The organism is Brevibacillus brevis NBRC 100599 (genome assembly GCF_000010165.1).
In the GTDB taxonomy this organism is placed as follows: domain Bacteria; phylum Bacillota; class Bacilli; order Brevibacillales; family Brevibacillaceae; genus Brevibacillus; species Brevibacillus brevis_D.
Map to the genome: position 1 here is coordinate 4,193,897 of NC_012491.1, position 57,671 is coordinate 4,251,567.

28 protein-coding genes, 2 tRNA genes and 1 pseudogene (2 of these 31 running past the window's edge) are annotated in these 57,671 nt (G+C 46.1%); 8 read left to right on the forward strand and 23 right to left on the reverse strand.

Going from position 1 to position 57,671, the window contains the following annotated elements:
- The 7 genes from BBR47_RS19950 to BBR47_RS19980 all read right to left on the reverse strand — a co-directional run.
- Window positions 1–15,831 carry the 5' portion of a non-ribosomal peptide synthetase gene (locus BBR47_RS19950; protein WP_041749535.1) on the reverse strand. It extends 5,613 nt beyond the left edge of the window, so 15,831 of the gene's 21,444 nt are visible here — the first part of the coding sequence; the start codon lies at window positions 15,829–15,831; its stop codon lies beyond the left edge, outside the window.
- On the reverse strand, window positions 15,828–27,680 hold the full coding sequence (locus BBR47_RS19955) for an SDR family NAD(P)-dependent oxidoreductase (RefSeq protein WP_015892240.1): 11,853 nt from the start codon (window positions 27,678–27,680) through the stop codon (window positions 15,828–15,830). The genes BBR47_RS19950 and BBR47_RS19955 overlap by 4 nt, the downstream gene beginning before the upstream one ends.
- Window positions 27,677–35,890, reverse strand: a complete 8,214-nt coding sequence (locus BBR47_RS19960; protein WP_015892241.1) for an SDR family NAD(P)-dependent oxidoreductase — start codon at window positions 35,888–35,890, stop codon at window positions 27,677–27,679. Before BBR47_RS19960 ends, BBR47_RS19955 begins: the two co-directional genes overlap by 4 nt.
- A 19-nt stretch (window positions 35,891–35,909) precedes the next feature.
- Entirely contained in the window at window positions 35,910–36,725 is an 816-nt protein-coding gene (locus tag BBR47_RS19965; protein WP_041749536.1) for a methyltransferase domain-containing protein, read from the reverse strand.
- Window positions 36,726–36,733: 8 nt separating this feature from the next.
- Window positions 36,734–37,534 carry an alpha/beta hydrolase gene (locus BBR47_RS19970; RefSeq protein WP_015892243.1) on the reverse strand — a complete coding sequence of 267 codons (801 nt, stop codon included), beginning with the start codon at window positions 37,532–37,534 and terminating at the stop codon, window positions 36,734–36,736.
- A gap of 38 nt (window positions 37,535–37,572) precedes the next feature.
- Window positions 37,573–40,875: an ACP S-malonyltransferase gene (fabD, locus tag BBR47_RS19975; RefSeq protein WP_015892244.1), complete on the reverse strand. Its 3,303-nt coding sequence runs from the start codon at window positions 40,873–40,875 to the stop codon at window positions 37,573–37,575.
- Between the two features lie 85 nt (window positions 40,876–40,960).
- Window positions 40,961–41,815: a 4'-phosphopantetheinyl transferase family protein gene (locus tag BBR47_RS19980; protein ID WP_015892245.1), complete on the reverse strand. Its 855-nt coding sequence runs from the start codon at window positions 41,813–41,815 to the stop codon at window positions 40,961–40,963.
- 280 nt (window positions 41,816–42,095) lie between these two features.
- Between BBR47_RS19980 and loaP the strand changes: the two genes are divergently transcribed.
- From loaP to BBR47_RS20000, 4 genes are all read left to right on the forward strand, one after another.
- Window positions 42,096–42,629 carry an antiterminator LoaP gene (loaP, locus tag BBR47_RS19985; RefSeq protein ID WP_015892246.1) on the forward strand — a complete coding sequence of 178 codons (534 nt, stop codon included), beginning with the start codon at window positions 42,096–42,098 and terminating at the stop codon, window positions 42,627–42,629.
- A 195-nt stretch (window positions 42,630–42,824) separates the two neighbouring features.
- Window positions 42,825–43,655: a lipase family protein gene (locus BBR47_RS19990; protein ID WP_015892247.1), complete on the forward strand. Its 831-nt coding sequence runs from the start codon at window positions 42,825–42,827 to the stop codon at window positions 43,653–43,655.
- A 38-nt stretch (window positions 43,656–43,693) separates the two neighbouring features.
- Window positions 43,694–44,512, forward strand: a complete 819-nt coding sequence (locus BBR47_RS19995) for a lipase family protein (protein WP_015892248.1) — start codon at window positions 43,694–43,696, stop codon at window positions 44,510–44,512.
- 160 nt (window positions 44,513–44,672) lie between these two features.
- Window positions 44,673–45,086, forward strand: a complete 414-nt coding sequence (locus BBR47_RS20000; protein ID WP_015892249.1) for a hypothetical protein — start codon at window positions 44,673–44,675, stop codon at window positions 45,084–45,086.
- Window positions 45,087–45,340: 254 nt separating this feature from the next.
- Here BBR47_RS20000 and BBR47_RS30485 read toward each other — a convergent pair whose 3' ends face one another.
- From BBR47_RS30485 to BBR47_RS20070, 14 genes and pseudogenes are all read right to left on the reverse strand, one after another.
- Window positions 45,341–45,475, reverse strand: coding sequence for a cyclic lactone autoinducer peptide (locus BBR47_RS30485; RefSeq protein WP_015892250.1), 135 nt, complete (start codon window positions 45,473–45,475; stop codon window positions 45,341–45,343).
- On the reverse strand, window positions 45,465–46,001 hold the full coding sequence (locus tag BBR47_RS20005) for an accessory gene regulator ArgB-like protein (protein WP_015892251.1): 537 nt from the start codon (window positions 45,999–46,001) through the stop codon (window positions 45,465–45,467). The genes BBR47_RS30485 and BBR47_RS20005 overlap by 11 nt, the downstream gene beginning before the upstream one ends.
- Window positions 45,994–46,650 carry a hypothetical protein gene (locus tag BBR47_RS20010; RefSeq protein ID WP_041749537.1) on the reverse strand — a complete coding sequence of 219 codons (657 nt, stop codon included), beginning with the start codon at window positions 46,648–46,650 and terminating at the stop codon, window positions 45,994–45,996. Before BBR47_RS20010 ends, BBR47_RS20005 begins: the two co-directional genes overlap by 8 nt.
- A 470-nt stretch (window positions 46,651–47,120) precedes the next feature.
- Window positions 47,121–47,381, reverse strand: a complete 261-nt coding sequence (locus BBR47_RS20015) for a hypothetical protein (protein ID WP_015892253.1) — start codon at window positions 47,379–47,381, stop codon at window positions 47,121–47,123.
- Between the two features lie 860 nt (window positions 47,382–48,241).
- Window positions 48,242–48,658: pseudogene (locus BBR47_RS30490) on the reverse strand (DUF4280 domain-containing protein); the annotation flags it as partial.
- Window positions 48,659–49,213: 555 nt separating this feature from the next.
- Window positions 49,214–49,549 carry a hypothetical protein gene (locus tag BBR47_RS20025; RefSeq protein WP_015892255.1) on the reverse strand — a complete coding sequence of 112 codons (336 nt, stop codon included), beginning with the start codon at window positions 49,547–49,549 and terminating at the stop codon, window positions 49,214–49,216.
- A 291-nt stretch (window positions 49,550–49,840) separates the two neighbouring features.
- A complete protein-coding gene (locus tag BBR47_RS31660) occupies window positions 49,841–50,122 on the reverse strand; it encodes a DUF1877 family protein (RefSeq protein ID WP_269446220.1) in 282 nt (93 codons plus the stop codon).
- Window positions 50,123–50,530: 408 nt separating this feature from the next.
- Window positions 50,531–50,932 (reverse strand): hypothetical protein, encoded by a 402-nt coding sequence (locus tag BBR47_RS20035; RefSeq protein ID WP_015892256.1) that lies wholly within the window; start codon window positions 50,930–50,932, stop codon window positions 50,531–50,533.
- 254 nt (window positions 50,933–51,186) lie between these two features.
- Entirely contained in the window at window positions 51,187–51,489 is a 303-nt protein-coding gene (locus tag BBR47_RS20040) for a hypothetical protein (protein WP_041749539.1), read from the reverse strand.
- A gap of 42 nt (window positions 51,490–51,531) precedes the next feature.
- A complete protein-coding gene (locus tag BBR47_RS20045) occupies window positions 51,532–51,954 on the reverse strand; it encodes an HD domain-containing protein (RefSeq protein WP_015892258.1) in 423 nt (140 codons plus the stop codon).
- A 46-nt stretch (window positions 51,955–52,000) separates the two neighbouring features.
- Window positions 52,001–52,459: an ankyrin repeat domain-containing protein gene (locus BBR47_RS20050; RefSeq protein WP_041749540.1), complete on the reverse strand. Its 459-nt coding sequence runs from the start codon at window positions 52,457–52,459 to the stop codon at window positions 52,001–52,003.
- A gap of 491 nt (window positions 52,460–52,950) precedes the next feature.
- Window positions 52,951–53,026 (reverse strand) — tRNA-Val (locus BBR47_RS20060).
- Window positions 53,027–53,051: 25 nt separating this feature from the next.
- Window positions 53,052–53,128: transfer RNA gene (locus BBR47_RS20065), tRNA-Ile, on the reverse strand.
- Between the two features lie 416 nt (window positions 53,129–53,544).
- Window positions 53,545–54,084, reverse strand: a complete 540-nt coding sequence (locus BBR47_RS20070) for a phosphatidylglycerophosphatase A family protein (protein WP_015892261.1) — start codon at window positions 54,082–54,084, stop codon at window positions 53,545–53,547.
- Window positions 54,085–54,262: 178 nt separating this feature from the next.
- Here BBR47_RS20070 and BBR47_RS20075 point away from each other — a divergent pair, with 178 nt between their 5' ends.
- Window positions 54,263–54,967 carry an alpha/beta hydrolase gene (locus BBR47_RS20075; RefSeq protein WP_015892262.1) on the forward strand — a complete coding sequence of 235 codons (705 nt, stop codon included), beginning with the start codon at window positions 54,263–54,265 and terminating at the stop codon, window positions 54,965–54,967.
- 2 nt (window positions 54,968–54,969) lie between these two features.
- Here the strand turns inward: BBR47_RS20075 and BBR47_RS31345 are convergent, their stop codons facing one another.
- Window positions 54,970–55,128, reverse strand: coding sequence for a hypothetical protein (locus BBR47_RS31345; protein WP_015892263.1), 159 nt, complete (start codon window positions 55,126–55,128; stop codon window positions 54,970–54,972).
- Between the two features lie 145 nt (window positions 55,129–55,273).
- Here BBR47_RS31345 and BBR47_RS20080 point away from each other — a divergent pair, with 145 nt between their 5' ends.
- Together BBR47_RS20080 and BBR47_RS20085 are read left to right on the forward strand one after the other, a co-directional pair.
- Window positions 55,274–55,783: a YjcG family protein gene (locus BBR47_RS20080; protein WP_015892264.1), complete on the forward strand. Its 510-nt coding sequence runs from the start codon at window positions 55,274–55,276 to the stop codon at window positions 55,781–55,783.
- 77 nt (window positions 55,784–55,860) lie between these two features.
- Window positions 55,861–56,316: a GNAT family N-acetyltransferase gene (locus BBR47_RS20085; RefSeq protein WP_015892265.1), complete on the forward strand. Its 456-nt coding sequence runs from the start codon at window positions 55,861–55,863 to the stop codon at window positions 56,314–56,316.
- Between the two features lie 106 nt (window positions 56,317–56,422).
- On the opposite strand, the gene BBR47_RS20090 is transcribed toward BBR47_RS20085, so the two are convergent.
- Window positions 56,423–57,322 (reverse strand): NAD(P)-dependent oxidoreductase, encoded by a 900-nt coding sequence (locus BBR47_RS20090; protein WP_015892266.1) that lies wholly within the window; start codon window positions 57,320–57,322, stop codon window positions 56,423–56,425.
- Between the two features lie 199 nt (window positions 57,323–57,521).
- Between BBR47_RS20090 and BBR47_RS20095 the strand changes: the two genes are divergently transcribed.
- Window positions 57,522–57,671: the start of a TetR/AcrR family transcriptional regulator gene (locus tag BBR47_RS20095; RefSeq protein WP_015892267.1), read on the forward strand. The gene runs 366 nt beyond the window's last position; only the first 150 of its 516 coding nucleotides appear in the window; its start codon is at window positions 57,522–57,524; its stop codon lies beyond the right edge, outside the window.

Here is a 57,671-nt window from a genome sequence, read left to right on the forward strand (position 1 = left end):
AGAAGCTACGGCTTCATAAAAAGCACGAATACCCGTCGCGGTCTGCAAAGAGGTCATTCCAACCCTTTGTTTCACCATCTCCTCAACTGCTTCATCTACTTGCATCCCGCCCTCTTTCCAGAGCGGCCAATTGATGGAGACCGTTTGACCTTGACGTTGCTTTGCCTGCACTCGTTCATTCCGATCTTTCGCATAGCCATCCATAAAGGCATTCGCGCAAGCATAGTCTGCCTGACCACTATTTCCTATACTTCCTGCTATCGAAGAAAAGAGGACGAAGAAATCGAGAGGCTGATCTTTACTCGCCTCATCTAGATTCGTAAGACCTGCAACTTTTGGCGCTACCACTTGGTTCCATTCTTCTGTCGTTTTCTTGAGGATGAAGTTATCTCGCACGACACCCGCACTATGGATAATGCCGTGAAGCCCTCCGAATTCCTGGTGAATGCTTTGGATGAGTTGGTTTACTTCCTGCTTATCCGTCACATCAACTTGACGGTAGACAACCGTTGCCCCTGACCTTTGCAAATCATGAAGGATCGCTTGCTTATCTTCGCGCAAAGGAGAACGTCCTGTGAGAATTAAGGTTGCCTGTTTCGCTTGACTCGCGATTTCCCTTGCAAAAATCAACCCTAAACCGCCTGCCCCACCCGTAATCAGATAGGTTCCTTGCTCTCTCCACGGAATAGTGACCTCATCCTGCAATGGCTTGGTTTCGCACCAGCCCAGTACATAACGTTTGCCCGCTTGATAGCGAATTCGGTCATCCATTGGCTCGCAGGCATTCTCTTGCAGCTTGTTTACGATTTCTTCTGCATGTTCACCTAGGTTTAATTCAATGAATTGACCGATGACATTTGGGTTCTCCTGCTGGGCTGTTTTCAGCAAGCCAGAAAGCCCGCTTACGTATGCTTGCTCCGCTTTGTCGGGAACGACGACCTGCACGAACACTTTGCCATGTATCTTTTGTTGAAAGATGCTTTGGATTTCCAAAAATACTCGGGAAGCATAGGCCTCGAATCTGTCGGCAATGGCATCCTGTTGGGATTGCAAAGGAATTAAGCGCACTTCGTTCATCTCTGCGGAAATACTCGCAAGCGACGATTCAAAGCCTTCCGCCATCATCACGATATGCTGTGCATAGCCAGGAGCCTCTGTTTTTTGGACTGCTGCTTGCTCTTTCCAGCAAGGATGAACCATCAACATCGCTTGTGCCTCAGTTGTTTCGAAGTCTACCGCTTTACCGTCCAGCTTACGAGACGAAAATCGCTTCATTCTGACGCAAACGTTCCCTTGCTCGTCACATAAGTCAATATCCAGCTTTTGTACATGATCAGAAGCGTTGCTACCATCACTGTAGCGAATATACGCCCACATCTGCGGCGTGCATGGACTGAAGATTTCCAGCTCATCCAGCGCAAAAGGCAAGATTGGCTTGAGCGAATCAAGCTGGTAATCGAAGCTCCTGTCATCAACCCCCATAAACAAGCCAATCGCCGCCTGTAAAGCCGAATCCATCATACTGGGGTGCAGCACAAACTGCTCTTCTGTCCCCAAAACAGCGAAAGGGAGGGACAGCTTTGCCAACACCTGCTCCATGCCCTTATGCACTTGCTCGATTCCTTGCAGCGCTGGACCATAATGGATTCCCATTCTTTTATAACCGTCATAGCATTGGCTGCGGCTCAAGATGCCATGGTCGCATGCGGCTTGTAACGCAGCGAGATCGAGCGTCGGCGTCTCGGCAACCGTATGGAATCCAGCACTTCCTTGACTATGGACAATCTCTTCTGCTTCATTTTCTGCATGCTCACTGAAAATTCGATAGCCAATCTCCCCACTATCCTCGAGCTGAAGACCAATGTGAACGTCGACTGGCTGATCATCGACAGCAATTGGCTTAGCCCACACAATATTTGTGAGCTTCAAGCTACTCTGTCCCGCTTTCAAGGCTCCCGCTGACTGATCGATTGCCTCGCGTGCCATTTCAAGATAGGCAACACCCGGTAAGAGCTGCTGACCATTCACAACATGATCTGCCAAGAAAAATTCCTGTCCACGGAAGGTGGAACTATACCGCTGTTCCAACAATTCGGACGTATTTTTCTGGAGCAATGGGTGAAGGAAGAGCGACCCTTCTGACGCCGCTGCCACTTCGCGCGCAAATTGCGTATCCATCTGAGGAATCCAATAACGTTCTCTTGCAAACGGATACGTAGGCAGGCTCATGCGACGAGGCTTCTTCTCACCGTAGAGCTTGTCCCAATCAACCACGCCTCCATTTACCCATAGATCAAGCAGCTTGGTGTATTTTCTTTTGCTGATCCAAGCACCGATGGCCTGTTTCAAATCTTCATCCGCTTCAAACACGGCGATTGTCTTTTTGTTGCCTTTCACCTGTCCACGGAATACATCTGTAATACTTTCCTGTCCATCTACAAATTGCGTCAGCTTTTCCTGAAGCTCTTGAATGGAGCTGGCCATCACACCCAGTCGCTCTTCCATCGCTTCTCGCCCAATTTGAAGCGTGTAAGCAATATCTGCTAAGTCCATATCAGAAATGGTCCGATCCTTGATCACCGCTAACAATCGCTGTGCCTGTTCGTGGAGCTGGCTTTCATTCTTTGCTGACAGGAGAATGATCGCTGGATTTGCCTGATTTACTTGGATAGCTGGACGTTTCTCGTCGTCTGGAATGTACTCTTCCAAAACGATATGAGCATTCGAGCCGCCCGCACCAAAGCTACTCACACCGGAGCGTCTTGGAATTTCCTGACCGTCAATGACGGGACGTTTCCACTCCGCCAGCTCTTGCTGGACGACAAACGGAGTCGTGCTGAAATCAATATTCGGGTTTAGCACCTCCGCATGCAAAGATGGTGCTAGCTGCCCGTGTTTGAGCTGTAACAGGATTTTCGTAATCCCAGCAATTCCCGCTGCGCTCTCACAATGCCCGATATTGGACTTCGCTGATCCGATGGAGCAAAACTGCTTGTCTTTTGTGTACGCTTGGAAGGCTTTGGTCAAGCCTGCGATCTCTATCGGATCTCCTAAAGAAGTGCCTGTACCGTGGGCTTCCAAATAACTAATCGTCCGCGGATCAATTCCTGCCTCCCTCAAGGCACGCCCAATTACGCTCGCTTGTGCATTCGGGTTCGGTACGGTATAACCATTTGTTTTGCCGCCATGGTTAATAGCGCTTCCTTTAATCACACCGTAAATTTGATCTCCATCAGCGATTGCTTTCGCCAGAGGTTTAAGAAGCACCGCGCCGACACCCTCACCGGGCACATAACCGTCGCCGCCAAGCCCAAAGCTTTCGCATCGTCCCTTGCTGGAAGCAAATTTCCCCTGTCCGAGCATCAAATATTTATTCGGGTGAATGGAAACATTGACTCCACCCGCAATCGCGACCTCGCATTCACCGTGCAGCAAGCTTTGGCAGGCAAAATGGATGCCCGTTAGCGAGGAGGAACACATAGTATCAACAGCTACGCTAGGACCATGGAAATCAAAGAAATAAGAAACACGGTTCGCAACAGATGAGAAGCTTCCGCCAAGGGCCATTGGTCTGCCCCTCATGGTTTCTTGTGCACCATACAGTTGATACTCTTCATACATGATGCCCACATAAACACCGACATTTCCGCCAAGTCCGAAGCCTTGGGACGCTCCGAGAGATTCGCGGGTATAACCTGCATCCTCTAAGGTTTCATACACACACTCCAGAAATAAACGTTCCTGCGGGTCCATGATTTCTGCTTCCAGCGGAGAAATGTTGAAGAACAGCGGATCGAATTGATCCACACCGTCTATGAAACCGCCCCATTTGCTGTAGGTTTTCCCCCGTTTGTTCTTATCCTCATCAAAATACAGACTGTGGTTCCAGCGCTCTTTAGGGATCTCCGTAATGCAATCCTTGCCATCGCGCAAATTGTTCCAGAACTCTTGGATATTCCGCGCTTTCGGATAACGTCCAGAAACCCCAATGATCGCAATGTCCAAAGCTCCTGCTCCTTTTGCTGGTTGGGTTTCCTTCTGTGTTGAGATGAACCGCGAGCCTTTGCGATTGCTTCCGCGATGGCTATTCCTTTGCATTTTCGACGTGTTCTCTTCTGTTGACACGGTTGCAGTTTCTCGGGTAACAACTGTTTCCTGCTGTTCCGTAAGACCCAAGACTTCAATGAATTTGTCTCGATAGGAATCCAGGAAATATCCAATCAATTCTTGAATCGTTTGATACTCAAAAAATAACGTTTTCGGCAGCGAGCCAAAGCTTTTCTCTAGTTGGTTGGTTAATTTCATGGATAGAATCGAATCAATTCCGTATGTCTCCATCGCGGCATCTTCTTCGATTCGATTCACAGGCAATTGCAGAACCTCGGCAAATTCCTTTTTCACAAAATGAGTTGCTTTCTCGTGGAGAACATTATTTTCCACACTAGTTGTCGCTTGTTTTTCATTTGGCTCTACCTTGGTTGGTGTGATCGATGCCACTGGTTGCACCTGTTTTACCAGCGTGTCTTCAAATTCTTCCAGTAAATAAGCTGCAAGCTGCTGAAGCGTCGGACACTCCACGAATACAGTCGGAGTTAGTCCGATGTGATATTGCTTACGGAGCTTGTTGGCGAATTCAGTCAGTAGAACCTGATTAAATCCGAGTTCTGACAGCTCTACTTTGCCATCAATATCCGTGAAAGGAACCTGAAGCAGCTCCGACACGGTTTGCATCAAGGCCAATTCCACTTTTTGCAGCAGGCTGCTGGTATCCATTGTGACCGAATCCTTGGATTGAAAATTGTTGACTTGCGATTGCAAAAACAGTGTTTGCTTGAGCTTCGCCAGATCACCTTCCATCACCATAACCTGTGCTTTTCCAGAGGCTAAGCCTTGGTACATGGCTGCAATCCCCGTCGCAGTCTGCATAGCGACTACTCCTCTGCTATGCTCCAACATGTCACCGGCCTCTGCATCAGCCTTCATTCCGCCCTCTTTCCACAGCGGCCAATTCATGGACAATGTCTGTCCGTGACGTTGCTGTAACGCAACCAATCCATTGCGATAGTGGGCAAATCCGTCCATAAAGGCGTTGGCGCACGCATAGTCTGCTTGTCCGATATTCCCCAAGCTGCCAGCCACCGAGGAAAACAGTACCAGGAAATCCAGTTCTACATCTCTAGTGGCCTCATCCAGATTGATGAGACCCGTAACCTTCGGACCCTGAACCGCTTGAACTTCCTCCCGGGTTTTCTTGAGGATATAGCTGTCACGAAGCACGCCAGCACTATGAATAATGCCATGAAGTCGTCCATAGTCCTGTTGAATCGTGCGGATCAACTCTGCCATTTCCTGTTTCTGCGTCACATCAACTTGGCGGTATTCAACTCTTGCACCATTTCTTTTCAAGTCATGGAGTTTACCTTGCTTCTCTTGATCCAATGGGGAACGTCCTGTCAGAATCAGGTTCGCCTGTTGAACCTTCTGTACAATTTCGTTGGCAAAAATATAACCCAGTCCACCTGCCCCGCCCGTGATGAGATAAACCCCACCGTCTTTCCACGGAATGCTCGTTTCTTGTGGAGCATCGAGTTCTACCCACTCAGCTACATACCTCTTTCCAGATCGATATCGAATCAGAACATCCAATGGGCAGCGTACATTCTCATTTACTTTTCCAGCGATCCCGAATTCGTCGTCGCCCGATTCTATCTCGATTACCTGTCCAACCAGGTTGGGATTCTCCAATTTTGCCGTTTTCAGCAAACCAGAGAAAGCGGTGAAAGATGGCTGCTCTGCTCGCAAGGGAACGACAATCTGAAATAATACCTTACCGCGTACTTTTTGCTTGAAAACCCCTTGAATTTCCTCCAATATCTGCGTCGTATAATCAATGAAACGCTCGGCAATGCCTTCTTTGGCGGATTGTAAAGGAAGGCAGCGGACTCCATTCAAGTTGGATTGGAGATTGTTCCAAGTAATGCGATCCGGTTCAACCATCATCACGATACGCTGTGTATAATCAGACGCTTCGGCGATGCTCACAACCGCTTTTTCCTTCCACTCAGGATGAACCAGCAGTGTTCCGAGCTTCCCTTTGGAATCTATCGCCTCTACTTCACCTTCCAGCACTCGTGCCGAGAAGCCCTGCATACGCACGCAAACCGTTCCTTGGTCGTCACATAAATCAATATCTACTTTCTGTACCTTTTCTCCCGCTCTATTGCCGGCAGCCTGTCGAATCCATACCCACATCTGGGAGGAAGTCTGGCTAAAAATGCTCAGCTTCTCCAGTGCAAATGGCAGGATTGGCTTCAGAATCGCTGTATCGCCTGTGCCAAGCAATAAACCGATAGAGGATTGTAAGGCCGAATCCAGCATGCTCGGATGCAAGACGAATTCTCCTTGCGTCTCGGCAACTTTGGAAGGCATGGCTAACTTGGCCAATACTTGTCCTTCTCCCACGTACACTTGCTCAATTCCTTGCTGGGCTGGCCCATAGGCAAGTCCCATTGTTTGAAAGGCTTCATAGAACTCTCTGGCATGAAGTGTTCGATAGCTACATTGGGCTTTGAGCGCATCGAGATTATGCGTGGGTGCAGCAGTGATCCCTGCAAACACCACACTCCCTTGACTGTGTACCACCGATTCGGCCTCTACTTGCGGTTCGCTGTATATTTCATAACGAAGGTCGCCGTTATCCTCAGGATAAATCCCGATGTGTACCTGAACAGGCTTGTCTTCCACCACTATCGGTTGCGCCCAGACAACATTTTTCAGCTCCATCGCGAATTGCTCGTCTTCCAACGCTCCCGCTGCTAGATCTGCAGCTGCTCGAGCCATCTCCAGATAAGCAACCCCAGGGAGAATTCTCTTTCCTTTTACAACATGATCCGATAAAAAGAATTCCTGACCATCAAAAGTAGAGCTGAATCTTTGTTCACGGAGATCCGAAGTATTTTGATGCAGCAAAGGATGCAGGGAAGCAGTCAGACCAGGCGTACTTTTTGTGTGAATAGACGTCTGTGTCTTCGGTTTAGGCAGCCAGTAATGCTCTCTGGCAAAAGGATACGCAGGCAAGCTGATCCGACGGGGCTTTTTGTCGTCATAAAGCTTATTCCAGTCCATATTCAAGCCCTTCACCCAGAAATCGAGAAGCTTGGCGAATTTTTTGCGTTGCATCCATTTTTCAATCGCTTCTTGCAACTCTTCATCGCCTGCAAAGATGTCTGCTGTTTCCCTGCTACGCTTTGCCTGACCGCGATAGAGGTCGGCAATGCTGTCATCACCTGCAAGAAAGCTTTGCAACTTCTCTACCAGCTCTGAAAGCGAGCTCACCATCAGGGCCAGGCGTTCTTCCATTGCCTCACGTCCCACTTGGAGCGTATACGCAATATCCACCAAGTCCACATCTGTAAAGGATTGCTTCTCAATCGACGCTAACAGTCTTTGCACTTGTTCGATGAGACGCTCCTTATTCTTTGCCGACAGAACAATGATCGCCGGATTTTGCGGACTGACCGTGATCGACGGGCGTTCCTTAACCGCAGGAATATATTCCTCAATCACAACATGTGCATTGGAGCCTCCTGCACCAAAAGAAGAAATCCCGGCAATTCTCGGGAATTCTCTCAATACTCCATTCACTTCCATTAGCGGTCGTTTCCATTCAACCAGGTCCTGCTGAACGACAAAAGGCGTTTTCGAAAACGGAATATTCGGATTCAGCTCCTTCGCATGAAGGCTTGGGACCAGCTGCTGATGCTTCATTTGCAGCAATATTTTTGCCACTCCTGCTATTCCAGCCGCCGCTTCCAAGTGACCAATATTGGATTTTACAGAACCAATCGCACAATATCCCGTATCCTGCGTATCCTTGCGGAAGGCTTGGATGAGCCCCGAAATTTCAATCGGATCGCCAAGCTCCGTGCCTGTTCCATGCGCTTCGATATAGCTTACGGTCTTGGCATGAACACCTGCCTTATCCAGTGCCTGACGAATCAATTCTCCTTGAGCAGTTGGATTCGGTACCGTATAGCCATTCGTTTTTCCGCCGTGATTCACGCTGGTTCCACGAATCAATCCATAGATATGGTCGCCATCCGCTATTGCCTTCGACAGTGGTTTGAGCAGCACTGTACCTACGCCTTCTCCCGGTACAAAACCGTTTCCGCCTTGCCCAAAGCTTTTGCATTGTCCATCCACGGACAGCATATGCAGTGCTGACAAGAAGACATAGCTGGAAGGATGCAGATACAGATTGACTCCACCAGCAATCGCCAGTTCACAATCGCCGTTATACAGATGCTCGCATGCTTCATGAATCGCGGTGAGCGAAGCGGAGCACATCGTATCAATCGGCATACTCGGACCTTGGAGATTGAGGAAATAGGAAACACGATTCGTCAGTGAGCTAAACGATGTGTGCGGGTAAATCAATTCACCCTGCTTCCATAAATCAGGTCCATACAGGCTGAACCCGGTTTTTGTAATCCCTCCAAACACCCCGACTCGTCGATTGTACTTTTCCGCAAGCTGTTGTCTCGTATAACCTGCATCCTCTAGCACTTCCCAGCACGACTCCATAAACAATCGTTCCTGCGGGTCAAAATGCATCGCTTCCCACGGGGACATATTGAAAAAGAGCGGGTCAAAGTCAGCGAATCCGTCTACAAAGCCTCCCCATTTGCCATAACTTTTTCCTTCTGCCACAGCTTTGTCTGGATCAGGCTCGAAAAAGCCATCCAGTGACCAGCGTTCTTCCGGAATTTCCGTAATGCAATCTTTTCCGGACTTCAGATTCTCCCAATACTCATTCAACGATCGCGCTTTTGGATAACGTCCGCTCATGCCGATAATGGCAATCGGCTCCCGTGCTATCTGCTTTTCTGATTGCACGGCTACACTGCGAGTCGGTTCATGACTGGCTATATCACGTTCGTTTTGCACCAGTGGTGTTGGAGTTTCACGATTGACCGCACGCTGACGATCTAGCCCCGTCCACTTCATGCATTCTGGCAAGTGATCAGCGACGAGAAAATCTGCAAGGGTGTCAAGCGTCTGACATTCATACAGGATGGTCTTGGACAATTCGCTAAAGACATCGCCTAGCTTTTTGTTCAGCTGGATCACCATAATCGAATCAATTCCGTATGTTTCGAACGGTTCATCGACAGCGATTTTACCTGCTCCAAGCCTCGTCTCTTGACCGAACATCATTTTTAGCTGATAGAGCGTTTTCTCTTTTAACACGCCTGTATCGACTGAAAGCTTCGCATCCTGCATCGATGTGGAACCGAGCTGCGACACGGAAGGAGTACCTAGCAGCTGTTCCTTGAGTGTTGGCAGATCGCCTTCGATAACCAGCATCTGCACAGAGCCGGAAGTCACCCCTTGATACAGCGCCTGTATCCCGCTTGCAGTCGGCATAGCTACCATGCCTCTAGTCTCCATGATCTTCTCTGTCGCTTCATCCACACGCATACCGCCCTCTTGCCACAGCGGCCAATTGATGGAGAGTGTTTGGCCTTGACGTTCACCTGCTTTCACCAAATCATGACGATACTTGGCGTATTGATCCATAAAGGCATTGGCAGTAGCATAATCGGCCTGCCCTGCATTACCAAAGCATCCCACGCCAGAAGAGAAGAAAATAAAGAAATCAAGCGCCATATCCTTGCTTGCCTCATCGAGATGCACCAGTCCAGATACTTTCGGCGCCAGCACTTGCGCCACTTCATCCACTGTTTTTCTAATGATAAAACTATCGCGAATGACTCCCGCACTATGAATGATGCCTGTGAGGCTACCAAACTCTTGCTTGATGCCTTGGAGTAAATCTTCTACCGCTTGCTTTTGTGTGATGTCAGCTTGGCGATATTGAATATTGGCTCCCAGTGCTTTCAACTCGCTGTATGTGGCTGTCTTTTCTTTATCCAAGGAAGAACGACCCGTGATAATCACTGTCGCTCCCTTCGTTTGCTGAGCGATTTCCTTGGCAAAAATCATGCCTAATCCGCCTGCACCGCCCGTAATCAGATAAGCGCCATCATCTTTCCATACATGCTCTGGTTGCCCGGAAGCTTTCATTTCTTTCCAGCTGCTCACCCATCGCTTGCCATCCTGATAACGAATATGCTTACTTTTCTCATCGGTGCTGTTTTGTTGCAGCTTATGAACCAATTCCGCTGGATTGTCCTCTGCCTGCACTACAATCAGCTGTCCAATCAGCTTGGGATTCTCCAAGTGCGCCGTTTTCAGCAAACCAGAGAGGGCGGAGAAGCATTGCTGTTCCTCTTTGGTAGGCACAACAAGCTGAAGCAGCACTTTTCCTTTTGGTTTATTGGCAAGGATTCGCTGGATTTCCGTGAATGCCTGGACGGTATAGGCATGGAACCGTTCCGCGATACTTTCCTGCTGCGATTGTGGTTGTAAGACCAGGCAGCGCACTCCGTTCATTTCGGATTCGATACGCTCTTGGAATTCCTCTGTCCATTCACAAAGGATCACGAGATGCTCTGCAAAAGCAGGTGAGTCAGCTTTTTGGCTGATCTCCTGTTCGTTCCAGCACGGTTGGAGTAGCAGGGTTTCTGGAGTTGTTGAAGAGACTGGCGCAATCTGTACAGAAGCCGCTACCGACTCCTTGTACACATTCTCAGGAACCCCGTAGGATTCCTCAGCAAAAGGATAGGTAGGCAGGCTGATGCGACGCGGTTTTGCATCGCTGTACAGGACTTCCCACTCGATATCTAGACCCTTGCTCCACAGCTCGGCTGCTTTTTCTCCATTCCCTTCTGCAAACAGCTTGGTGATTAACTCACGATTAGACCCATTCTTTTTCAATAGGGAGACTTCGTGGCTTGCTTGTCTTGTATTCCCTTTAAAGCTACCCGCTGTTTGTTCCGCTCCACCCAAAAGGTCACTCAGCTTTTGAATGAGTTCCGCTGTATCTTTGACAATAAAAATAGCCCTGCTCTCCATCGCTTCCCTTCCTACCTGGAGAGTATAGGCCAAATCTGCTAGATGGACTCGCTCCTGATTCCCTCTAAGGAAATCAACGAGTTGCTGGGCATATGCCAGAACACGATCATCGTTTTTGGCTGATAACGGCACGAAATAAACGTGATGATTGTTATCATCACTCACGTTGATACGCTTAGCTTCTGTCCCAACCTTCCATTGTTCAAAAATCGCATGAGCATTCGTCCCGCCAAGGCCAAATGAACTTAACGCCGCTCTGTGGGGAACAGGTGCATCCTCCCATTTTTTCAGTGTATCAACCACATAAAACGGCGATTGATCCAAATTGATATTCGGATTCGGCTTTTCATAGTGTAGCGAGGGAGGAATTTCATTATGGTATAAGCTCAATGCTACTTTAATGCAGCCTGCTAACCCTGCGGCTGTATCGAGATGTCCTATATTGGTTTTCACCGATCCAAGTCCGCAGTACTGTTTATTGGATGTGTATTTTGTATAGACTTCATTGAGCGCCGCGAATTCTATTGGATCGCCTAAATAAGTACCCGTTCCATGGGCTTCGATATAGCTAATCGTTTCAGGATGAACCTTGGTGTCCTCTAATACTTGCTGAATCACCTCAGCCTGACCTTTTATACTTGGCGCATAAAATCCGACTTTATCTCCCCCGTCATTGTTGATGCGAATTCCTCTCATGAGGGCATAAATATGATCGCCGTCCTTGATCGCATCGGAAGCTTTTTTGAGGACAACCACGCCGACTCCCTCTCCACCGACCATACCGTCTGCTGACGCATCGAACGTCTTGCAGTGACCATCACTGGAAAAATTCAATCCAGCTTGATAGACATACCCTGAATAAGTCGTAGGGAAAATCGTTGCGCCCCCTACTAAAGCCACCTTCGATTCTCCCGATTGCAGACTGCGATAAGCCAGATGCAAGCCAACCAACGAGGACGAACAATTGGAATGGACGGCAAAGCTCGGTCCCTTCAGCCCCATTTTATGAGAAATCATCGTCGGAATGGTTCCACCTTGTGCTAAAACCCACGAGACATATTCATTGGGGTCTTTCATGACATTCGGTGATTCCTTAGTGAAATGCGGCAAAAGTGCTTGATAATAACTATTGCTCGCCGACATAAATACACCCGTCTGCGGAACCTGCTTTGGTGTATACCCTGCATCCTCCAATGCTTTCCATGAATGGGTCAATAACAGCCGAAACTGCGGGTCCATAAATTCTGCGTCTCTGGCTGAAAGGTGAAAGAATCCCGGATCGAAGTGATCCTTTCCTTCTATGGTGGACTGCACCGGAATAAAGTTCGGATTTTGCAAGTATTCATCAGGCAGGTGTAATTGATCGATTTCCTCATCAGAAAAGAAACGTACGCTTTCTACGCCGTTTCGTAAATTCTCCCAAAACTCTCTATGATTTTTCGCTCCCGGGAAGTGGCAGGAGATTCCAATAATTGCAATGCTATCCTCATAATAATCAGGATATGACTCCTCCGCTTCTCCATCGCTATACGCCGTTGTCTGGTTCGAATTGGCAAAATCCATTTGCTCATCCGATTCATTCTCTTTCCTTGCCGCGATATATTCGCTAATCTCTCGAATATTGACGTACTTAAATAGAGTAGTCACATTTAGATCGCACTGAAACTCTTCCGTCATTTTGGCAACAACCATGGTAGCGAGAATCGAGTCTCCGCCCACATCGAAAAAGCCATCTTCTGGACTGATCCCCTCTACATTCAGCACATCCTGCCAAATTTTCAAAGTCCTTTGCTCTATATCAGATTGCGGAAGGCTCTGCTTCTTCGCCTGTGTGACCACAAGCTTTTGATTTAGCAGCTCTGTGCGATCCACTTTTCCATTAGCGGTTAACGGGATTTTATCCATGGAAATAAAAAATGCCGGGAGCATATACTCTGGCAAATTCTTCCTCAAGTAATCCCGTAATTTTGAAGGCTCAAGCCGTTCATGGTTCGGACCTGCCTTCGGAACATAATAAGCAACCAACCGTTTATGATCTCCCTCTTCTTTCACCAACACGACAACGCTTTGAATCTGTGGATGAGCCATTAGTTGGCTCTCGATCTCACCCAATTCAATCCGAAAGCCTCGAATTTTTACTTGATGATCAATTCGGCCTAAGTACTCAATCGTTCCATCAGGGAGCCAACGTGTTACATCACCTGTTTTATACAGCTTGGTTCCCGGTGTAAACGGGTTATCTACAAACTTCTCTGCGGTCAGCTCCGGGCGATTCAAATACCCGCGAGCCAAGCCTTTTCCTGCAATACAAAGCTCTCCTGGCACACCGACCGGCACGGGATTCATATGGCAATCAACGATGTAGAGTTGCGTATTTGCGACAGGTCTACCAATCGGTGTATTGCTGCTGACCAGTTCATTTTCAGAGCAGGAGAACCATGCCGCATAAATAGAGGCTTCTGTTGGTCCATAAATATTTTCGATCTTCGCCTTTGGAAAAGTCGCAACCGTCCTTTTCACCAACTCTTTTGGAAAGGCTTCTCCTGCAACCATCACATATTTAAGCGGACAATCCTTCAGGAATGGCTGATTCGCTAAAACGCCGTTGACGAAGACATTCAGCATCGCTGGAGCAAAATTGACATGCGTCACGCGTTGCTTCACGATCGATTCCGCTAACATTTCTGGTGACTTCTCGCCATATGGCGGGAGAATGACCAGACGCCCTCTACCAATGAACCAACCAAACAGCTCAGACAACGAAACATCAAACACATAGTTGGTTTTCAGCAAATAAACATCGTTCTCCATAACCGGATAACGAGCTTCCAGGAAAAAGAGGGTGTTGATGATACTTTCATGACTCACCATGACCCCTTTGGGTTTCCCTGTGCTTCCGGATGTATAAATCACATAAGCGAGATTAGTTGGGTTTACTACCCGGTTGAGCGTTGTTTGTCGCTGGGCTGTCTGCTCAACTTCTTCCCAATCCCTGTCTAGCACGATGCATTTCGTACTTTCTCCTGCGGCTGAAGCTACCTTGTCCAAAAGGCGAGCCTGGGTAAGCACCAAAGTGCTCTTGCTGTCTTCTACCATGTATGCCAACCGCTCTGTGGAATAGGTTGGGTCCAATGGAACATAGGCTGCGCCAGCTTTCAGAATGCCTAAAATGCCGATGACCATTTCCAAAGAACGTTCGACACAAATTCCTACTGTAGCTTCCGGGCCTACTCCCTTCGCCTGCAAAAAGATCGCCAGCTTGGTAACCCGCTCATCTAGTTCACGGTAGGTCAACGACTGCTTTTCATAAACAACTGCCACAGCATTTGGCGTTTGTTGAACTCGCTTCTCAAACAAATCATGGATGCACAACGCCTGTGGGAATGCCTCTTCCGTCGCATTCCACTCAACGAGCAGCATGTTTCGTTCTTCCGCAGAAATAAGTGGAATCTCACCCAAAGCGATGTCAGGATTTTTGATGACTGCGTTTGCGATATTTTGATAATGCGCGGCCATCCGTTGTATCGTCGCTTGATCAAATACATGCGGATTGTATTTCAAATTTAGGACAAACTCGGCTTCCTGCTCAAACACCTCTAACTCAAATTCATACTCACCCTCTTGATGAACGCCGTCAATCAATTCGATGGCAAGCTTGTTTTGACATTCATCATAAAAGCGCTGCAAGTTTTGCGATTGCAGAAAATTTTGGTACGTAAAGATGATAGCGAATACGGGTGAATTTCCATGAAGTCGAGGAATATTTGCCTCGCGAACCATCGCTGGAAAAGGATAGACAGCGTGATCCATCCCGTCGATCAGCGTAAGCTGCAATTCCCGAACGAACTGGGAGAAAGACTTTTCCCCCGTTACCTGACTGCGAATGGGAATCATATTGACAAAATAACCAATCAGAGAATCGAATCTCTCTTCTGGACGTCCCATCGTCGGCATTCCGACAATCACATCCGTTTGACCTGTATAGCGATACAATAAGGCTTTAAATATCCCTAACAAAAGAACAGATGGGTTCATACGGTAATGCTTGGAGAGCTGCTTCACCTGCTGACTCACATCTCGTGAAAATACGTGCGTATAAACCTGCCCCTCAAAGCTTGGTGCGGAAGAACGTGGGCGATCGGCAGGAAGCTCCAATTGTGGGAGCGTCCCTGACAATTGCTCCAGCCAGTAAGAACGATGTTCTCCACCTTCCGCACTTGCCATCATGTCCTGTTCCCATTTTACGAAGTCAGCGTAATCCGTTGAATTCAGTGTTACTTTTGGCTGCTTTCCTTCAACCAGCTCGATATAGGTTTGAACCAAATCTCGCAGGATTAACAAGGAGGAATGTCCGTCAAAGATCATATGATGGATCGTAATCAGCACATAATGCTCTTCTTCCGAACGAGACAATAGATGAATGCGAAGTAAAGAACCCTTTTCCAATGAAAAGGGCTCTTTTACTTTTTGTCTGAGATACGGCAAAACATCTTGGGACGTTAGGCTTGAGATGTCCTCCTGCTCAATGGCAAGCAATTGCTCTAGACGTTGAATGAGATACGGAACACCCTGCTTTTCCATAATCGAACGCTGTAAAATCGGATGCTGTTTCCAGACATGGTGGCAGGCCTGTTTAAATAAGGCTACGTCCCATTTCTGGCGGATGCAAAAGCATAACGGAACATTATACGCACTCATCGTAGGGGACATTTTTTGCAACATCCACAATCCTTGCTGCCCGACGGACAGAGGACTTGTAAACGATGGGTTTTCCACCTCCAGAAGCTTCTCTTTGACTTCCGCAGCAGACAGCTTACCTTCTTTGTAAGCCATGAGGATTTCCCGTCGCATCATATTATCCCTCCTTTGTCGATTAACTGTTCGATCTCTTCCAGGCTTAGCAGGCCTTCTTTGAATTTTTGCAACATATCGACTGCGATATTCTCCGTCCGTTCCCCGCTATCCGGAGACATTGTTTCGAAATCTGTCGTGGAAGCGATCTCTTTATGACTGCACTCTTTTATTTTTATCACAAGGAGATGTGCCAAGGACTTCATCGTCGGGTTCTCCAGCACTTCCCGCCCTCTGATCTTGATATTCCAGCGCTGCTCTAAATGACGAATCAGCTTGGTCACCATGATCGAATCCATGCCATAGTCCAAGAAATATTTGTTTGGCTTGATTTGCCCTTCCGAAAGAAGTAATTCCCGTGCGAGAAATTGTGCCATATCCCGCTGGATGTTTTCCTCTGTTGGGCTGTCCCGGTTGATATCAATCGTGAACGTCTCTTTTACCATAGGTGGAGTGACCGTTTCAGTGCCGAGCCAATAGCTCTCTCTGGCAAAAGGATAGGTAGGCAGAGACATCATGCGACGTTCTTCTGGATGCAAGGATTCCCAAGGAATTTTACCTCCCTGCGTCCAATGAAGGGCAAGCTTTTCCAGATTATTTTCTGCTAAAAGAACCTGTAATACGGTATCTCCTACCTTGCCAGAAAACAGATTTCTCACTCCTGCATGGTCTTCTTCGAGGTCTCCTGTATAGATAGGAATCGATGCAGTTGGCTCGCTACCTAGTTCGACCGCTTCCAAATACGCCTGTAATCCATGAACCAGTTCATCTCGATCTTGAACCACCATAGCCAGCCTGCATTCCATGGCCTCTCGTTTCACTTGGAGCGTATAGGCAAAATCCGCTAAGGAAAACGCTTGCTGCTGGGCAAATGCAAGCATCTGCTTCGCAACGGCACGCAATCGCTCCGCATTTTTTGCCGAGAAAACCACGATTTTGGGTGAAGTGTCAGCAGAAATAGATTTCATTTCTTTTTGCACCGGAATATATTCTTCGAGGATCAAATGAGCATTTGACCCGCCTGCTCCAAACGAACTGATCGTCGCTCGGCGCGGAACCTCTCGTTCTTCCCCATTGATTCTTAGTACGGGCCGCTCCCACTTTTGTCGAGCTTTTTGCAGATAAAAAGGCGTTTCTGCAAAATGGATATGCGGGTTCAACGGCTCCGCTTTTATAGAGGGAACCAACTCCTGATGCTGTAGCTGCAAAATTACCTTGGTCAGCTGAGAAATACCAGAAGCTGCTTCGGCGTGACCGATATTCGATTTCACTGACCCAATCGCACAAAATTGAACATCGTCCGTCTGCTTCGAAAAAGCATTTGTTAACGCCTTCAACTCAATCGGATCTCCCAGCAACGAGCCATTAGCGGCGGCTTCCACATAACTGATCGTCCGTGGATCAATGCCCGCTCTCGCAAAATTTTCTTCTATCAATTGCGCTTGTGCGTTGGGATTAGGCACGGAGAATCCATTGGTACGTCCGCCATGATTGGTCGCGGCTGATTTGATAACGGCTAAGATGGAATCTCCATCTTCCACCGCTTTGGCTAAAGGCTTCAATAGTACAGCGCCTACGCCTTCTGCTGGCAAATATCCGTCTCCATCACCAAAGCTTCTGCTGTCTACGTGGCTTCCAATCATTTGGGCCTGACTTAAGCCTAGGTATTTCTTAGGATGGATCGAAACATTCACGCCACCCGCGATGGCAAGCGTGCTTTCACCTTTTAACAAACTTTCGCAGGCATGGTAAATGGCAATGGCAGATGAAGAACATGCTGTATCAATCGCCATGCTTGGACCTTGCAGATTAAAAAAGTAAGAGACTCGGTTGGCAATCGAATGGTAGGAAGACAGGGAAATGATCGAGCTCTTTTCCATATCCGTATCAAATGCGTGATACGGCTGATACATCGCCCCTACATAGACGCCGACTTTATTCTCATATTGACTCTGTAATACCTCTCGCGTGTGTCCTGCCTCTTCAAGCAGATTCCACACGGTTTCCAGGAAAAGGCGTTCTTGAGGGTCCATCATTTCCGCTTCCCGCGGAGAAATATGGAAGAACAGCGGATCAAATTGATCGACACCATCTATGAAGCCGCCCCATTTGCTGTATGCTTTTCCTTGGCTGTTCCGAGCCTCGTCAAAAAACAGGCTGTGATCCCAGCGCTCTTGCGGAATTTCTGTAATGCAATCCTTGCCGTCCCGCAAGTTGTTCCAGAATTCTTGTATAGTGGAAGCCTGCGGATAACGACCAGAAATACCGATGACCGCAATGTCTAGGTCAGATGTCGTTTGTTTATTTGCCTGCTCACGCGTAACAAATCGTGAGAAACGACGGCGCTGGGCTGTTATGGAGTCAGCAGTAGGCAGAGCATTAGGAACATTCTCTCCTGTACTTGTCTCTGCGGTTTTCCCAGTCCCCATGATTTCGATGATTTTGTCTCGATGATGAGCTACAAGATAGCCTGTCAAATCCTCGATGTTTTGGTATTCATAGAGCAACGTTTTCGACAGCGAACCGAACACTTTTTCCAATTGATTGGTCAATTGCATCGCCATAACCGAGTCGATCCCGTATTTCTCCAGTGGGGCTTCCTCATCGATTTTATAGGCAGGGAGCTTGATAACAGCAGAAACTTCTTTTTTCAGATATTCCCTTACTTTTGCCCGAAGCACATCTTGTTGCCCACCGGAAATTGGCTGTTCCTTCTCTGCTGGGTGGAACGATTGTATGAACCGATCCTGGTATGCTTCCAACAAGTATTGCGAGACAGTAAAAAGCGTCGGGTACTCTACCAATACAGGTGGAGTAAGCTCAAGCTGATAGGCTTGATTCAGCTTGTTTGTAAATTCGGTTAGCTTAATCTGGTCAAAGCCGTACTCATGGAGCTCCGCGTAGATATCTATATCCTCTTTCTCCACCTTGAGCATATCAGCGACCATTTTCCGCAAAGACGCTTGAACCTCACTTTGCAAGCTGTTCGAATGAGCTGTTGCGGTCACGGAGGTTGCCGTTGCTCCCATCAGCCTCTGCTTCATCCGTACACGATCACCTTCCATGACCATCAACTGATCTTGTCCCGAAGCTAACCCCTGATACAAGCAGTTGATACCCGAAGCTGTCTGCATTGCAACCATGCCAAGATCGTCCCACAATCTCTTTTCTGTCTCTTCGCCTACCTGCATTCCACCCTCTTTCCACAGAGGCCAATTGATGGAGATGGTCTGCCCCCGCCGTTTACCTAGCGCGATCTGCTCGTTGCGGTAAGCAGAGTAGTTATCCATAAAGGCGTTGGCCGTCGCATAATCTGCTTGGCCCATATTGCCTAAGCCTCCAGCGGCTGAAGAAAAGAGGACAAAGAAATCCAAATTCAGTCCCTTAGTCGCTTCGTCTACATGAAGGAGTCCCGCAACCTTTGGCGCGAGAACTGCTTGTACTTCTGCTTTTGTTTTTTTCAGGATAAAGTTGTCGCTAGTCACGCCCGCCCCGTGAATGATCCCGTGAAGATCACCAAAGTCTGCTTGGATTCTTTGGATCAAATCCTCCACGGCCTGTTTCTGAGTGACATCCACTTGGCGATATTCGACTCTGTTTCCGTTGTCCGCAAGCTTGTGAAGCTGTGCTTGCTTCTCCTCAGTCAGCGCAGAGCGTCCCGTCAAAATCAAGGTGATGCCACGGGCTTTCCCCGCCATCTCTTCGGCAAAAAGAAGTCCCAAGCCACCTGCTCCCCCTGTGATCAAATAAATCCCGTTGTCTTTCCACGGCATACTGACTTCAACCTGGGGAGCAACCTCACTCCATCCCGCTATATATCTTTTCCCTAACTGATAGCGAATCTGGCTGTCTGTAGGGCAAAGGCAGTTTGCTCTCAACTGCTCCGCTAATTCCACTGAATCTTCTGTTAAATTAATCTCAATCAACTGTCCGATTACTTTCGGGTTTTCGATCTGTGCGGTTTTCAACAGACCAGCTAATCCAGCAAACAGTCGTTGTTCCGTTTCCAAAGGAACTACAATCTGAATCAGTATTTTCCCCTTTGGTTTTGCTTGAAGAAGGGTTTTTATTTCTTCAAACGCCTGAACAGCATACGCTTGGAATCTTTCCGCTATGCCGTGCTGATCCGATTGCAACACGAGGACTCTCGCACCGTTTATCTGAGATGAAAGGCTTTCCGATGAAATCTTCCCTGGTTCGCAAAGCATCACCACATGCTGTTCATATTCAAGAGCTTTGGCTTCCTTGGGAATGCCTTTTTCGATCCAAACAGGCTGCAGCATCAACGTACTAGTGATTTTGCCTGCTTCACCTGTACCCTTGTTTTTTGCAACCCCGGCAGCTTTTTCACCTTCGAGCACCCTCGTTGTGAATCCCTTCATGCTAACGCAAATCGTGCCTTGCTCATCACACAAATCAATGTCGAGCTTCTGTACTTTTTGCGTAGTTGCATTGCCGTCACTGTATCGAACTAACGCCCATGCAGCAGCTGTAGAAGCACTGTAAATGTTCAATTCCTCCAAGGCAAAAGGCAGGGATGGCTGAAGATCGGAAGTGCCCATCATGAAACCGAGCGATGCCTGTAATGCGGCGTCCATCACACTCGGATGAAGGACAAATTTTTCTGCTGTACCCGTAACAGAAGAAGGCAAAACAAGCTTCGCCAGCACTTGATCTGGCCCGACAAACAGCTTCTCAATCCCTTGGTGTGATGGACCGTATGCTAGTCCTATCCTATGGAACGTTTCGTAGCATTGGCTAAAGCTGTAACTGCTCTCTGTGCACTGAGCTTGAATGGCGGAAAGGTCGAGCGCTGGCGCCTCCATAGCTGATCGTAGTACTGCTCTACCCTGGCTATGTACTACTAGACTCTCCTCGGCTTCTCTTGGGTGGCTATAGATTTCAAAAGTGATTTCACCATTCTCTTCGGGGTATAGCCCCTTGTGTACTTGGATGGGGGCATCTTCCACGATAACTGGTTTCGCCCACACGATATTTTTCAGTTGAATCGCCGAGTGGTTATCCGTTCGGACACCTGCTGCCATATCCACAGCCACTCGTGCCATCTCCAGATAAGCTACCCCAGGCAAGACCTTTTGTCCGTTCACGACATGATCTCTAAGGAAAAACTCCTGCCCTGTAAACGTCGAGCTGTACCGTTGTTCCGATAGTGTAGACGTATTTTGATGCAGCAAGGGATGCAGGTAAGCCGGCTCCCCTGCGGTCAAACCAATGGCTTGTGACTCCACCTTAGGCAGCCAATAGCGCTCTCTTGCAAAAGGATAAGCAGGTAAGCTGATTCGACGAGGCTTCGTATCACCGTAGAGTTTGTTCCAGTCAAAAATCAGTCCCTGTACCCACATCTGCAAAATCTTTGCGTATTTCCCTTTGGTGATCCATGTATCGATTGCCTGTTGTAAATCCTCATCTGCGGCAAAAACATCCATCGTTTCTTTATTCCGCTTTACTTGACCCGTGAACAGGTCTGGGCTATCAGCCTCATCTTTCAGATAATACGTTAGCTTTGCTTCAAGCTCGGAGATCGACTTGACGATCACAGCGAACCGCTCTTCCATCGCTTCACGTCCTACTTGGAGCGTGTAGGCAATCTCAGCTAGATCGTTGTCCGTCAACACTTGCTCCCGAATAGCAGACAACAACCGCTGCACCTGCTCCCGGAGACGGTCTTTATTCTTCGCTGACAGTACGATGACAGCTGGATTTTTTGACGAGATGCTGCTTGGTGGGCGGTGTTCCGCTTCGATATATTCTTCTATGACGAGGTGAGCATTTGCCCCTCCCGCCCCAAAGGAGGATATCCCCGCAATTCTTGCATATTCTCTGGTTACTCCATCGATTTCAATGACGGGTCGCTTCCATTCCGCCAGCTCTTGCTGCACCACAAATGGAGTCTTGCTGAAATCAATGTTTGGATTAAGTGTGCGGGAATGCAAGGACGGAACTAACCTCTTGTATTTCATTTGCAGCAATATTTTGGTTAACCCTGCGATCCCTGCCGCACTCTCGCCATGTCCGATATTTGACTTGGCCGAACCAATCGCGCAGAACTGATTCTCCTTCGTGTATTCCTGAAAGGTCTTCGTCAATCCGGCAATTTCAATGGGATCCCCCAAGGAAGTCCCTGTACCATGTGCCTCTATATAGCTGACCGTTCTCGGATGAATTCCTGCTTCTTCAAAAGCTCGGCGAATCACCCTTGATTGGGAATGAGGATTGGGAACCGTATAGCCGTTTGTTTTTCCACCATGATTAATGGCGCTTCCTTTGATCACACCATAGATGTGGTCTCCATCAGCGATTGCTCTTGCCAGAGGTTTGAGCAATACGGCTCCGACTCCTTCGCCAGGTACATAGCCGTCGCCACCTTCCCCAAAGCTTTCGCATCGTCCTTTGCTGGAGGCGAACTTGCCCTGCGACAAATACAGATATTTATTTGGATGAATAGAAACATTCACACCACCTGCAATCGCAACCTCACATTCGCCGCGCTGTAAGCTGTGACACGCTAAATGAATACCTGTCAACGAAGATGAACACATCGTATCGACCGCCATACTCGGACCGTGGAAATTGCAAAAATAGGATACGCGATTCGCAATGGAAGCTGGACTCCCCGCAATCGCAAGCGCTCTGCCCAACGCCTGTTCAGCGGACGCATAGAGCTGATATTCCTCGTACATAACGCCTACGTAAACACCTACATTGCCTCCCAAGCCTTCGTGCTTGCCCAGCGTTTCGCGCGTATACCCTGCATCCTCTATCGTTTCATAGACACACTGTAAAAATAACCGCTCCTGCGGGTCCATCAGCTCTGCTTCCCGTGGGGAAATATGGAAGAACAGCGGATCAAATTGATCAACACCATCTATGAAGCCGCCCCATTTAGAATACGATTTACCGAGCTTGTCCTTCGCTTCATCAAAGTACAGACTGTGATCCCAACGGTCTTTTGGGATTTCGGTAATACAATCCTTGCCATCACGTAGATTTTTCCAAAAATCATGGATATTCCTTGCTTGCGGATAACGTCCGGATATCCCAATAATGGCAATGTCCAACGCCCCTTTTGGTGGCTGGGTTTCCATACGCAGGGACGCGAATCGTTGAGACTTGCGTTTTTTGCTCCTGCGCTCTGTCTGTGCTTTCACCTCGTCCACCATCGTTGCTTCTGACTCTTGCGTGAGAGAGGCTTCCGCATTTTCCCTCATCCCCAGGATGTGCATCAGATTTTCACGGTAGTTTTCAAGAAAATACCCGGTTAATTCTTTTATCGTTTGGTATTCAAAAAATAACGTTTTTGGTAACGAACCAAATTGCTTTTCCAGCTCCTTGGTCATCTGCATAGCCACAATGGAATCGACACCGTACTTTTCTAACGAGGCGTCTGCTTCCATTTTATTTGCTGGCAATTTGATCACGGAGGAAAGCAGCTTTTTAAAATAAGGGGTTGCCTGTTCCATCAGTGAGGAGGAATCTATTGCCTTCTCCTCTTCGAGAGGAACGGAAGCTTTTGGCACTTCTACTTCTGATCTAACAGATACATTTGCAATCTTGCGCGTAGAAAAGCCCTTCATCCGCACCTGGACATTCCCGTTCTCGTCACACAAATCGATATCAAACTTCTCCACTCTGTCTCCAGCCTTACTGCCTTCCCTGTAGCGAATGAGTGCCCACATGGAAGAGGAGCAATCACCTACGATCACCATTTCTTCAAGAGCAAAGGGAAGGATCAGCGAAAAATCACTGGTTGCCATCATCAAGCCAAGTGACGACTGTAGAGCTGCGTCGAGCAAACTCGGATGCAGACCAAATTGGCCTTGAGTCTTCACCACGGAAGAAGGCAGAGACAGCTTCGCGAGCACCTGCTCCTGACCAATCAAAATCTGCTCGATCCCACGATGTGCAGGCCCATAGTCGACTCCCATCTTTTTGAAAGCGTCATAGCATTGTTCCGCACTGAGTGTGCGTAGGCTGCACTGTTCCTGCAATACGGAGAGATCGAATGATGGAATATCTGGAATGGAACACAACACGGCACTTCCTTGACTGTGTACAATCTCCGTCGTTTGATCTCGGTCTTGCTTGCTATCGCTGTAAATTTCAAAAACAATCTCACCATTCGCCTCAGGATAGAGTTCGATATGTGCCTGAACGGGCTCTGGCCCAACAGCCAAAGGTTGCGTCCAGACCACATTTTTGAAACGGAGTCCTTCTAGTTCTCGCTCCGAATCAAGCCCTCCCGTCGCCTGCTGTATCGCTGCCCGTGCCATCTCCAGATAAGCCGCACTCGGCAAGACACGTTGCCCCTTAATGACATGGTCACTCAGGAAAAACTCCTGGCCCGTAAACATGGAGCTAAACCGCTGCTCCATGAAATCGGATGTATTTTGGTGTAAGAAAGGATGAATCACACCCACACCTGTGCTGCTGCTAACAGACCTGGCGTGGGTCCAATAGGATTCCTTGGCAAAAGGATACGTCGGTAAACTGATACGACCCGGTTGCTCTTCCTGGTAAAGCTTGTTCCAATCGATAGATAAGCCCTTCACCCACAGGTCGAGAAGCTTGCTGTACTTTCCGCGTTCCATCCATCTCGCAATCGTTTCTTCTAATTCATCATCGGACGTCAAAATATCCAGCATTTCCTGATTTCGGTTTACCTGACCACGATACAAATCAGCAATGTGCTCTTGTCCTTTTACATAGGCTGTTAGTTTTTGTTGCAGCTCCTTCATAGTGCCTGCGATGACAGCAATGCGCTCTTCCATGGCTACACGTCCTACCTGAAGCGTGTACGCCATGTCTGCTAAGTGCTCATCAGACAAGGAGTGTTCCTGGATAAAAGCTAACAACTGCTGAACAATCTCATACAGCCTCTCCGCATTCTTTGCTGACAAAACAAAAATAGCGGGGTTCTGAGGTGTGATTTTCAGACTGGATTGCTTTTGCTCTTCCGGAATATATTCTTCAATAATCACATGGGCATTGCTTCCCCCTGCACCAAATGAGGAAATCCCTGCAATTCGTGGATATTCATTGGTTGTGCCATTGATCTCTACAATCGGTCGTCTCCATTCTGCCAACTCTTGCTGAACCACAAACGGCGTCTTGGTGAAGTCAATATTGGGATTGAGCGTACGGGAATGTAAGGATGGCACTAATTGCGCGTGCTTCAGCTGCAATAATATTTTCGTAACGCCAGCAATCCCTGCCGCACTTTCACAATGTCCAATATTCGACTTCGCTGATCCCAATGCACAGAACTGTTTGTCTTGGGTGTCTTTTTCAAAGGCGCGAGTAAGTCCAGCAACCTCGATCGGGTCTCCCAGCTCCGTTCCTGTTCCATGTGCTTCCAGATAACTGACCGTTCTTGCATGTACGTTGGCGCGTTGTAGGGCATCCGCCACTAACTGCGCCTGCGCCTGCGGATTCGGGACGGTATAGCCATTCGTTTTCCCACCGGCATTCATCATGCTTCCTTTGATGACTCCGTAAATATGGTCACCATCGGCTATCGCCTTATCCAAGGGCTTCAAGACGATTGCGCCCACACCCTCTCCATCCACAAAGCCGTCTGCTTGATCGCCGAAGGACTTGCATTGATTCGAAGGAGAGAGCATCGTCAAAGCTGACAATTTCATGTAGTGGACGGGATCGACAATGAGATTGACTCCCCCTGCGATTGCACACTCGCTTGTGCCGCTGTACAAGCTTTCCAAGGCGAAATGAATCGCGGTGAGAGAAGCGGAGCAAGCCGTATCTACCGCCACGCTCGGACCTTGAAAGTTTAATAGATAAGAGAGGCGATTCGCGATCGACCAATAAGTGGCTCCCGTTGGGTAATTGCCATTCATCACGCCGACAAAAACGCCTACTTTTCTGCTTTCACACAGAGTTGTAGGCGTATATCCAGCATCCTCAATACTCGCATAGGCTTCTTGTAAAAATAACCGTTCTTGCGGGTCCATCTCCTCGGCTTCTTTTGGAGAGATTTGAAAAAATAAGGGATCGAATTTATCCATATCATCGATAAATCCACCCCATTTTGTATACATCGATTCCTTTTTCCCTTTTTCTTCGTCAAAAAAGCTCTGCCAATCCCAGCGATCCTTAGGGATTTCAGAAATGCAGTTTTTCCCCTCTTTTAAACGATTCCAGAATTCATCCACATTTTTCGCCTGCGGATAACGCCCGGAAAGACCGATGATCGCCACATCCCGCACCACCGATGAAGGCGAAATGGATTCCTTTCTTTCTTGTTCCCGAACGGATAAAAAGCGTCTCGTGCTTCTCACGGGAAGATCGGTGTACGCCGTTGAAGCAGCGACGGGCAATGCTTCCTCAACTGCTTCTTGTGCTTCTACTCCTATTACCTTGATCAACGCTTCCTTTTGCGTCTCGATGAGATACTCTACCAAGGCATCAATCGTTTGATACTCGAAAAAAATCGTACTGCTCATATTCGCAAAATCTTTGCGAAGCGAATTAGTCAATTGCACAACCAGAATCGAATCAATCCCATATTGCTCGAATGGCGCAGATGATTTTATCTGGTGGGTCGGAATTCTAAGCGTTTCACCCATTAACGTTTTGATGTAAGCCGTGCTTTTTTCGCGAAGTAATTCCTCCGTGACTCTGCCTGACTTTTTCGCTGGTGTCGTGCGTACAGGCACTTGTTTTTGGAGTGGCATCGCCTTCAGCTTTGAGGCTTGCTTTTTTGCAGGCGAATACGCAACTGTTACCGCCGATTGCCTCGGTTGGCTGTTGCGACGAATCACCCCATCGCTTTCTGCCACAATAATTTGTTGGCATAAATCCAGCTGGTCTTCTGCTGGCAAGAAAACAGATTGGTATCCTGCCTTTTTCAACGCCTTTTGCCATGTTTCAACCGTTAACAGGGGGCAGCCAGGAATCCGCCATTCTGGATCATCATAGCGCCACCAGCCATCCAGCAAGCCAAACGTCAAGTGAGCAAACAAGGTATTGCTCGTTAATTCATTCAGAATCAGCAAGCCATTTTTCTGTAACGTTGTTTTGGCGTGGAGCAAGGTTTGGCTAATATTTTTTGTCGCATGCAGTACATTTGTGGCAATCACGAGATCATAGGTGTCCGCAGCGATCCCCTGCTCCTCAACAGGCTTTTCCACGTTAAAAATCCGATACGTGAGATATGGATTTTCTGCTCCATATTCTTTTTCGGCGTGAAGCAAAAAGGCTTGCGAAAGATCGGTATAACAATATTCCTCGATATGCTTCTGAAAGGGCTTTAGCCTTGGCAGTACGATCGCACTCGTTCCACCTGTACCTGCCCCGATTTCCAAAATGCGAATCCGAGCAGAAGGATCTTGCTCCGTACGCAGCTTCACATAGGTAACAATCGTATTGGCGAGCACTTCGTTAAAGTAGTCCGCAACCTCATTGTGTTTATAAATCCCTTCCACCAGTTCCATCGAGGAATTCGGGAACATGATCTCTGTAGCTGGAATCTTTCCTAACAAAATATCTGGCAGTACGCGCATGGTTGCCTCTACCAGAATCACCTGCGCTTTACTATTCGGATCGTTCAGCCATGCTGTTTTTTCTTCCTCCCATTTTTCCCATGCGGTTTCGAGATTGATAGGGGTAGTATCGTTTGCGATGAGTGACTCTCCATCGTACGCAAGATACTGGTTTTGTACGAGAACGGCTATGCTTTCCTCCAGCCATTTGCCGTACCTGTCATGCAATTTGGCTTTGAGTTCTCCTATCGTCTGGTTTTTTACCGTGAACAGCCCGATTGACTGTAATTGACCATAGAGTAGTTCACTGAGAAGCTTATCCATTGTATTCATTTATAAGCCTCCATTTCAGATTGTCTGCGTTGAGACGAAAACTCTAGTTTGGGCATCTCATTCTTTACACGTTCGATGTGGGATACTAGCTTTTCAGGATAGATGTAAATGGATTTATCCGGATTTACTTTAACCAAGGCCTGTGATTTCGTTGTTTTCACCAAAGCGACTTGATTGATCGGTCCTGCAAGCAGGTTTTCCAAAGCCGCCATCGCTTCACGAGGTTCAATGGAGCCTAATCCTGCCTGTGCCATCCTCTCCTGATAATCCTTGGTGGCAACAATGCCCACGTTCGCCCAGTATCCCCAATTCATTACCTTCACTGCACTAAGGCTATGCAACGATAGCTGGTGCGCGAATATATCCTTAAACGTACAACCTGACGCATAATTGCTTTGTCCAGGCGACTTGGTAAATGAATTGATCGATGAAAAGAACATGACAAAATCCAACGGCTCCCGATCAAATACTTGAGCAATCCGCACACTTACATCTACCTTTGCCGAAAGCCCCGCACGGAAGCGCTCCTCGTCCATATTCGCGAGACTTTTATCTAGCAGAACAATTGCGGAATGAATGACTCCGTTCACTTGTTTATATCTTTTTTTGATTTCTTCATAAGCAAAATACAAGGACTTGCGATTCGTCGCATCCGCCGCGATATAGACAGGAGCAGGTCCGAGCTTTGCAAGTCGATCCACTTTGGCTTGGATCTCTGCATTTTTTTCTCGGCGTCCAATCCAGATGATTTGGGCTTGATAGGTGCTGATCATGTACTCGCTCCAGACATCGCCAATACCGCCAGCGCCTCCGATCACCACATAGACTCCCCCCTGCCTGCAGGAAGCCTGTTCCCTTTCCATTTGACGCAAGGGAATTAATTCCTGACGATACCATTTCCCTCCGCGATAAACCGTTGCATTCCCCTCAGCATCTGGCGGAAGTGTGAAAACATCCTCTATAGGCCAAGCACGACCCGCTTCCAGATCAACCAGTCGGATACGCCAGTTCGTGTATTCTTTTGCCATCGAACCAACTAAACCGTAAAGACTGGCATGAATAGGGTTCACCACATCGTTCGGATGAATCGGTTGAGTCTGGAAGGTTACGAGACTCCATCCTAGCTCCTTGGTATCGTAGCCCAGCTTGAGCAGCGCTTTTAGCAAACGAAATACATGAAATACACCGCGCTCCTGCTCGATGATCAGGGCCTCTTCTGCGAGGTATTCCAAATCAATCCATGGCGCCATCCAGATGATATGATCAATCGAACCAATCTGCTCCAGCTTCACAGCTAGTTCATCTATACTTTCTGCAGGCGTAATCTCCATAACAGCTGCCTGCGGATAGCGTTGTTGAACAAGGCTTCGGTTCTCGTCATCTGCACAAACAATCAGAATACGATCGCTTGCAAGTGGCGTTTCCGAACCATGAGCGACTACAACCTCTTCCCAAACAGGACTCAGCAGCATGGTTCCAATCAGCGATTCGCTTGCGGTCTCAACTGCCCCTTTTGCTGCTGTACGATCTGTTTGGATCTCTCTTTCCAATACCCGAGATGTAAATCCCTTCATCCGTACACAAATTGTTCCTATGTCGTCACATAGGTCGATATCGTATTTTTCTACCTTATTCCCTGCTTGGCTACCGTCGCTGTAGCGCACGTATGCCCACATTTCAGAGGTGCACGGGCGGATGATTTCCATTTCCTCCAGGGCAAAAGGCATCACTGGCTTGCGTTTTGCCAAACTGTCAGACGACATCACGTGACGAGAAGAAAGTGTCAACTCCACAGATGCCTGCAACGCTGAATCCATCAAGCTTGGATGCAAGACAAACTGATCCACTGACCCGGTGACCGATAACGGTAAAATCAGCTTTGCCAAGACTTGTCCAGGCCCGACATATACCTTGTCTATTCCTTTATGTCCGGATCCATAATCAATTTGAATCGCACTGAAGAACTCATAGAATTCCTCGGATGAAATCACCTGCTCGCTGCACTGCTCTTGCAAAACGGGTAAATCAAGCATGTGCAACTCTGAGCGAGGAGTAAGCACAGCATTACCTTGACTGTGTACCACGATCTCGGCATCACTGCCCTCTGCCTCGCTATAAATTTGGTAGGATACCTCACCATCTTCTTCGAGTACGAGGCCCGTATGTACCCGAACAGGCTGATCGCCTACAACGATCGGACGAGCCCATATGACATTCTGTAGTTTCATCGACGTATTCCCGTGGACGTCTTCTCCTACAGCGTGCTCCATCGCGCTTCTTGCCATCTCCAGATAGGCAACTCCCGGTAATACCCGCTGCCCTTTGACTACGTGATCCGCCAAGAAAAACTCTTCTCCTGTGAAGGTAGAGCTAAACCGTTGCTCGGAGAAAGTAGACGTGTTCTGATGCAGCATGGGATGGATCACGGATGCTGTGATGGTATTTGCCGCTCTCCTTGCAGCAATTGCTTTTGGTTCACTCTCCAGTACCCAATGGCGTTCCTTGGCAAAAGGATACGTGGGAAGTGGAATACGCGAATACTGATCGTTCGCAAACAGCTTGTCATAGTCTAATCCATATCCCTGCACAAACAATTCCGCGATCACAGATAGCTGCTCCAAATATTCGCTCGTCTGACTCGTTACATGTAGATTCTCGATGCTTTGATTTCCGTAGCGTTTCAAGGCGATTTGTTCACGATGATCTTTTTCATGTAACTCAGAAACATATGCCTGTGATGCTTTTCCTGTTTCCAGCCACTTTTTCAAAAGCTGGACAAGCTCGGCTGTATTTTGAACAAGGCAAGAGAAGCGGTGATGGAAATGCTTTCTGCCTACTAACAGCGTATAGCTGATATTTCCACAATCCGTCTCCGGTGCTTTTTCACAAAACGAAAGCAATTGGGCAACCTGCTGACGCAACTGTTCAAAAGTACGCGCCGACAGCACAAGTAAATAGCCCGGTTTTTTTGCATGATTCCGCTCTACCTGCGGCGCCTCTTCGATTACCATATGCGCATTCGTACCGCTGGCTCCGAAGGAACTGATCGCAGCACATCGTTTGGCTTGCGGCTCCACTGACCATTCCTGCAGGCTTTTATTGACATAAAAAGGGCTGTCTGCAAACTTAATGTTGGCATTCCCCTCTTCAAAATGCAGGGTTGGCGCGATTTTTTTGTGCTTCAATGACAAAAGGATTTTGATGACCCCTGCAACACCTGCTGCGATCTGGGTATGACCAATATTTGTCTTGATCGATCCAATCGCACAAAATTCTTTTTTATCCGTATAGGCTCGAAAGGCGCGGGTAAGTGCTTGATACTCAATCGGATCTCCCAGCTTGGTCCCTGTTCCATGCGCCTCGACCATTGTAATTTGCTCAGGATTGATGTCGAATGTATCATATACATTGCGTTCCAAGCGTTCCTGAGACTTCGCACTCGGTGCAGTAATCCCATTCGTCGTTCCATCCTGATTGATTCCCGAGCCTCGAATGACACCATAAATATGATCACCGCAAGCGATCGCTTCCGAGAGACGTTTCAGTACAACGACACCAGCGCCTTCCCCCGTCGCAAAACCATCTGCCCGCTCATCAAACGTGTGGCAGCGCCCTGTCGGTGACAGCATCCCTGCTCGCTTGGCAGACAAATAAAAGCCTGGCGTTGATTGAATGAAGACACCACCTGCCAATGCCATGTCGATCTCACCTGTCCGCAAGGCTTGACACGCCATATGAATCGCCACCAAGGAACTGGAGCAAGCCGTATCAATCGTGACAGCAGGTCCCTGCAAGTCCAGATGATAAGCAACCCGGGCAGGCACAATAGACTCCATATTTCCCCAGAAGGCTTGGGCAGGAGGATTCTCTCCCACGAGACGATCGTAATCACCTTTGGCGCATCCCGCGTAGACGCCGCATTGGATTCCTTGCACACCCTGACCCGCATAGCCAGCATCCTCCAACGCCTTCCAGGATTCCTCCAAAAAGAAGCGTTGCTGCGGGTCCATATAGTCAGCTTCCAAACCGGAGATATTGAAAAAAAGCGGATCAAACAAGTCAATATTTTCTACAAGCCCGCCGTATTGATAGCCCTCTGCCTCGTCCAAGCCGTACGCTGATAAATCCCAGCGAGTCACTTTCCGAAGCAAATCCGAGCCGTTCACCAAGTGATCCCATAAGTCGTCAGTGTTGCCAGATGAGGCGAACGTACCACTCATTCCAATAATCGCAATGGGTTCCGTGGGGGACGAAGCTTTTTCTGACACACTCCCTGTTTCCTCTGAAAGCACAGGTGCTGAAAGGACAGATGTCTCGGTCTGAATAGCAGGGACGGAATCTTCCCTCTGCTCGGATAGACTGATCTTCTGCCCTAACGCTTGAGCAATAACCTCTTTGTACGCAGACAAAATATAGCCTGTAAGTTGATTTACTGAACTGTAATCAAAAAGAATCGTCGTCTCAATTTCGATCATCAACGCTTGATTGATCTCTTGCACCAATCGAACGCCAAGAATCGAATCCAATCCATAATCTCTGAAAGGCTCTTCCACATCGATCGAATCAACATCGACTTCCAATGCGGTACCCAGCTTTTCAATAATCATATCCTTCACATAATCCGTCACCGTCTGCTCGGTCACTACAGATTGACTTGGAATGTTTTGCGGTGCAGGCTGCGAATAGACTTTTCCTTCTACTTTTGCCTGCTGTACAGTCTCGCGTACGATCGGCGAAACAGTCGAATCGATACGAACATCAGGGTGAAGGACGCCATCGCTTTTTCCAATGACAATCTGTTGTCCCAGATCATGCGCTTCCCGAGCTGGAAAAGAGATCGTGTGAAATCCTTCACTTTCCAGTACCGTTTGCCAACATGCCGGAGTTAAGGCAGGAGAACCAGGAATACGTACATCTGTATCTTCAGACAGCCACCAGCCCTCCAAAAGACCAAAGGTCAGATGAAGGAACAAGGAATTACTGCTAATCTCATTTAAAAGAACCAAACCGTTCTCTCGTAAAACAGCTTTGGTATGGCGCAAGGTTTTGCGAATATCTTTGGTGGCATGCAACACATTAGCCGCAATCACCAGATCGTAGTAGCCCTCTCGAACCCCTTGCTCCGCAAAAGACGCTTCCACATTAAAAATTTGATAGGTCAAATACGGAACATGCGGTCCATATTCCTTTTGTGCGAACATCAAAAATGCTTTGGAGATGTCGGTATAGCAATATTCTTCCATAAACGGCTGATAAGCCTTCAGCTTTTCAAACACAAACGTGCTCGTTCCGCCCGTCCCCGCCCCGATCTCTATGATGCGAATTTTTGCAGAAGGATCTTTTTTCACCCGTTCTTCCACATAGGCTGCGACTGTTTCCGCGAGCACTTCATTGTAGTGATCTGCCACCGGGTTATTTTTATAGATAGGTTGTACCAATTCCATAGAAGAGCCTGGAAACATGACATCTGTAGCAAGCTTCTTTCCTGTTACAATGAGCGGCAGAGATTTCATCGTGGCTTCCAGCAATCTGATCCGCACTTCCAGATTGGCATCTTCTCGCCATGCCACCTTACGTCGATCCCATTCTTCCCATACCGCTTCTACTTCGATCAAAGTCGGATTGACCACCAGGCATTGTTCTCCATCAAAGCCATCGAGATAGCCGTGACGGGCTAACATCGCCATGCTCTCTTCCAACCATTTTTCATAACGCTGAGGGAAGCTTGTTTTTGCCTTGAGGTCAGCGACATTCACGCTCGTGTCAGTAAACCAACCGATGGACTGCATTTGCGCCCATAACAGCTTGGCGAGAAGCTCGTCCATCTCCTTCCACAATTCGGGATGAGTATTGGGCAAGCGATTCTGTCTCTCGGATTTGGGCAGCCAATAGCGCTCCCCTCTAAATGGATAGGCGGGCAGAGGAACCCGGTTGTATCTGCCGTTTTTATAGAAAGAACTCCAATCCAGCTTGTATCCTTTTACAAATAAATCTGCAAGCGTGGACAGCTTTTCTTTCCTTGTCTGGTTGGATAGCGAACGGTTCTCTGCTACTTCTGCCATTAATTTTTCTCCGAACTCTTTCAAGCTCTTTTCTAGCCGCACGTCTGTTTCATCCTGGACAAAATAGTCAGCAGCTGCTCCTGTTTCCATTACTTCCGAGATTTTTTGCCGTAATTCATCTACGTCCTTGGCAATAAACATGCAACGATGCGAAAAATGACTTCTCCCTGTGAACAAGGTATAAGAAATATCTTGTTCGTGAAAACGTCCCGCTTCTTTTGCTAACCATTGGGACATTTCATCCAGTTTTTGCGTGAGAGCTGACTGGCTCTTGGCTGAAAACGGGAACAAGTAATAGGCTCCTGCTTGCTGATAGCCTGATTGCGGTTGTAGCGTAGGTGCTTCTTCCAAAATCAGATGACAATTGGTTCCGTTCGAGCCCAAAGCGCTCACACCTGCTCTTCGCGGAGTGGCATCACTCGTATTCCACTCCATGAGCTCCGTATTGATGAAAAAAGGACTCCCGGTCAATTTGATATGCTTATTGACTTCCTTGACGCTGATCGTCGGAGCGATCTTCTTATATTTCATCGCCATGACCACTTTAAACAAACTCGCCAGTCCCGACGTCATCGTGGTATGACCGATGTTGGGCTTATGTGAGCCAATCGCGCAAAATTGTACTTTATCCGTAAATGAACGAAACGCTTCAATCAATGCTTTCACTTCAATAGGGTCACCCAGCTGCGTGCCTGTCCCATGCGTTTCGATATAACTGATCGTCTCTGGATCAACCCCTGCATTTTCATAGGCATCCACAATCAATTCTTTTTGGGCAAGCATGCTCGGTGCGGTAATCCCGTTTGACTTTCCTGTCTGATTCACCGTTGAGCCCTTGATGATTGCATAAATATGGTCGCCGTCTTCCACTGCTTTCGCAACTGGTTTTAGTACGACCGCCCCAACGCCTTCTCCAAACACCATGCCATTTGCATCATTGTCAAAGGTGTTGCATGTTCCATCCGGTGAGACCACCCCCATTTTCGAGGACATCATAAAAAATTCAGGGGAGCTGTGAATCGCGACGCCGCCTGCAAGAGCCATTTCGGTTTCTCCCCTGCGAAGACTGTCGCAAGCCAAATGAATGGCTACCAAAGCAGAAGAACAAGCTGTATCTACAGCAAGACTGGGTCCCTTGAGATTTAAAAAATAGGAGAGTCTTGCTCCTAGCATCGACATTTCATTGCCTAGCATCGTTTGTGAAGAGACACCTTCGGCCAGCATGGATTTCTCTTGGTAGTCTGAACGACGCCCTCCAACAAACACACCTACTTTTCTCCCTGCTAACTGGTCAACCGAATATCCGCTATCTTCAAAAGCTTTATAGGATTCTTGCAGGAACAACCGTTGTTGGGGGTCCATACTTTTTGCTTCATCGGCGGAAATGTTGAAAAAGGATGCGTCAAATTGATCAATGTCCTTGAGAAGCCCACCGTAATATTGATCCGCTTCCCAACCGCTGCGTGTTATTTCCTCGATACAACTGTCGCCAGATGCTATATGCTCCCAAAACTCTTCCACTGAATTCGAGCCAGCAAATCTGCCTGCTATACCGATGATCGCAATATCAGAGTGGCGAATTTCGTTTTCGAAAACAGTTGGCGGGATTTGGCTGTCGTTTGCTGCTATCTCCGTTGCAAATTGCAGAGAGATATATTCCGCCAGCTCCCCCACCTCTGGATAATCAAAAATAACTTCTACGCCAAGATGAATCCCCAAGTCAGCATTGATCGCTTCTATTAATTCGACCGCCAATACAGAATGGATACCGAGCTCAATGAAGCTTTTATCAAAGTTCAAGGTTTCCACAGGTGTATCCAATAGCTGAGCCACGATTTTCCTTATCTTGCTCGCAATCGTTGATAAACCGCTATCGGACTGGGTACGGCTTGCTGACTGATATTTCTCGAAAATGTGCGCGGCTAGCAGCTTGGTATTCTCATGATCAAAAATGGCCTCAATCCCCAAGTCTATGCCTAGCTTCTCATTCAATATCTCTACCATTTCTACAGACAATACCGAGCTGATACCTAATTCCACAAAGCTTTTATCGAAATCCAAGGGATTCGTCGTAGCTTTTACTAAGTCGGTCATTACTTCTTTCACTATCGTTTCCACATCATGAAATGAATGAAAAAGTACCTTCATACTCGACTCCCCCCGATCTCTACACCGATTTCTCACCAACAGCCATGTAAAGCTGTCTGAGAATAGAATGTCCTTCCGTATTCAGCATGTTTCGCCATGCTACAGATAACTTACCCAACGCCTTGCTGGATAAATAACCGTCACGCACCAGCTGCACTGGAATGCCTACACCCTCCGACTTTAGAAACATTTCGTACCCGAGTAGCTCACTATGAGCGCCAATAACTTCGAAATCTATTTTTCCAAGTCCGCCTTGCTTGAGCACTGTTGGCAGTTCACGACCGATTTTTGGGTTGCCGCCTTCCGCATAGCGTGCCGCACAGTAGGCATCATACAGCTCTCTCAATTCTGGTACATGCGGGGTGGTCATAATGTGCATCTCGAAATCATTGTCGATGAATACGGCCCTGCCACCTGGCTTTAACAACCTCGCCACTTCACGAACCGCACCGACTGGGTCGGGTAAATGCTCCAATACGAGGCGCGTAATGGCAAAATCATAGGAATCGCTAGGTAAACCCGTTTCCATAATCGATCCCGCGACGATCTCAAATCGATCCGAATGCTTTTGCGTCAAATAGTTTCTGGAATAATCAACGAGAAGAGGATCAATCTCCAATCCCGTCACTCTGCCATTTGGAAACGCCTGCATGACCTTTTCCATCACGAATCCCGGGCCCGAGCCCAGCTCTATGACCGACATCCTATCTGTCAGACCAAACTCGATATAATGCTTCAGCTCTTTCTCCCAAAACAATTCCACCTGCGATTTCAAGCGTTCTATTTCTACCTCAACATTCGTTGCAATGTTTGCGATTTGATAAGAACCTTCCATGTTTTTCCTTACCTCCGCCGTTCAGATATCGATTTGTTTAAAAAAGCCAAAATCTCGCCAGCAACAGCTTCCCATTCAGGATCAAGCATCATATCATGACTGATATTTGGGAACAGAACGGGCTCGATTCCGTATGTTTTGCCAATTCGGCGCGTTGTTTTCTCCGAAATCATCCGATCCTGCTTAGAGCCGAGGACCAGCATCGGAGCTTTCGGACTGATGGTTTTGGGAACAATTTTTCCATTCATCTCGGTTCTTGCTTTCAGTGATTCAGGCTGCAAGAGCTTCACCCACTCGTCCTTTTTTTCCATCGGTAGCTCCTTGGAAAAAAAGACATTGGCAAGCAGTGAGGCATCTCTTTTTTCGTTATATGTAAACAGCTGCATAGCTTCTTTAAAGTTTTTGAACATCAATCGGAATAAGTCACGCATCCCGCCATGCGGAGGAATTGAGGCAACGAGAACGGTACCCGAGATGATATCTGGGTACTGATGCAAGATCTTTTGCGCGATGCCTCCGCCCATGGAGTGCCCGATCAGCACTGGCTTGTTTTTTAGACGCCCGATCACTTCAAGAACATCATCCGTGTAATCCTGTAGTGTATAAGTATGAAGATTGTCAAAGCCGTCACTTTCACCGTGTCCACGAAGGCTCACCGCATAAGAAGAAAAACCTTTGTCCGCAAAATAAGGAAGGAAGTTTTTTTCCCAACACCATGCTCCATGACATGCTCCATGCACAAAAAGAAGAGGCGCTTCGTTAGAAACGCCCTGCGGATGGTATTCTACTAGTTCTAGTTCCAAATTCATTTTCGCCGTTCCTTTCTTATTTGAGAGTCATTCCTTCTTTATTTGCTCGAACCTGTTAAGGCGTGGATACGCTGATTCAAGAGGTTGGCTGTCTCCTTGAGCAGCATTTCACCGATGAGATCAACATGACGGTCTCTCCAGTTTTCAAAAGCCGTTCCCTTCACCCACTGATTAAAAGAGCCTAACGCAGGTCCGCAGTAAATCTGATAATCCACTTTATAGCTTTCGGCTCCATCCAAGGCCCAGTCAAAACAGCGGTTAAAATACCATTTGAAAAGGAGCGCCATTTTGTATTTCGGCGTCCGTTCCGCTCTTTTCAGTTCCTGTGGCGGGCAAGTGATTTTCAGCTGTTCATACACTTCTTCAAAGCTGCGTTTAAAATACTTTTCCTGGAGCTGCTGCTTGGTTTTCTCATCGATTTCATCAAGCGAGTTGTATTGACGATAGAGGTCGTGCAATTTGTTCGCTCTCGCTGGAAAGAATAAGCCTTTTTTCAACACTTGAATTTTGGCTCCCATTTCAAACATTTCACCCGCTGGAGCGTACTCTGTGTCTTGAACATTGGCCAACTGCAACGAATCCTTCACCGACTCGCTGGTCGCCGCCTCCACTGTGCACTGGTTAATCGAACCTGTCACAATATAATCCGCCCCAAGCATGAAAGCGACCGCTGCAGCTTCCGGAGTTCCAATGCCGCCCGCAGCCCCTATTCTGATCGGCTTACGGTATCCATACTTGTGCATCATGTTATCTCGGAGCCTGATCATTGCAGGCATCAAAGCAGAAGCTACACCGTGATCGGTATTTCCGCCTGAATCGGCCTCCACCGTTAACTCATCCGCCATTGGGACTTCCCGTAACAGACTCGCTTCTTCCCTTGTAAGCTTTTGTTCTTGCAGCAATTTTTCTATCAAGTACTCAGGTGCGGGACTTAAAAAGGCTTCCGCTACCTCAGGCTGTGATACCTTGGCAAAAATTTTGTTTGCCGCCTCCACTTGCCCGTTCATCCCCCGGCTTAATCCCTTGGCCCGATAGATGATCAACGCAGGGGTAATCGCCATAAACCCAGAGGCTTCAATCACCCTCACTTGATAAGCCAGATACAGCTCGACAGTTTTTTCTTCCATGGACGGGTCACTTGGAAGATGTAACAAATTCATCCCATACGGCTCGCCTTGCTGTAGTTCACGTTGAATCTGTTGGATGGCTCGCTCGATTCTATCCAGCTGTAAGCCACCGCTCCCGAAAAAGCCCATCATCCCGGCTTTCCCCATTTTAATGACCAGCTTTTCCGAGGAAATTCCCTTGTACATCGCTCCTGCTAGATAGGGATATTTCAGATTGTAGTCCTGTTTAAATGACTGATCTCCCAGCGAAAAAGCGGTAATCTCTTTTGGCTGCTCCATGCTGTTTGCTCTCTCTTCCGCCTGTACGGTGAAAGCAACCGGCTTTGCCTCTTGCACCATGCTTTCTTTCTCTTCTTCCCCTTCTATGATCAGCGGCTCTGCTTCATTTCGGATCGTAGTAACTAACTTGGTCAACACAGTACCAGGGCCGACTTCTTCTATTTCGTTTTCCCCCACGGCCAGAAGATATCGAATGGTGTCATTCCACTTCACTGGGTGTGTAATTTGTTCAACCAAATTTCGTTTCACATCGCGCTGTTTATAGGGTCTCGCGTGAACATTGGAAATCACCGGAATGGTCATATCAGAAAACGCAAACTGATTCAAATAGTCCTCAAAGCTCATCTTCGCATCACTCATGTAACGGGAATGAAATGCTCCGCTCACCTTTAGCGGTATGTATACTTTTACGCCCGCTTCCTGAAAAACAGGGTTGGCACGCTCGATATCTTCTTTCCGACCCGCTATCACAAATTGGGAGGGAGAATTGTGATTGGCAATATCAATGCTGGTCAAATGATTTTCATGTAATACGCGTTCCACTTGCTCCAAAGTAAACCCAATCACAGCCGCCATTCCTCCACCGACGGCCAGACTCATCAACTCACCTCTTTTTTTCACCAAATGCAGCCCTGTTTCAAAATCAAACACCCCTGATGCAAAAAGCGCATTGTACTCACCCAGGCTGTGCCCCGCCACATAGTCAGGCTTTTTCCCGGTTTCCTTCACTTTCTTCAGGTAGCTAAGCGCATTGACCACATATAGAGCTGGCTGGGTAAATTGCGTTTTACCTAGTTGCTTGTCTGGATCATAGAGACATAGTTCTTTGATGGAATAACCTAATATCTGATCCGCTTTGGCTGTTATTTCTGGAAACTCATCAAAAAGAGAGCCCCCCATTCCTTTTATTTGGGAGCCCTGCCCTGGGAAAACATATGTGGTCATTTTTCTGCCTTCCTTTCTATTGGTTTTCAAACTTTTATTTGCGAAAAGCTGCTTGATGCGCTCTACATTTTCTCCGTCCTTTTTAAAAGGCGTGATGATGGAATGGCATTCTGACTGAGAATCTTGCCGCAAATTTCGCTTTGTAAAATTACTCAAATTGCCTGCTGGTCCCAAATCCAAATAGATGTAGCTTTGCTGCTTCTCCAGCCCTTGGACAGCTTTTGGAAGCTGCATTGGTTTTCTTACCACTTGCCAAAAGTAGTCAGCAGGTAGCTCCTTCATGATTTCACCATGAACACCCGATACAAAGGGAATCTGGGGAATTCCAAATGATTTCTGATTCAATACCTCGCGATAATGTGGTTCAGCCGGATCGATGTAAGAGGAGTGAAACGCATATGATACAGGTAGTCGTTGACAAATAATCCCTTTGCCTTTGACGTAATCCTCCATGCGTTGTAGCTGATGACTGCTCCCAGCAATGACAAAATGCGAATGAAAATTCACCGCGACCAGCTCACTATTTCGATGCAAGAATGGCTCTTGATCATACAAATCGGGATTGTGGAGAATCGCAAGCATACTCCCTTTCTGACAATACGCTTCGTAAAGGGTGGCTTGTTCAACCACGAGTTGCAGCAATTCTTCCACAGGCATGATTTCAGACACTGCCGCCGCCACAAACTCCCCCAAACTGCTCCCCAGACAATAGTCGGGCTTTATTCCGCTCTCCATGAGAACCTGGGCCAGAGCGTATTCCACCATAAAAATAGCAGGATGCGTATAAAGGGTGCGATCAAATATATCGTCTCGTCGCTTCGTGTCATCGTATAACTGGGCAAGGATAGACTCCCCGATCAGGGAATGTACCTTTTCATCTAACCGAAGCATCCATTTGCGAAAGACCGGGTTCTGATCAAAAAGGTCTTTCCCCATCTGATAGTACTGTGACCCTTGTCCAGAAAACATAAACACTACAGGCTTTTCCATGTATGATGCACCCCTTGTTTCTATGAAAGGTTTTTATAAAGAAAACTCCCCACAGCCTGGTCAATTGACCGCTTATGGGGAATTTTTATCCGTGATTTGTTATGGATTGTTCTATCTCCCGAAGTAGATTCTTTACTTCAGCAGCACTCCATTCTGTTTTTTTCGGATAGGTGATCGAACACACATAGTCACCTAGGATGTAAGAGGCAGTACGGTATTGAGGAAAGTTTTCAAATAGACTATACACAACCCCATCCCTTATCTCCACTTGGCTTATTTCATAGATATGAAAAGAAGTTGTTAAGCCAGTCTTCAAAACTTTGGATAACGCTTCCTTGACTGTCCAGAAAAGAGTGAGCGTCGTTTCATAGGAATAAGGCAAGCAGGACAACAAGCTACTCTCCTTCACAGTCATTTGCGTCTCCAGAACTTTATTTCTATCAACGCTAATTCTCTCCACATCAATCCCCATCGGTAGCTCCTCCGAAAAAGCAATAGCGGCTGCAAGATCATCACAGTGAGTGATACTCACTTGGAGATTGGCTGGATTCGGTAGGTTTACGACAGGATGATGAAAAATGCCCTGTTCAATCCATATTCGATCTAAACTGTCTTCTCCAGTCAAAAACGAAATGGCTCTTTTGGCGACATATCTCCCTGTCAGGTAGCTTTTTACTCTCCGTTCATACTCCAGATGAAAATAGTACTCGAATTCTCTTGGGTGCAGGAATTTTACTATTTTTAAAAAATCTACGGGAACAGAAAAGTAGCCCATGCATAAACTAGCACGAAACTCTCTATCTATCCCTTTGATAACGAATTCATTCGTAAAGGTCTGTGGAAATACATGCAATCCAATCTCCGCCTTCTCTCGTTCTACGACTATGCCAAAGGGCAGAGCTTCCCCGGTTCGTGGGTAAATAGTTCTACACACTACCATTTCTCCGTATGACCTCCCTCGTTCCTTTAACGTGCCGAAACATCGATTAAATTCCCTGAGAGATTTTACTTTCGATAAGAAGCTGATGTAGCTCACTTTTTCTATTTATACAGAATCTTTCAACAACCACATTTATTGCATAACGCGAAAGAATTGGATATATTTAGTATAATACCACAAATTTTGTGAATTCATCTACTCAATCATTCCCATTTTTTTGGAAAGCAATTAGCACTCCAGATACTTACGAATCCACTTCATAATGAAAGGATTGCTCACCTTGAAATGGTATGCCATCTTTGTAGAATCCGGTAAAGAAGAAGTCGTTCAAAAGTACCTCAGACTCTATTTTAATGAGCAGTCTTTAAAATCCATTGTGCCGAAGAGATTGGTGCCTGAGAAAAAGTCAGGCATCGTGTATAACGTCCTGAAGAATTTTTTTCCTGGATATGTACTTATTCAGACTGAAATGACTAACGAAATGTTCCATAAAATCAAAAAAATTCCTAGAAGCTTGCGTTTGGTCAATAACGGTAGTTACTATTCGCAAGACGAAGGCGCTTATTATTCGAGCATTGAAGAAAAAGAAATCACCCCGATACTCCAACTCATGGGAAACGGTGAGGTTGTCGATTATTCAAAAGTATATCTGGAAAATTCAAAGGTGATCGTAGAATCTGGTCCTCTCAAAGGACTGGAAGGCATTATCAAAAAGGTGGACAAGCACAAAAACAGGGCTAAAATATTTTTAACCTTCATGGGAGTAGAGAAAACCATTGATGTGGGAATTGAAATTCTCTCAAAACCTTTGTAATTGGGGAGCGTCGCGTACGCGCCCCTTTTTATTTTTTTCATACAAGCACGCATTCCGTCGTAAAAACATAGGCTCATGGTAAGTAACATTCAAATAGGATTGACCTGTTTTCATTTGGGAGGGACAAACAAAAGTTCGATGCACGATCTTACAAGTGTTTGTTCCTTATTCTTGTTTGGAAAGGAATTTGTCTACATGGTTTTCTCGGACGAAGACAACATGTTTACTAGTCAGGCTGCCATTTTCCTTGCAGCCATGAGCTATCAGACTTATCTACTATTTTTTAAAGGCGAGCTTATCTTACCCAAAGGTTTTCAACTCCGATACACCATTCGAGCTTCTGCTGACGTAGAGAATCCAACTGAACATATGTATGGCTTTGTAGCAGAATCAAAAGATCAAATCATCATTGCCTTCAGAGGGTACGCAGCCTATCCGGCAGACCTTTTAGCAGCCTATGACATCCTACAAATTACCTATCCTTTTGTTACAGATGCAGGGAAAACCTCACGTGGATTTACTTGCCTGTATCAGTCAACACGCGATCGATTACTCAGAAAAATAAATCAGTTTTCGGAATCAAAAAAGCTGATTATCACTGGACACAACTACGGTGGCGCTCTGGCTGTGCTGGCAGCTTTAGATATAGCAGTAAACACGCCGTTTAGACACCCAATTGTTTATACCTATGGCAGTCCGCGTATTGGTGACCCCCACTTCGCTTCACGGTTCAATAAAGTCGTTCTAAATAGCCTGCGGATTGTCAATGTTCACGACCCTTTTCCTACCTTCCCCGACCAAAAATATCCACCTCCTTTTACCCAGGAAGGTATCTATTATCAACATGTAAAAAACAAGTTTCCGATCTCGTTTCAACTGAATAATACGCCTCGCAACGATAGTATTGCCTGCTATTTTCATAGCCTCACTCAGTTTGACCCTGATTACGCCCAAACACTCTGTGTGGAAAATCCGGGGTTTTGTCCAGATCCAGATACGTGTATTCCGTTTCAAGGCAAATGCTAGCTTTTACAGCCTTGAAACCGAGAAAGGGAGACACATGAATGATCGATCGTATTTATAACAGTGAAGATGCGATTTTACTTGCGGCCATGATCCATCAGGCCTATCAGCTTTTTGAAACAGATTCACTTGTCTTGCCACAAGGGTATCGTCAGCGCTCTGCGATTCGAGCATTGGCTGGTGTCGAGACGCCGGAGCCCGAGGTATTTGGTTTTGTAGCCGAGTCACCAGACAGTATCGTTGTTGCTCTTCGGGGAACACGCACGTTTAACGACAATGAGTCAGATCAGGATTTGTATCAAGTCCCCTATCATTTTGTCAGAAAGGCCGGAAAGACCCACCGTGGGTTTACTTGCATTTACCAATCCGCGCGAGATGAATTGATTCGGGAGTTGAGCAAGCTCTCTAGATCGAAAAGACTATTTGTTGCGGGGCACAGTTTAGGGGGAGGGTTGGCCACACTTGCCGGCTTGGATATTGCCGTGAATACGAAGTTTACGCGACCTTTTGTGTATACGTATGGGAGCCCTCGTGTCGGAGATCCTGTCTTTGCTTCGCGGTTTAATGAGACTGTAAAGAACAGTGTTCGGATCGTGAATGTTCATGATATTATTCCGACTTTGCCCTCCAAGGTGTACCCTCCTCCGTTTACGAAAAAAGGGTTGTACTACCAGCATGTCGATCGGAAGCATTTGTTGGATTTTCAGTTGAATAGCTTAGCTGTAAGGAATCATGAAATTGTTTGTTATTTTAAGTTTCTGGCGCAGGAGGACCCTGGATTTACGGAGAGGTTGTGCGTGGAGAATGAGGGGTTTTGTCCAGATACGGGGATGTGTGTGCCGTTTTTAGGGGGATGTTGATTCCATTGAATCACTCTCTTTTTTATGTCCTGTTTGTCACGCCGGGCGAGTAATCCCTGAAAAAACTTATTGATAATCATTTTCATCGAGGCTATAATGGTTATAATTTCCAAATATTTACTTTCGCTCATGAATGAGCAAAAAAGGAGGCATTATGATTATGAAAAAAGTCATTTTAGCTGGGGCATTAGGGATTGCAGTACTTTCGGGTGTATCTTTGCCAGGAGTGGAAGTCTCAAAAGCTAGCGCAGCAACAACGGCTTTAGACATGCAAGAGGTTACGAAATACTATTCTTTGAGTTCATACGAAGTGACGCAAAAAGAATCTTTTTCGCTGAAAAAGGGAGAAGAACTTACGATTTTTGTAAACAATTCAGGATTCCCGATCTCTTATACAGTCTTTGATGCGGATAACCAAGTGATTGGTACATACCAAGCGAATTCACCTTACGGCCGCGTCTTTCAAGCAAAAAAAGACGGCAATATTTCTGTCCAATTTCAAGCTGGAGCGAATTCTTCCTATATGAAAAAAATGAATTTTACAGCTAAATTCGCTATTTCCAAGCTTCATTAAGCGTTAAGAAAAAGGGGCTGTCTCAAAAGTCGATTTTCCGACTAAACGACAGTCCCCTTTGATTCAAAAAAAATAAGAAAACCCCTTGTCTACCAAGGGGTTGAGATAATTGGTAACGCTCTGAAAGAAGCAGTCTATAAGTTCTATACCATCTCTTACTAAAGTTAGGATTCACAAAAACTCAGTGAGGCAACCAGTTTTCCCCCTTCGATATGAAGATCGAGTGAGAAATGGTCTGTGTCATTCATTGCTTCTTATTTCTTTAATTCTTCTGGAATTTCAGGTTTTCCCACGAAACCGAAGGATGCTGTAGATACTGCCAGTACTGCAACAAATGAAGCAATTGCTGAAACATGTTTCGCTACGAACATCATCGCTTTATTTTTCATCTTTTCCACCTCCTTTCAGTGGAATTAGCGTCAATGCTTGCACAAAGAAGGTCTTAACCAGTGTCTCGCTTTCTATGAAAAATAATAAACTAACGATGAGAATTGAGATGATCTTGAGGAGCAAAGTCTGATTCTGTTTGAATAGTCGTGATTGCATTTCCATATCTTGTGGAGCAAAAAGTGCTACTAGAACTACTGTGATGATAATAATCGGGGTGATAAAATCAGTAGGAAGGGTAATGAGAGGGATGAATACCGCTCCCGAAATACTTGTTATGGTGCAGTAGACAGACGATGAATAGTGAAATCCTCCTGAAAATTGGCGTAGTACTAAAAATCCGGCCAATGTGAGTAATGTTCCTTGAAATGTCCCTATGATGAGGGAAAGGGTAAGGCTAATCGTAATGATGAGCAGCATGTTGATAATAAGGATTAGCCCAAATTTCATGGTAGGAACTGACTTCGTTTCATGTGGATTGATCGACTTTAGTTGTATGGCTATTCTTTCAGCAAGAGTTTCAATCATATTCCCCATCCCTTTTTATAGCCAACCATGCCAGTATTGTGATTCCGATTGCCATCCCAAAGAAAATCCACACTAGGGAACCAATTCCATATGTACTTGCTAATTTAAACAAGACCGTTATCAATACACCTGTTACAATGATTAGTGATAAAATCACCATGTTGACTCTGTGGTAAAGAGAGAAAGGCGCTCCGTCTCTGACGAATGTAAATTGCAGTCTACATTTCCGAAGCCCGTAGCATAATGCAAAGGTGAGTACTGCGGAGATTGTCTGGAATATGAACCCAGTGTTGATGGTTCGATCCCCTAACGATTCAATTGTCTCTAAGGTTCCTATGACAGTCAGGAAAAACACTTCCACCATCTGAATCCCCAAGTAGATTCCTGATGTTATCATTGTCATTAAGGCAGCCTGTCCCCAATTCACGTTCCATACCAGGATTAATGCCCCAAAGATTATGACGACTTGGGCTATGGTTGCGTAGTCTCCATATGGCGTAAATTGGCGTAGCCCAAACGAGAAAAGCATTAATACCAAACTCACAAAAAGAATCCGGTTGATATGCACCAAAAAACCAAACCGGAATAGCGTAGTCATAAGAGCAAAGATTGCAAGGTATTCCAATGTCGAGAATAGGACAAACAGCATGGAACTTTTTCACCTCAATTACTTATATGAGGGTTATATTCTACTAGAAACGACAGATTCCTTCTTTAATTTACCAGATTTGACATTTTAGAGACCGTATACTTTACAAAAATTCGTTTTCAAGACCTAAGACATTATTATGCTGCGCTTCTTCTTATTCAAGGTGTTAATTCTTAAGTGGTAAGTTAAAGATTAGGACATGCAACCATCTGATTGGCTCAATGCTCTTAGTCCTTTCAAAATAGTGAACCCAAAACAAAAACTGCCTGGCATTTACCTGGGCAGCTTTTCATCGTACATAGCTTAAGTAAAGAGTGTTTTTCGATCCACTTTTAAAAAACGTCTACATCAGATATGTCAACCTGTTAGATAACCTCAACAAATTTACTACTTGTATGAGGAATTGACACCATACTGGGTATTCCTCAGGAGAGAAAAGCCCCATTATTAGTAAACTTCGCAATCAATTCTTAATCGTAGCTTACCAGTCTTTTTCCTATTAAATCCTCGGCATTATAGTCTCCAGGCTCTAATTGAAGAGTTATGGATTCTAAGGGACTAATGTATTCCCGCCCATTAACCAATGCAACTCCTTTTACATTATAAGACTTTGAAATATCGGTTTCGTCATGAAGAACTTTACCCTTAAGATCGCCATTGGGCTTTCCATCGATAGCGACTATATTGGCAACCTTGATAAAGAAAGCAGTTTTTACCTCAATTGAAAACATATTCTCGCCTCCTCAATTCCCTAGTTCATCAAATTGTTGTCTCAAATCTCTCAATCTTTTAATTGTATCCCTTGTTTCAATATTAGGAATGCCGTAACCTTTTCTGTATTTTATTAGTTTTTCGGCAGCTTCAATTTCTACGGTCAGTACTGTTCTTGGCGTTTGGTCGGGTATTTTCCCTGCTCTATATTGCGCAGTATGAATAAACTCTTCAAATACCGCAGAAGTCGTTGGATTCTGCCTTAATTGTATTGTTTTCTCATTCCAAGTGACAGCCTCTGCCCCACGGTAATCTAAATACTTATTGCCTCTTCTGACTGGTCAATTATTCCCCCCTGTTTTTCAAATGCCTTTTTCATCCTATCAAATTTTACTGGATCTATAGAACTAGTGGGATCCCCGACACTTCTTGTAAGACCTACACCTGTCCTCTTCTTTCCTTTTCTTGCAGCGTCTACTAAATCCTTAATGTTTTTACTTCTGCCCAGCGTAAGTGCACTCAAGACAAGTCCACCAATTGCAATTCCATCCGCAAGATCAACTTTACCATCCCGCAACGTATCTAAGTCTTCTTGCATTGGCTCGATAAAGCCTTCCTTCACGAACATCTCAATACCCTTTGGTAAATCCTCTGCTGCCTTTTTCAAACCTTTTGGTAGATCATTAGCAGCTTTCTCCAATGCCCCTGGCAGTTCACTTGCCGCTTTTTGCATCGCGGCTGGAACGTCTCCCAGCATCGAGATTCCTTTGACGAAACTATCCCACATGCCGGGCTTTTCGCAAGCTGGTCCTTGTCCAAAACCAGCAGTAGACGACTCGCTATTTGTTGACGACTGATTTCCTATCGTCACACCACCCAAATCCTGCCCGTCATCTTCTATCTTGATCTGCCCACAATAGAAACACATATTTGTTGATTTATTAAGCAATGCAGGATGGCCACCGACCATTTTGTCCGCTTTCCCATCTATCCATGGCATTGTTTTCAGAGGTATGCACGGCATTGGCGTAAGTACACCGTTGTTAGCTGCCGTGGCTGAAGCGACTGTGGGATTTTGTAAGCTGCTGCACTTTCCAAAGGGCATGATATTTACATTTGGAACAAAATCCATGATGTTCATTTGCGGTTTTCCTTTTACAAAAACACCATGGCTGAATGGCATTTTCAGCCGACACTGTTTACTTCCGCTGCTGCAAGATAAAATAGCTCCCACAACCACGTAGCTCTTGCGTTCCGCACTTGATTGTTGGATGTTGATACCTTCAATATTGGGCATTCAGTCTCCTCCTCTCTGTAAAGGATTCAATACAGATGGAAGACTCATGGTGATCGATATGCTAGATATCCAATCTATATGTAAAAAGGAAATAATACCCACATTTTGAGGTATCGGATGTAGAATGGTTACGAGCGATAGGTATAAAGTTACAAATACACCTTTATGTACAAAAAAAACACCTTATTCGGTTTTGAGTCTGCCCTGCTCGATATACCTGCAACATGGATTTAAATAAACGAATATGGCCATGTGGTGCCAAAAATGCAAAAAGAAGCTTCCGACAACTTCGAGAAAGCTGAATGCTTTTATTGAATCAAGGTGAAAAAGAATCAAGCGGCAACCTCTTGGGGTTATGTAATCAGGAAGGATGGTTGAGGGCATAAAAAAACCTTGTTTCTCAAAGGTTTTACAAATGTTTTTATAAGTAGATACTCGAAAACATCCCAGTTCCTTTCGTCTCAAGCAACAAAATAATAAATAGACCGTGATCGGCCTATTTTCTCTTCACCTGACAAAAGCTTTCGGTTAAAGCTTTTGATGGACACACTCTGCTTATTTGACAATTACTTTGATGGTTTTGAGATAAACTCCGTACTGGTCATATTGATACAGATAATCCGTTCCCCTAGACAATCCTGCCACCAATTTATACTCAAAGGTGCCTTTATCATAATCGAGCCAGACATGCTTTCCCTCCTTTAATGCATACGAGTAGCCCGGGTACGTTTCCAAGTAAATCACTTGAGCCATGCCGATTTCGATGAGTTCGATCTCCTGCTGTTCTACCATAGCTTCACCATTCTTTTCCTGTGCCAAGCTAACTCCCTGCGAGCTAAATAGTACAGAAGTTATGAGAGCTGCATGTAATACAGTTGTGAATCGGTTCATTAACTAATACCTTCCTGTATGGGATTTATTGTAAATTGCGTAAGATTATAATCCATACGTTATATATTTTCAATTCCGACTATTCGGTAGGCCTTTCTGAAAATGCAAAAATACCGTCCGTAGACGGCTGGTGATTAACTTTCTATGCTATTACTATACACCGGGAAAAGCGTCTCATTACACCGATCTACGTTTTCGGGATGACTCGAATGATTTTACAAGGCATTAACAAGGAACATGAGTGAAACAATAGCTTTTCTGGAGCCCTGCACCGATGAAAGAGAAGCGGTTTTAATAAATGCTGATCAATATGTCATGCCCCTTGGCAAGGCTTTGTTCATGAAAATGAGTAAACTGGTTGAGTTCCGTTATAAGTTCTGCGAAACGTTCCTCAGCTTCATCGTCCACCCAAATATCTGGATAAATCTGTTTCGCTCTAAAATCCGCTGGCTTGTATTGTTGCTGCAAGACGGTCCTATCCATAGAATGAAGAGCTTCTAAAATGCGAAGAAGCTCATCAGAGCCAATGACGCTTACGAATTCTTCAGTATCCAGGACGTGGCCTCCGACAATAGCCTCACTTTATGGGTGGTGGTCCTCAATCGGCTGTGAGGTTGAGGTCCCTGTTAGCAAATAATGCAATCTGTCCCACACTTACATTTCTTTTCTTTTATAGCAAATGTCCCCGCTAGATTCTACATAGTCCACAATCACAGCATACGTTTTTGCAGCCATCTCTTTAATGTTAAGTAAAGTATCCCATCGCCATGGTATTAATCATCGTCTGTATCCATGTTAATAAAATGAAATTACATTTTTTGTCTACATATGCACATTTGATTTTTCATGTGTATTTCTCCGAATCTTATATTTTATCCCAATCATTACCTTTCGAATCAGTGTTTGTATTTTTTTATTTAATATAAGATCAACAGACTGTCATGGGGCAACAGTCTGTTGATTCTCCTTGAATCTGCTATCCTATCTAATCCAAATATATGTGGAGGTCACGTTCTCTTTTGCTTGAAATACGCCTGTATTTCCTGAAGCTATGGTATTGCTGTTTTTATCATACGCAACAACGGAAATAATGAAATTCTTTCCTACATAAAGATCCCCAGTGGTAAAATCACTAGTTGCACGTCTATTTCTTTCATACACGTAACTATCAGTAAGATTTGTAACAGATACTTCGTAAGTTTCTGCGTTGGGAACATCATTCCAATCTACATACATTCTCACATAGGATGCCAGAGCTTTGTTAGATGCAGAAATTTTTGTAGAGACTGTGGTCGTTGGAGCTTGCTGTGCTTCTTTTGCAAATGCAGGAACTGCTGAAGTCATAATTGCCAATGCTGCAATACCAGTGATTAACTTCTTCATTCTTACCACTCCCACTTTTTCTTTGTGCCCGAAATCATTTTCGATTTGGGCAATTTCAATATACATTAATTACCATATATTGTAAATAATTTCGTTCATTACAGTTTCTTAGTACGAAATAAAACAAACTGGGATTCGGTTTATAAAAAGAAAAGACTGCATTCGGCAGCCTTCTTACATTCATATATGAACCATCCATCATCAACAGATTTAGCAAGGCAAGTACATACAAATTAAGATTTCATATGACTTCCTTAATACCACATATGTTCTAATAGAAGTATAGTGTATTTAATTAAGGTAAAATCATCATTTACTTCAAGCAGTCCTTTCCAAATCGGAGCATTGTGCTTATGTTCTATCGAGTTCTTATATAATTTCGCTAAAAATTGCCTTATTCCATTAGCAACTTCTGGTTCTCGATCTGACATTAACGTAGACCGGAGAAAATCCTTAGTCAAAATTAATACTTTCTCATCCTGACCACCATCATAATTTTGTTCAACAACTTCAAAATAAATCGATAGTTCTGTCCAGTCTATGCCTTCAAACTGCATTACAGCCTCCCAAAACACTTTTAATCATTTCCCGCTCGCGTTCTATATTGAAAGCAGTTCTTTAATGGCTCTCTTATAGCGTAGCAGTCGCTCATGGTCTTTCTCAGTTGGCTCTGGAATCCTTGACAAATCACTATTGTCCTCTAAGTCACCCAACTTCACTAACCTTGCGATTGGATTTTGCTTTGTTCTTCCGACGAATTCCATATATGTTTCGTCATCATTTCTAGTCAAAGCAATAACTGCCGCAATGATTTCCTCAGAGAACCCTTCGTTTCGAAGCTCTCCCACTGTAACATCTGTATCCTCAAGCACATCGTGTAAAACAGCTGATATCATAGTTTCTACAGTCGACATCTTTAACATGATTCGCAAAGGGTGGAGTATATATGGGTTGCCACCCTTATCGACTTGTCCAGCATGAGCTTGTGTTGCAATCACAATTGCTTTTTCTAATGTACTCATTTGCATTCCCCTTCCTCATGAATTCCCCAATTTAAAAGGAATCATCTCAAATATCCTTACTTGGTTCAGTAAGCAATAGTCCTCGCCTAACGCCTACCTGTTCATTCTTAGCCCCATTACGTTGGAGCAGCTCAATCAGTTTTTTATCCTTTATTTCCATTGCTGTTTTGAGTGGTGATTGTTCGTAGTTATCTTTCTTGTTCGGGTCAGCCTTATTAAGAAGTAAGTAATCTACGACTTCATATTGTTTTTCAATAACAGCACCTAAGAGGGCAGTCCTTCCGTCACTATTAGTTACATTGGGATCGATATTTTTCTCAATGTGGAACTTCACTTTGTTCAGATCGCCGCTTCTTGCTGACTTAATAAACTCCTGAGGATTAAAAGACTCATCATAAACGCTGTTAAAATTAGGTACATCTTTAGCGATACCACCAGTTAACTTATAGAAAAAAACTCCAAATATAAACAGAAATACACTTAAGAATATATAGCGTTTTTTCATAACTGGCACCTCGATGCTATTTTTTCATAATAACCTATTCGACTAGATATTTAGAAAACCTGTTACATAGTAGCAACAGGTTTCAGATTCAAACAATTATTTATACCAATTTCCATTGTACACTTTTTTATAGTCAGAGGATTGCACTTTACTTTCAGCCAAAATCAAGAATGGCTTTGCTTGTTTAAATGCATCCTCTTGATCATCCATATAGGAATAGTATCTGCCATAATAATTATTGTTCCAATCCATTACATTGGAATCATCAACAACCCTCTTAAGTCTGCTGACCATTCCGCAGCAAAACAGTTCGATAACATTTTACTGCCAAAACAGAATCATAGTAGTCGCGAGACTGTATGACCCCCATATTCCCCCGATGTAAGTATTCCGTCCCCAATCCGTCCCCAGTATAGGTAGCAACGAAGAAAATTAAAGGGAAGTAAAATAAGAAAAACCCTTGATTACCAAGGGTTTCAGCAGTTATTCTATGGTGATCCGGACTGGGTTCGAACCAGCGACCCCCACCCTGTCAAGATGGTGCTCTCCCAACTGAGCTACCGGATCATGGAATATGTGTGTGATCGTTTAATGGTGGGCCCTGTAGGACTCGAACCTACGACCAATCGGTTATGAGCCGACCGCTCTGACCAACTGAGCTAAGGGCCCGAATCGTATCGGACGTCGATCACATTTATTACTATACAGCATCGTAAAATGGATTTCAAGAGGAAATGAATAATTTCTTGTAAAAATTTTCACTCGTACCAAAAGAACACTAAGAAACCCAGTGAAATCAGGCTTGTTTTCCCTTGTAAAAAGCCATTCCCCACCGCTGCTGCCCACATCCCCCTACAAAACAGGGAGATCACCTACCTGATGGCATCACTTCTTACATGGCTGCATCAAGCATATGAGCTACACCAGTGGAGAATTGACTCTGTCAGACAAAAAAGATCCAATAAAGCTAACAACAACAAACAAGATAATTAGGTAACGATTGAATCAAACACCCTCATCCCAACCCTAACCTACCTCGCCTGCTCCGTCCCTTTCGCTTTCTCCTCGACACGCAGCTCGGCTTTCTATTGCTTCGACGCCTCATTTTGTGCCAACTCGGCCTCCTGCTCATCTCTCATCCGATGGGCCATGCGGCTAGACGCATTGGCCGCCACACTCGCCACGAGGTCGTCCAAAAACGTGTGAACACGTCCCTCTCCCGACTTGGTATCAAGCCTTTTAATCACCCCGACCTTGTGCTTATCCAAATGCCCAAAGGTGGTCACCGCGATACTTCCATATCCAAATACGGAGCCTAGCGCCAATGTTTCGTCGCATCCGAATAGTCCTTCATCTGACGCAATGATGGATTGGAGCGGCTCGGACAAGAGGCCTTTCTCTGCTAACGTATCCAACTCAACGCCAACCAGGATGGCGTGCTGCATTTCCCTTTTTTCCAAGACCGCTTTCACGCTCTCGATGCACTGCGCCATTGTGAGATCTGGATGGTACGGCGACTGCATGAGATAGACGATCTCTGCGATATCATCCAACGTCACTCCGCGTTCTGCCAAACGTGCGAGAGCAGCGTTTCTGACTTCGATGCTGTGTACTTGCTTCTTCATATAAGAGACAACCCCTTCCACAAATCGAGTGAAGTCGTTTTCCTACCATAGTATCACACACGAGCCAAATTGCGACAATCTTTCGCCCAATGCCGAACTCTACACCCAAACTATTGGGCATGCCCGCTCGCTCCTGTATAATAATGAACAGGAATATCCCAATAAGGAGGACAACGCAGTGGCCCTTGAGGAAATCATCTTGGAAAGCCGGCATTTGGGGACGCCGGAAAAGCTGATTGTCTACACACCCCAACGCTACTCGCCACTCTACTCGTATCCAGTCCTCTACGTACAGGACGGGGAAGATTACTTGGCGATGGGTAGAATGGCTTCTTTGCTTGATCAATTAAATGGGGACAAAGAATTGCCTGATATCATCGCTGTCTTTCTCCCTGTCGAGAAAAGCAGACGGAACGACCGTTATCATCCGGATGGTAAGGAGCACATGGCCTACCGACGCTTCCTCGCCGAAGAGGTAGTGAGCTATGTCGATACGCATTACTCCACACATCCTTTGGGAAACGCACGAACACTTCTTGGCGAATCTTTGGGCGGGGTTGTCTCTCTATTCACTGCGCTTAACTATCCACATACGTTTGGACAAGTTGCCTGCCAGTCGATTGCCATGGACGCAAAGCTAAATCGTCTGGTAGCGGACGCTGACTTTTCCGTGCCACAAACCATTTATTTGGAAATTGGGACGGAGGAAACGGCAGTAAGCACGGGGCGTGGCACATTGAATCTTCTTGCGGCCAATGAGGAATTGCGCGAGATTTTGGGCACGAAAAAAGCCACCCTCATTTATGAAACGTTTGAGGGTGACCATACGTGGGGCCACTGGCAGCGCAATCTACCGCGTATGCTAAAGACGCTTTACGGGTAAACTTACCGTGGCTGTTCTTCTTGTGGACCTTCATCCTTGATCGTCGATACGAGAGCCTCTTCGAATTCTCCTTTTCGGATCGCAGTCAAGATCGTGAAGGTCAGCACAGACAGTAGAAGCAGGACGAGAAAAATGAATGTGATCATCATAGCCGTATGCATGCCATGCGGCACCTCCTTGCACTACACAGTCTTTCCTTTGGCGCAAGGAATATACGGACCCACGCTTAACATTACACAAATGAAGAATTTTCTGTTAAAATAATATCTTGTAGAGCATGATAGATAGTAAGGAGGAGTGGTTCTGATGATGTACAGTATCGTAATATTCCCATCTAGCAAAGTGCAAGAAGTAGCCAACTCTTACCGGAAACGTTATGACCCGGGCTATGCTTTGGTTCCTCCGTATATCCGTTTGAAGGAAGCCTTTGAGCTGGACGAAGCGAAGCTGCCTGAGCTGGTGAGCCATCTGGAGCAGGTTGCCTCCTCTACTGACAGTTTTTCGGCTCATTTCCATCGGGTATCTTCTTTCCACCCTACCACCAATGTGATCTATTTGGCTGTGCAAAACAAAGAACCATTTAACGAACTGCATCAAAAGATTGCCAATCAGTGTGTGAATGAAAAAGAAACCTACGCATACGTACCGCATCTGACCATCGGGCGTGACCTGTCCGACGATGAGCTGCGTGATGTAACCGGTCAACTAAGCATGGCAAAAATTGACCTAAACAGCGAAATTGATCGCTTCCACTTGGTTTATCAGCTCGAAGATGGCATCTGGAGCGTTTACCAGACTTTCCTTCTCAAAAAATAAACACCCTATCCTCAACCACCAACCCTCCCTGCGTCTCCATCGTAGGGAGGGATATTTTCTAAAAAAGGACGAATACGATGAACCTTCAAACCTACCAGATCCAAAGAGTCACCACGGAACAAGAATTGGCGGATGCCCTGTCGGTACGCCGAATCGTTTTCATCGAGGAACAGGAAGTACCAGAAGAATTGGAAATCGATGAGCATGACACCCTTGATGGCGGGACGATTCATTTTGTGGCCTACCGCGATGGAAAGCCAGTGGGCGCTAGCCGTATCCGCACCTACGCACCTGGAGTGGGAAAAATCGAACGGGTGGCGGTTGCCAAAACAGAACGCGGTACCGGGCTGGGCCGCCAAATCATGCTTGAGATGGAAGAGCTGTCCAAACAACACGGGTATGACAGCCTGAAGCTGAATGCACAGACGCAAGCCCAACGGTTTTATGAAAAGCTCGGCTATGAACCTTTTGGTGACTTATTTGACGATGCAGGTATCGAGCATATTGCGATGGTCAAATCCATTCGCGCATAAGGGAAACTGCGTGCAGCTCCATTCCCTCTTTCAGAAAAACAACCTCGTTTTCGTTATGATCAGCATGCGAAACGAGGTTGTTTTTCATTTGCCCCAGAGAAAAGAATTATTTCACCAATGGTTTCCGGATGGCCTCAATGACGCGATCAAAAGAGTCAGCACCGTAGCCCTCTGCTACTTTCTGTGTGGCCAATGTTAGCAATGGCATTAACCACTCAACAGTGATTCCCTGTTCCTGGCTGGCATGGATGATGTGTTCAAGTCCTAGTTTGTTCGTATTCAAATTGGACACATCTGTCGTGAAGTTTCCTTCATCACGTGCCCGTGCGGCAACCGGATCTGTTAAGAGCGGGGCAATCAAGTGATTTACCCAGTTGGTTGCGTATGGAAGAAACTCTGTTCCTGTTATGTTTGCCGTACTTAATAGGGCATGTGCATGCATGGAGCCATACCAAGCCCCATACATCATGGTAAGCAGCGACAAATCATAGATCAACGGAACACCATAGTCTTCACCGAGATAGGCAGCGTTACCTCCCAACAGTTTCAATGTCGGTTCATATGCTTCAAATAGAGCCTTCGACCCACCGTAGAAAATGAGTGTTTCGGGCAGTCCAATCATTTGAGGGATAGCCATGATCGCTCCATCCAGATATTGCCCACCGTGCTCGCTTACCCACTTGGCTGTCTTGCGTGCATCCTCCGGTGTTCCTGTAGTGAGGTTGACGATGACACGCCCTGATAATTCATTTTCTAAGGGCGCAAGCTGCTCTTGCATGACTTTGTAGGTTGATAAGCAAACAACGACCAAGTTGCTTGCCGCGATTGCCTCTCTCACACTGCCCGCCAGCACTGCTCCCTTCTCAACCAGACCGTTGGCTTTATCTGCTGAACGATTCCAGACAGTCGTTGGATGACCGCCTTTTAGAAAAGCATCCGCGAGTGCTACTCCCATATTGCCAAGGCCAATAACAGTTACAGACGCAGGAATTGATGCTGAATTCACAGGTCGACACTCCATTCGTTTTATTTTTCCAAGCGAGAAGATCCGGCGCTACATGCAAGGTCTACCGCTCTTGATTGCGATTCTATAGCTTTACACTAGTGTGAATGTCAATACAAAAATCAACTCTTCTTGACACTTCACACCCAGTGGAATAACATGGAACCAGAAACATACGATACCGTATCTTTTGAGGTGAACCATGCAATACGTACGTGAAGATTGGATTCGGGCGGGGCTCGATATGTTGGCTGAAGCAGGCATTGACGCTGTTCGTGTGGAGCCTCTTGCCAGAAAACTGAAGATCAGCAAGGGGAGCTTTTATCATCACTTTCCCGATCGTCAAGCACTG

Bases quoted from the DNA above. Each gene is read 5' to 3' on its own strand.
- BBR47_RS20025 (WP_015892255.1), bottom strand. From the start codon at position 49,549: ATGAACCGATTCACAACTGTATTACATGCAGCTCTCATAACTTCTGTA.
- BBR47_RS20045 (WP_015892258.1), bottom strand. From the start codon at position 51,954: ATGAGTACATTAGAAAAAGCAATTGTGATTGCAACACAAGCTCATGCT.
- BBR47_RS19965 (WP_041749536.1), bottom strand. From the start codon at position 36,725: ATGGAAGGTTCTTATCAAATCGCAAACATTGCAACGAATGTTGAGGTA.
- BBR47_RS20080 (WP_015892264.1), top strand. From the start codon at position 55,274: ATGATGTACAGTATCGTAATATTCCCATCTAGCAAAGTGCAAGAAGTA.
- BBR47_RS31345 (WP_015892263.1), bottom strand. From the start codon at position 55,128: ATGCATACGGCTATGATGATCACATTCATTTTTCTCGTCCTGCTTCTA.
- BBR47_RS20070 (WP_015892261.1), bottom strand. From the start codon at position 54,084: ATGAAGAAGCAAGTACACAGCATCGAAGTCAGAAACGCTGCTCTCGCA.
- BBR47_RS20010 (WP_041749537.1), bottom strand. From the start codon at position 46,650: ATGCTGTTTGTCCTATTCTCGACATTGGAATACCTTGCAATCTTTGCT.
- BBR47_RS30485 (WP_015892250.1), bottom strand. From the start codon at position 45,475: ATGAAAAATAAAGCGATGATGTTCGTAGCGAAACATGTTTCAGCAATT.
- BBR47_RS20085 (WP_015892265.1), top strand. From the start codon at position 55,861: ATGAACCTTCAAACCTACCAGATCCAAAGAGTCACCACGGAACAAGAA.
- BBR47_RS20040 (WP_041749539.1), bottom strand. From the start codon at position 51,489: ATGCAGTTTGAAGGCATAGACTGGACAGAACTATCGATTTATTTTGAA.
- BBR47_RS20050 (WP_041749540.1), bottom strand. From the start codon at position 52,459: ATGAAAAAACGCTATATATTCTTAAGTGTATTTCTGTTTATATTTGGA.
- BBR47_RS20000 (WP_015892249.1), top strand. From the start codon at position 44,673: ATGAAAAAAGTCATTTTAGCTGGGGCATTAGGGATTGCAGTACTTTCG.
- BBR47_RS20035 (WP_015892256.1), bottom strand. From the start codon at position 50,932: ATGAAGAAGTTAATCACTGGTATTGCAGCATTGGCAATTATGACTTCA.
- BBR47_RS20015 (WP_015892253.1), bottom strand. From the start codon at position 47,381: ATGTTTTCAATTGAGGTAAAAACTGCTTTCTTTATCAAGGTTGCCAAT.
- BBR47_RS19955 (WP_015892240.1), bottom strand. From the start codon at position 27,680: ATGAATACAATGGATAAGCTTCTCAGTGAACTACTCTATGGTCAATTA.
- BBR47_RS19995 (WP_015892248.1), top strand. From the start codon at position 43,694: ATGATCGATCGTATTTATAACAGTGAAGATGCGATTTTACTTGCGGCC.
- BBR47_RS19960 (WP_015892241.1), bottom strand. From the start codon at position 35,890: ATGAAGGTACTTTTTCATTCATTTCATGATGTGGAAACGATAGTGAAA.
- BBR47_RS19990 (WP_015892247.1), top strand. From the start codon at position 42,825: ATGGTTTTCTCGGACGAAGACAACATGTTTACTAGTCAGGCTGCCATT.
- fabD (WP_015892244.1), bottom strand. From the start codon at position 40,875: ATGGAAAAGCCTGTAGTGTTTATGTTTTCTGGACAAGGGTCACAGTAC.
- BBR47_RS19970 (WP_015892243.1), bottom strand. From the start codon at position 37,534: ATGAATTTGGAACTAGAACTAGTAGAATACCATCCGCAGGGCGTTTCT.
- BBR47_RS20005 (WP_015892251.1), bottom strand. From the start codon at position 46,001: ATGATTGAAACTCTTGCTGAAAGAATAGCCATACAACTAAAGTCGATC.
- BBR47_RS19980 (WP_015892245.1), bottom strand. From the start codon at position 41,815: ATGGTAGTGTGTAGAACTATTTACCCACGAACCGGGGAAGCTCTGCCC.